The organism is Antribacter gilvus (genome assembly GCF_003946865.1).
Taxonomy (GTDB): domain Bacteria; phylum Actinomycetota; class Actinomycetes; order Actinomycetales; family Cellulomonadaceae; genus Antribacter; species Antribacter gilvus.
The window spans coordinates 574,019-631,689 of sequence record NZ_QXTH01000001.1; the positions used below are offsets into that span (position 1 = coordinate 574,019).

Consider the following 57,671-nt stretch of genomic DNA (forward strand, 5'->3'; position numbering starts at 1 on the left):
CACGGCGGTGACGGACGGTTCTGAGGTGACCGTGACGCCGTCGGACAGCTTCGTGGGCGTGATGGTGGTGCGCTACCGGGTCCAGGACGCGACGAAGGACGTCGACCGCGAGGTCGAGGGCGTCCTCCAGGTCACCGTGCTGGGCCGGCCGGAGGCGCCCGCAGCGCCGCAGGTCGAGGAGGTCCGCTCGCGGACGGTCGTGCTGACGTGGGACCCGCCGAACGACAACGGGGCGGAGATCACCTCCTACACGGTGCGCTCGAACGACGGGTACACGAAGGAGTGCGCCACGACGACGTGCACGCTCGACGGGCTGACCAACAACGTGGTCTACACCTTCACGGTGACGGCCACGAACGACGTGGGCGAGTCCGACCCGTCGCCCGTGTCGCCGGAGGCGCGCCCGGACGAGAAGCCGGGCAGGCCGACGCCGCCCACGCTCGAGTTCGGCGACTCGAGCCTGACGGTGACGTGGGTGAACGCGAGCTACACGGACCGGTCGCCGATCGAGTGCGTCAACCTCGAGATCTCGCCCGCCCCGGCGGACGGAAAGATCCAGAAGTCCTGCGTGACCGGTAACCGGCTCGTCTGGGACGGGCTGCGCAACGGCACGTCGTACACGGTCCTCGTGCAGGCGGTGAACGCTGCCCCGGACCCGTCCGACTGGTCCGTGCCGTCGGCGCCCGAGACGCCCGCAGCCCCGCCGGCTCAGCCGGCGGCGCCCACCGCCACCCGCGTGAACACCGCTCTGGGCGGGCAGATCACGGTGACCTGGACCGCGCCCGAGGACAACGGGGACGCGGTGTCGAGCTACCACCTCACCGAGTTCCGCGACGGTTCCAGGGTGCGCACCCTCGTCGTGACCGGCACCTCGCAGACGATCCAGAACCTGCAGACCGGGTCGAGCTACAGCTACACCGTCCAGGCGGAGAACAAGGCCGGGAAGTCGCCGGTGAGCGCCCGGTCAGGCGAGGTCGTGCCGTACGGCACGCCGGACACGCCGGGCACACCCACGGCGTCGCTCGGCGGCAACACCGACGGCCAGGCCGTCGTGCGCTGGTCGCCGGTGGCTGCCGCAGCCTTCCGGGGGCCCGCGCCGTACTACCAGGCGCGCGCCAACGGCTCGGGCGCCCGGGACGCGAGCTCGCCCTACACGTACACCGGACTGACCAACGGCACGCCGTACTCGTTCCAGGTCCGGGCGTGCAACGCCTACACCTGCTCCGGGTGGTCGGGCGGCTCCAACGAGGTGACGCCGTACACCACGCCGTCCGCGCCACGGGTGGAGTGGGAGCAGACGTCGGCCACGCAGGGCCGGTTCGTGCTGCGCGGCCCGGCGTCCAGCGGCGGCGAGTCCGTGGACCGGATCGAGTGGTCGGTGAGCGGGACGCACTCCGCCAGCGGCGCTGCCACGTCGTGGCCGTCGAACGTCAACGTGGGCGACGGGTACGGACAGCGGTTCTCGATCTCGGCCCGGGCGTGCAACGCCGCGGGGTGCGGGCCGGCGGACACCGCCTCCGGCTCGACGAACGCGGACCCGGCGAACCGCGAGATGTGGATCACGCGTGGCGCGGACACGAGCGGGGTCCCCGGGTGCAACGAGGGCCAGTCCTGCGCGCGGCTCGTGCTCCACATCCGCTCGTGGCGGCCGAACACCTCGTTCCAGATGCAGTGCCTGTCGACTCAGCACGACCCCAACGGCCAGGTCTACATGCCGCGCTGGCCGGACGTCTGGATGGACACCGCCCTGGACGGCTCCGCCCTGCGCACGGACGCGTTCGGCAACTATGACGGGACGACGCGGTGCCAGCACACGTATGCCGGTGAGTACACATGGGTGCACACGAACGAGCTCGGGGACTCGGCGCGCCTGCTGTGGCAGTAGTGACGTGACGGCCTCAATATGGGTAAAATGCGCCCTTTGCCGACCTGATGGGTACTTCTCCCCATAGGTCGTGTGCTGAGTTCGCTCGGGCACTCTGTAGGGTGCTCGCGGCGCAGGTGCCGCCGCGGAACTGCTCGCGCGGCGGACGACCGATCTTGGGGGACTAGTGGGTTTCATGTCGCGGGTCTACGGCAATCGGCGGAGCATCGCCTCGACCGGCATCGTGACGCTGTTCTCCGGGGCGGTCGTCGGGCTCGCGTTCGCCTACGACGGCCAGGCCACGGCCGACGTCGACCTCAACGACTCCGGCGTCTGGGTCACCAAGACCTCGGAGGGGCGGCTGGGTCGCTTCAACTACGAGTCGCAGGCCCTGGACGGGACGCTGCTCGCCGGATCTTCGACGTTCGACGTGCACCAGGACGCGCAGAAGGTCCTGCTGGACGACAGCAGCACCTTCACCGCGAGCCCGGTGGACCCGGCGCACCTGGTGATCGACGGCACGGTGCGCATGCCGGCAGGCGCGAAGATCGCGTACGGCGGGAGCACCACGGCGATCCTCGACCCTGAGGAGGGCCTGCTGTGGGTCCTGCCGTTCGACGGCGCCCCGTCGTTCGACGCCGACGAGACCGACCCCACCGCGGAGCTCGGCAAGGGCGGCTCGCTGGTGGTCTCGCGCGACGGCACGGTGTTCGTGGCGGTCCCCTCGGACGGCAAGCTCTACACGGTGAAGACCGGCTCGACGGGCGTGGCCCTGAAGGACGGCCTGTCCGAGGAGTCCCTCCCGGTCGGCGAGGGCGACGAGGTGGAGGTCACGGCTGTCGGCGACGAGCCCGTCGTGCTCGACCGGACCGCGGGCTCGCTGGTCCTGCCGGGCGGCGACACGGTCGAGCTCCAGGACGCTCAGGAGGCGCGGCTCCAGCAGCCCTCCGCGACGTCCGACGTCGTCGCCGTGGCCACCACCGCGGGTCTTGTCACCCAGCCCTTGGGCGGCGGTCAGGCCACCAGCCAACGCGCCACCGGCGTGCCGGCTCAGCCGGTCCAGCTCGGTGGCTGCGTCTACGGGGCCTGGTCGAGCAGCGCCGAGGTCATCCGGGACTGCCCCGAGACGGACAACGACTTCCGGGAGACGCTCGAGGGCGTCGACGGCAGCGCCGTGCTCGCGTACCGCGTGAACCGCAACATCATCGTCCTCAACGACGTCTCGGCGGGCGCTCTCTGGCTGGCGGCCGACACCTTCGAGAAGGTCGACGACTGGGACCTGAAGCTGCCCGAGGACGCCGAGGGCGAGAAGACCGAGTCCGAGACGACCACCCCTGAGCAGGTGGACCAGTTCGTCGCCGACCGCACCAAGGAGAACCGCCCGCCGCAGCCCCAGGACGACAGCCTCGGGGTGCGGCCCGGCCGCACCACCGTGCTCCCGGTCCTGTCGAACGACATCGACCCGGACGGCGACGTCATGACCGCCGAGGTGACCAGTGCGCCCGAGGGCGGCATCACGGTGAACCGGGTGCTCGGCGGAGCGGCGCTCCAGGCAGCGGTTCCGGAGACGGCGAGCGGATCCGTGCCCTTCACCTACACGGTCTCGGACGGCCGCGGTGGCAACGTCGCCGCGAATGTGACGTTGCGGGTGGTACCTCTCAGCGAGAACAACGAGCCGATCCAGACCGGTGAGCCGGTGCTGCGGGTCGGGCAGGGCGAGGTCGCCACGATCAAGGTGCTCCCGTACTTCCGCGACCCCGACGGTGACGACCTGATCCTGTCCTCCGCCGCCGCGACGGTGGCCGGGGACGAGGTCCGGTACCGGCCCGACGGGACCGTCGAGTTCCGGGACAGCGGCAGCACCACGGGTCGCAAGATCATCAACCTGTCGGTGTCGGACGGGCTCGGGAACGTGATCGACGGCCGGCTCCTCGTCGACGTCCTGGCCACGCAGGAGCCGCCGGTGGCGGTCCAGGACCACGTGGTCGTCCTGGCGGGACAGCCCGTGACGGTGGACCCGCTGCGCAACGACTCCGACCCGAACGGCGACCGGCTGCGGCTCGTGAACGTCTCCGACCAGTCGCCCGCGGTGATCACCAAGAACTTCACGGCCGGGACCTTCCGCTTCGTGAGCGAGAGCCCCACCACGTACGACATCACGTACACGGTCAGCGACGGCCCGAACGCGACCATGGGCCTCGTCCGTATCGACGTCGTGAGCCCGCCCGACGAGGCCGGCCCGCCCGTCGCGGTGTCCGACCAGGTGCTCCTCCCCGCGGGCGGCTCGGCCCTGGTCGACGTCCTCGCGAACGACACCGACCCGGCCGGCGGCGTGCTCGTGGTGCGCTCGGTGACGCAGCCCGACGACGGCTCGGTGACCGTCGCGCTGCTCTCCCACCGGGTGCTCCGCGTCACCGAGGCGAAGCGCCTGGGCGACGGTCCCGTGACGATCCGGTACACCGTGTCCAACGGTACGCAGAGCACCGACGGCGAGGTGCGCGTCGTCCCGATCGAGGTGCCCAGCAAGCTGCGCCCGCCGGAGGCGGGGCTCGACGAGATCACCGTCCACGTGGGCGACGTCGTGACCATCCCGGTCCTCAAGAACGACAGCCATCCGGACGGGCTCGAGCTCGCTCTCGACGACGAGCTCGTCGAGACCCCGGACCCCGCGATGGGCGAGGCCTTCGTCTCCGAGGACACGGTGCGCTTCCGGGCGGGGGACAAGGCAGGGTCGGCGTACGCCGTCTACGAGGTCGCCGACCCGAACGGTCAGAAGGACTCGGCCCACATCACGATCAACGTGGTGGACGGCGAGGCCAACGAGGCGCCGTCGCTCCCCGACATCGAGGAGCGCGTGCTGGCCGGAGGGACCGTCCGCGTCACGCTCCCGCTGGACGGCGTGGACCCCGACGGCGACTACGTCATGCTCAGCGGCATCTCGTCCGCGCCCGCCAAGGGCTCGGTGAAGATCAACGAGGGGTACATCGACTACACGGCCGCGAGGTCGGCGTCGGGCGTCGACACGTTCACCTACACGGCCGTGGACACCCGCGGCGCCGTCGCCGAGGGGACCATCCGCGTGGGCGTCGCGGTGCCACCCGACATCAACCAGCCCCCCGTCGTCGTGGACGACGAGACCGCCGTCCGGCCCGGCCGGACCGTCGCGGTCGACGCGCTCGAGAACGACTCGGACCCGGACGGTGACCAGATCGGCCTGCTGGCCGACGCCTTCGAGGGCGCCCCCGACCTCGCCCCGAAGGTGGCCGACGAGCGTGTGGTCGTCACCGTGCCGGGCGCCGAGGGCACGCACAGCTTCTACTACGGCGTCCAGGACGCGTTCGCCGCGCGAGCGGCCGGCTCGATCACCATCGACGTGGCGCAGGACGCGCCGCTGCTGCGCCCGATCGCGCGCGACGACGTGGTGCCCGCCGACGCCGTGACCGGCTCGACGGTGACGGTCGACGCTCTGCGCAACGACTCCGACCCTGACGGCGTGGCGAGCGACCTGGAGCTCGCGGTCGACGCGGCGACGGCGACGGTCGACGAGGACGGCCAGATCGTGGTCGAGCTGACGGACGTGCCGCAGGTCATCGAGTACACCATCACCGACATGGACGACCTGCAGGCCAAGGCCTACCTCCGGGTCCCCGGCGACCCGTCGCGGATGGGCCCGCACCTGAAGCCGGGCCTGGCTCCCCTCGAGGCGATCAGCGGTGAGCCCTTGGACATCGACCTCACGCAGTACGTCGTGGTGGCCGAGGGGCGCAGCCTGCGGATCACCGAGGAACGCAAGGTCAAGACGGCGGACGGCACGGCGACGGTCAACGGGCCGACGAGCCTGACGTACACGTCCCGCGAGGACTTCGCGGGCGGCACGTCGGTGAGCTTCGAGGTGACGGACGGCGTGGGCGCGGACGACGCCGAGGGCCGCAAGGCCGTGCTCACCCTCCAGATCAACGTGGTGCCGCCGACGAACCTGCCGCCGGTGATCGACGGCACGCCCCTCATCGAGGTGGCCGCCGGCGAGGAGGCGGCAGTGGACCTCGGCCGGTACGTCACCGACCCCGAGGACGACGCGCTGACCTACGCCGTGACGGGGGACGCCGAGGGCGTCGTGACGGCTCTCGCCGGATCCACTCTCGAGGCCCAGGCGAACCCCGACGTCCGGAAGGGCAGCACGTTCCCCCTGCCCTTCACGGTGACCGACGGCAACAACCCGCCCACCCCGGGCACGATCACGGTGAGCGTCGTGGCCTCCACCCGCGCGCTCGCACGCGCCAACGACGACAGCGTCCCGGGCGCACACCAGGGCGACCAGGTGACGGTCCCGGTCCTGGCGAACGACTCGAACCCGTTCCCCGAGACGCCGCTCACGCTCGTCGGCGGCAAGCCGATCATCGAGACCGGCCTCGGCGAGGCCGTGTACTCGGGCGACCAGGTGTCCGTCACGCCTGCGGACACCTTCGTGGGCGTGATGGTGGTGCGGTACCGGGTGCAGGACGCGACGAAGGACCCCGACCGCGAGGTCGAGGGCCGTGTGCAGCTCACCGTCCTGGGCAAGCCCGAGGCGCCGGCGAAGCCGCGCGTCGAAGAGGTGCGGTCCGAGACCGTCGTGCTGTCGTGGGACCCGCCGAACAACAACGGCGCCGACATCACCGGGTACACCGTGCGGTCCAGCAACGGCTACACCAAGGAGTGCGCCACCACGACGTGCACCCTGGACGGACTGACCAACAACGTCATCTACACGTTCACAGTCACGGCCACGAACGACGTCGACGAGGGCCCGCCGTCGCCGCCGTCGGACGAGGCGCGCCCGGACAACAAGCCCGAGAAGCCGGCTCCGCCCACCCTGGTCTTCGGCGACTCGTCGCTGACCGTCAGCTGGGTCAACCAGGCCTACACGGACCGGTCCCCGATCGAGTGCGTGCACCTGGAGATCTCACCCGCCCCGGACGACGGCAGGATCCAGAAGACCTGCGTGACGGGCAGCTCGATCGTGTGGTCGGGCCTGACCAACGGAACCGCCTACACGGTCGCGGTCCAGGCCAAGAACGCCGCACCGGACCCGTCCGACTGGTCCGAGCCGTCCGCGCCCGAGACGCCGGCCGCGCCGCCTGCACAGCCCGCCGCACCCACGGCGTCCCGCGTGGACACCGCCGTCGGCGGCCAGGCCCGCGTGGAGTGGATCACCCCGCCGAACAACGGTGACGCGGTCAAGTCGTACGCGCTGGCCGTGTTCCAGGACGGTGCTCTCGTACGCACCATCGCGAACATCGCGGGGACGTCGCAGACCGTCGACGGCCTGGACGTGCGGCAGAGCTACACGTTCGCCGTCACCGCGACGAACAAGGCGGGGGACTCCCCGCAGAGCGCGCGGTCGAACGCCGTGATCCCGTTCGGAACTCCTGACCCTGCGGCGGCGCCGCGCGCGGCGCTGGGCAGCAACACCAGCGGGCAGGCCAACGTGAGCTGGAACGCCATCGGTGACTTCCGCGGTACCGGACCCCGTTACGAGGTGCGCGCCAACAGCGCGGGGGCGCGCGGCGTGGGCAACGTGACGTCGTACACGTACACGGGCCTGAACAACGGCACGAGCTACTCGTTCCAGGTGCGGGCCTGCAACGACCACGCCTGCTCGGCGTGGTCCGCAAGCTCCAACGCTGTCACGCCGTTCACCGTCCCCAGCGCCCCGAGCGTCACCTGGGCCCGGGCCGGCACGAACAGCGGCGGGTTCACCGTGCGCGGCCCCGGCGACAGCGGTGGCCGGGCGGTCCAGCGGATCGAGTGGGAGTTCACCCAGGGCGACAACCGCAGCGGCTCGCGCCAGGACTGGCCGTTCACGATCGACGTGGGCAACGCGTACGACAGGACGTACGGGCTGCGCGCCCGGGCGTGCAACGAGGCCGGCTGCGGCCCCTACGGGAGCGACACCGGTACCACGGCCGCCGCGCCGAACCCGCGGGCCTGGGTCACGCACGGCGACAGTGCCGTGGGCCGGCCAGGCTGCAACGACCCGTCGTGCGCGTGGTTCTACGTGAACTACTCGGACTTCCCGGGCGGCGCGCACACGGTGGAGTGCCAGGGCGACAACGGCGGCTGGCACAACATCACCGGCGGTACCTACCAGCACACCTTCGGAGGCAACGGCGGATTCCAGACGCGCTGCTACTACGGCTACAGCAACAACAACGTGCGCGTGGTGATCGACGGCGTCGCGTACGAAGCCCGTGGGTGGTAGCGGATGGGGACTTCTGCCCATCCGGAGGGAGGGGCACTTCACCCGGTCATTCGGTAGGGTGCATCCGGCGCAGGCGCAGGGCGGGTCCGGTCGTGCGGTGGCCGACCATCACTTGGGGGAGTAGTGGGTTTCTTGTCGCGGGTCTACGAGAGCCGGCGGAGCCTTGCTTCGACGGGGATCGTGACGTTGTTCTCCGGAGCTGTCGTCGGCCTCGCGCTCGCCCACGACGGCCAGGCCACGGCCGACGTCGACCTCAACGACTCCGGTGTCTGGGTGACCAAGACGTCGGCCGGCCTGCTCGGGCGCTTCAACTACGAGTCGCAGGCCCTGGACGGGACGCTGCTCGCGGGCTCGTCCACGTTCGACGTCGAGCAGGACGCGCAGAAGGTCCTGCTGGCCGACAGCGGCACCTTCACCGCGAGCCCGGTGGACCCGGCGCACCTGGTGCTCGACGGGACCGTGCGCATGCCCACCGGAGCGCAGGTCGCGTACGGCGGGAGCACCACGGCGATCCTCGACCCTGAGGAGGGCCTGCTGTGGGTCCTGCCGTTCGACGGCGCGCCGTCGTTCGACGCCGAGGAGACGGACCCCACCGCGGAGCTGGGCAAGGGTGGTTCCCTGGCGGTCTCCCGCGACGGCACGGTGTTCGTCGCGGTCCCCTCGGACGGCAAGCTCTACACGGTGAGGACGGCCACGACGGGCGTCGCGAAGGAGGACGGCCTGTCGGAGGAGTTCCTCCCGGTCGGCGAGGGCGACGAGGTGGAGGTCAGCGCGGTCGGCGACAAGCCCGTGGTGCTGAACCGCACGAGCTCGTCGATCGTGCTTCCGGGCGGGGAGACGGTCGAGCTCCAGGACGGTGAGGACGCGCGCCTCCAGCAGCCGTCGGCGGAGTCCGGCGTCGTGGTGGTCGCTTCGCCCTCGGCCCTCGTGAGCCAGCCGCTCGACGGCGGGCACGCGACGAGCCGGCGGGCCTCCGGGTCGCCCGCGCAGCCGGTCCAGCTCGGTGGCTGTACCTACGGGGCCTGGTCCAGCACGGCGCAGGTCATGCGGGAGTGTCCCGGGACGGACAACGACTTCGCCGAGACGCTCGAGGGCGTCGACGGCAGCGCCGTGCTCGCGTACCGCGTGAACCGCAACATCATCGTCCTCAACGACGTCTCGGCGGGCGCTCTCTGGCTGGCGGCCGACACCTTCGAGAAGGTCGACGACTGGGACCTGAAGCTGCCCGAGGACGCCGAGGGCGAGAAGACCGAGTCCGAGACCACGACGCCGGAGCAGGTGGACCAGTTCGTCGCGGACCGCAGCAAGGAGAACCGCCCGCCGCAGCCCCAGGACGACAACCTGGGGGTCCGACCGGGCCGCACGACGCTGCTCCCGGTCCTGTCGAACGACATCGACCCGGACGGCGACGTCATGACCGCCTCGGTGACCGACGCGCCCGAGGGTGACCTCACGGTGGACCAGGTGCTCGGAGGCGCAGCACTGCAGGCCTCGGTACCCGGCTCGGCCTCAGGCACGGCGAGCTTCACCTACACCGTCTCGGACGGCCGCGGTGGCAACGTCGCCGCGGACGTGGTGCTGCGCGTGGTCCCGCTGAGCGAGAACGCGCAGCCGATCCAGACCGGTGAGCCGGTGCTGCGGGTCGAGCAGGGCGGTGTCGCCACGATCAAGGTGCTCCCGTACTTCCGCGACCCCGACGGCGACGACCTCTACCTCTCGTCCGCCGCTGCGACCGTCGCCGGGGACGAGGTGCGGTCCAAGCCGGACGGGAGCATCGAGTTCCGGGACGGCGGCACGACGACGGGCCGCAAGATCGTCGACCTCACCGTGTCCGACGGTCTCGGTCTCGTCGCGGAGGGCAAGCTGCTCATCGACGTCCTGGCCACGCAGGAGCCGCCGGTGGCGGTCCAGGACCACGTGGTCGTCCTGGCGGGACAGCCCGTGACGGTGGACCCGCTGCGCAACGACTCCGACCCGAACGGCGACCGGCTGCGGCTCGTGAACGTCTCGGAGCAGGACCCGGCGGTCATCACGCCGAACTATGCGGCCGGGACGTTCAGCTTCGTGAGCGACAGCCCGGGCAGCTACGACGTGACCTACCAGGTCAGCGACGGCCCGAACGCGACCATGGGCCTCGTCCGGGTCGACGTGATGAACGCGCCCGACGAGGCCGGCCCGCCGGTCGCGGTGTCCGACCAGGTGCTCCTCCCCGCGGGCGGCTCGGCCCTGGTCGACGTCCTCGCGAACGACACCGACCCGGCGGGCGGCGTGCTGGTGGTGCGCTCGGTGACGCAGCCCGATGACGGCGCGGTGACCGTCGCGGTCCTGTCCCACCGCGTGCTCCGGGTCACCGAGGCCAAGCGGCTCGACGGCCCCGTGACCGTTCAGTACACGGTGTCGAACGGCACGCAGGCCGCGTTCGGCGAGGTCCGCATCGTGCCGATCCCAGCACCCGACGAGCTGCGCCCGCCGGAGGCGGGCTCCGACGAGGCGACGGTCCACGTGGGCGACGTCGTGACCATCCCGGTCCTCAAGAACGACAGCCATCCGGACGGCCTGGACCTGAAGCTCGACGACGAGCTCGTCGAGACCGCGGACCCCGCGATGGGCGAGGCCTTCGTCTCCGAGGACACGGTGCGCTTCCGGGCGGGGGACAAGGCAGGGTCGGCGTACGCCGTCTACGAGGTCGCCGACCCCAACGGTCAGAAGGACTCGGCCCAGATCACGATCAACGTGGTGGACACCGAGGAGAACACCGCACCCGCGCTGCCCGACGTCGAGGAGCGGGTCCTCGCGGGCAGCACCGTCCGCATCACGCTCCCGCTGGACGGCGTGGACCCCGACGGCGACTACGTCATGCTCAGCTCGGTCTCGTCGGCACCGGCCAAGGGAACGGTGAAGATCAGCGAGGGGTACCTGGACTACACGGCCGCGAGGTCGGCGTCGGGCGTGGACACGTTCACCTACACGGCGGTCGACACCCGCGGCGCCGTCGCCGAGGGCACCGTGCGGGTGGGCGTCGCCGTCCCGCCGGAGGTGAACCAGCCCCCCGTCGTCGTGGACGACGAGACGGCGGTGCGGCCCGGCCGGACGGTCGCGGTCGACGCGCTCGAGAACGACTCCGACCCCGACGGTGACAGCATCGGCCTCGTCGGTGACGCCTTCGAGGGGGCGCCGGACCTTGCGCCGAAGGTGGCCGACGAGCGTGTCGTGGTGACGGCCCCCGGTTCCGAGGGGACGCACAGCTTCTACTACGGCGTCCAGGACGCGTTCGCCGCCCGTGCCGCCGGCACCATCACGGTGGCCGTGGCGCAGGACGCGCCGCTGCTGCGCCCGGTCGCCCGGGACGACGTGGTGCCCGCCGACGCGGTCACGGGGCAGACCGTGACGGTCGACGCGCTCCGTAACGACGTCGATCCGGACGGCGTGGCGAGCGACCTCGAGCTCACCGTCGACGCGCCGACCGCGACGGTGTCCGAGACCGGCGAGGTCGTGGTCGAGCTGACGGACGCGCCGCAGGTCATCGAGTACACCGTCACCGACATGGACGACCTGCAGGCCAAGGCCTTCCTGCGCATCCCGGGAGACCCGTCGCGGATGGGCCCGCACCTGCGGGCCGACCTGCAGCCGCTCGAGGCGATCAGCGGCGTGCCCCTGGACATCGACCTCACGCAGTACGTGGAGGTGGCCGAGGGGCGTACCCCGCGCATCACGGAGGAGAGCAAGGTGAAGACCGCGGACGGCACCGTGTCGGTGACCGGGCCCGCCACCATGGTCTACACCTCCCGCGAGGACTTCGCCGGCGGTACCGCGATCAGCTTCGAGGTGACGGACGGCACCGGCCCGGGCGATCCTGAGGCCCGTGAAGCGGTGCTCATCCTGCCGATCAACGTCATGCCGCCGGAGAACATGCCGCCGGTGATCGCCGGTACGCCCACCCTCGAGGTGGCCGCGGGCGAGGAGGCCGCCGTCGACCTCGGCCGGTACGTCACCGACCCGGAGGGCGACCCGCTGGAGTTCTCGGTCGGAGAGGCCGCCGAGGGCGTGGCGACGGCGGTGTCCGCCTCGACCCTCGAGGCGCAGGCCCGGCCGGACGTCCCCAAGGGCACGTCCGTCCAGCTGCCGTTCACGGTCACGGACGACAACAACCCGCCCGTCTCGGGGACGGCCACCGTCACGGTCGTCGGCTCGACGCGGCCCCTCGTCCGGGCCAACGACGACGCCGTCCAGGACGCGCACCAGGGCGACCAGGTGACGGTCCCCGTGCTGGCGAACGACTCGAACCCGTTCCCGGAGACGCCGCTCACGCTCGTCGGCGGCAACCCGATCATCGAGACCGGCAGCGGCGACGCCGTGTACGCGGGGAACCAGGTGGCGGTGACGCCGTCGGAGGACTTCGTCGGTGTGATGGTGGTGCGGTACCGGGTGCAGGACGCGACGAAGGACCCCGACCGCGAGGTCGAGGGCCGTGTCCAGCTCACCGTCCTGGGCAAGCCCGAGGCGCCGGCGAAGCCGCGCGTCGAGGAGGTGCGGTCGGAGACCGTCGTGCTGTCGTGGGACCCGCCGAACAACAACGGCGCCGACATCACCGGGTACACCGTGCGGTCCAGCAACGGGTACACCAAGGAGTGCGCCACCACGACGTGCACCCTGGACGGACTGACCAACAACGTCATCTACACGTTCACCGTCACGGCCACGAACGACGTCGACGAGGGCCCGCCGTCGCCGCCGTCGGACGAGGCGCGCCCGGACAACAAGCCCGAGAAGCCGGCTCCGCCCACCCTGGTCTTCGGCGACTCGTCGCTGACCGTCAGCTGGGTCAACCAGGCCTACACGGACCGGTCCCCGATCGAGTGCGTGCACCTGGAGATCTCACCCGCCCCGGACGACGGCAGGATCCAGAAGACCTGCGTGACGGGCAGCTCGATCGTGTGGTCGGGCCTGACCAACGGAACCGCCTACACGGTCGCGGTCCAGGCCAAGAACGCCGCACCGGACCCGTCCGACTGGTCGGAGCCCTCTCAGCCCGAGACGCCGGCAGGGCCGCCGGCCCAGGCCGCGCCGCCCACCGCGACGCGCGTGGACACGGCCGCCGGCGGGCAGATCAACGTCGCCTGGAACGCCCCCGCGGCCAACGGCGACGCCATCAAGCGGTACTTCCTCAACGTGCTCCGGAACGGCGCCGTGGAGCGCACCGTGACGATCGAGCCGGCGGCGACCTCGCAGACCGTCGGGGACCTGGACAGCGGCTCGTCGTACACGTTCACGGTGGTCGCGGAGAACAAGGCCGGCAGGTCCCCGGCCAGCGGCCGGTCCAACGCGGTGGTCCCGTACGGCACGCCGGACACCCCGGCGGCGCCGGTGGCCGCGCACAGCGGGCCCCAGGACAGGACCGCGAGGGTGACGTGGGCAGGCATCACCAGCTTCCGCGGGCCGGGCGGCTACTACCAGGTGAGCGTCAACGGCGGCGGCTGGACCACGGCCGGCTCGCCCTGGACGTACACGATGGACTACGGCGGCAGGTACACGTTCCGGGTGCGCGCGTGCAACCAGGGCACCTGCTCCGGTCCCTCCGCGGCCTCGAACCAGCTCTACCCCTACACGACGCCGAGCGCGCCGCGCGTGGCGTGGCACAAGACCGCCGCGAACGACGGGTACTTCTCGGTCGCGGCGCCCGCGGACAACGGCGGCAACGCCGTGGACCAGGTGGACTGGCGCCTGTTCCGCGACGGCAACCAGACGCGCAGCGGCAGCGGCACGGGCAACGTCGACGTGAACGAGGGCTACAACGTGACGTTCCGCCTGGAGGCGCGTGCCCACAACGCCGCCGGCTGGGGCCCGTGGGGCGCGGCCACCGGAACGACCGACCCGCCGCCGGACCCGCGGGCGTGGGTGACCAAGGGCTCGAACTCGAACGCCACCGACGACTGCTCGAGCACCTGCTGGTACTTCATGCTCAACACGCAGGACTTCAACGCCGGTACCTACGACGTCGGCTGCCAGGACTACGACGGCTCCTGGGGGACCTTCGGGACCGACAGCTCCGTACGGGTCCCGGCGAACGGTCAGGTGCAGCTCACCTGCTACTACGGCGAGACGCAACGCGTCCGTGTGGTGATCAACGGCAAGGCGTACGAGGACCGCGCCTGGTGAACCGCTCGCCACGTACGACGTCCTGACGACAACGACCCGGGCAGACAGCCCTGAACCAGACGAGGGAACGACACACATGACCACGATGACCCCCGAGCAGGCGGCCTGGTTCGCCCAGACCTTCGAACGGCTCGTCGGCAACGTCGGGCAGGCGGTGCTGGGCAAGGCGAACGTCGTTCGCCTGGCCTTGACCTGCATGCTCGCCGAGGGCCACCTCCTGCTGGAGGACGCACCGGGCACCGGCAAGACCTCGCTCGCGCGGGCGATCGCCGCGTCGGTCCAGGGCACGCAGAACCGCATCCAGTTCACGCCGGACCTGCTGCCGTCCGACGTGACGGGCGTGACGATCTACGACCAGAAGACCGGCAAGTTCGACTTCCACCCCGGCCCGGTCTTCGCGTCGATCGTCCTGGCGGACGAGATCAACCGCGCCTCGCCGAAGACGCAGTCGGCGCTGCTGGAGGTCATGGAGGAGTCCCGGATCACCGTCGACGGCGTGGCGCACGAGGTGGGCCGCCCGTTCATGGTGATCGCGACCCAGAACCCGATCGAGCAGGCGGGTACGTACCGTCTGCCCGAGGCCCAGCTGGACCGCTTCCTCATGAAGACGTCGGTGGGCTACCCGGACCACGCCTCGACCGTGGAGATCCTGTCGGGCTCAGCGGTGCGCGACCGCAGCCTGGCCCTCGCCCCGCTCATCACGACCAAGGCCGTGACCGAGATGGCGATCCTCGGTGCGTCGGTCCACACCGACACCGCGGTGCTCGAGTACATCTCGCGCCTCACGGAGGAGACGCGCAACGCCCCGGAGGTGCGCATCGGCGTCTCCGTCCGAGGCGCCCTGGCCCTCGTGCGCTGCGCCAAGGTCTGGGCCGCCGCCCACGGTCGCAACTACGTGCTGCCCGACGACATCAAGGAGCTCGCCCACCCGGTGTGGGGCCACCGCTTCGTGCTCGACCCCGAGGCCGAGTTCGCGGGCGCGCGCTCCGACGTGGTCCTGTCCCGGATCCTGTCCGACGTGGCCGCGCCGCAGGAGCGTCGCACGGCATGAGCGGGTTCGCGGGGTCGACCGGGTCGGGAACCGGGTACGGCAAGCGGCAGGTGAACGCCCGGGGCCTCGCTGCTGTGCGCCTGCAGGCGGAGGCGCTGACGGCGCGCGCCCGACGGGGAGCGATCTCGGTCGGGGCCGCCGCGCGGCCCCGGCTGGATGCCGTGGCCGACGCGCTCGCGCCGGTCACCGACACGTTCAGCAGGTTCGGCCTCGGCGTGCTCGCGACGACGGTGGCGGCCTGGGTGGCCGGGCTGATGCTGTCGTGGATGGAGGTCGTGATCGCCGCCGTGCTGCTGACGGTGGTGCTGCTCGCGGCGATCGCGTTCGTGCTCGGCCGGTTCCGTTACGAGGTCGAGCTCGACCTCGCCCAGCGCCGGGTCACCGTCGGTGACCGGGCGGTGGGCCGGCTCGACGTGCGGAACGCCTCCGGCCGGATGCTCCTCCCGTCGGTGATGGAGCTGCCGGTCGGCACCGGCACCGCCGCGTTCCCCGTGCCGCGCCTGCGCGCGGGCGCCTCGCACGAGGAGATCTTCACGATCCCGACCCACCGCCGCAGCGTCATCAGCGTGGGTCCGGTGAAGTCGGTCCGTGCCGATCCCCTGAGCCTCCTCCGCCGCGAGGTGACGTGGACCCAGGAGGAGGAGCTGTTCGTGCACCCCCGCATCAAGAACCTCGCGGGCTCCTCCACCGGCTTCCTCAAGGATCTCGAGGGCCGGGTCACCAACGACCTGTCCAACTCGGACGTGTCGTTCCACGCCCTGCGCGACTACGTGCCGGGCGACGACCGCCGCCACATCCACTGGAAGACCACCGCACGCACGGGCCAGCTCATGGTCCGCCAGTTCGAGGAGACGCGGCGCTCGCACCTGGCCGTGCTGCTCTCGACGCGGGCCGAGGACTACGGCCACGACGACGAGTTCGAGCTGGCCGTGAGCGTCTGCGGGTCGCTGGGTCTCCAGGCGATCAAGGAGGACCGCGGCGTCACCGTCCTCGTCAACGAGGGCTCGCTCCGTGGCGACCACCGCACCCGGCTCCTCGACGACCTCTCCCGGATCGAGCGCAAGCCCGCGCGCAGCAAGCTCGTGGACCTGGCCCGGGTGGCCGGCTCGACGGTCAGCGACGCGTCGGTGATCGCGTTCGTGGTGGGCTCCCTCGTCACACCCACCGAGCTGCGCGCCGCCTCGGCGCGCGTCCCCGCGGGCGTCACGGTCATGGCGATGCAGTGCGTGCCGGGTGCCTCGCTGAGCCGCCACTCCATCGCCGAGCTGAGCGTCCTCACGCTCGGCCGGCTCAGTGACCTTCCCCTCGCGCTCCGAAAGATGAGTGACGCATGAGCGCTGGATACATTCAACCGGGCGGGGCCCTCCCGGGCGGGTCCGCCAGCCACATTCAAGCGGGTGGGGCCCTCCCGGGCGGGTCCGCCAGCCACATTCAAGCGGGTGGGGCCCTCCCGGGCGGGTCCGCAGAACACACCACCAGAGGTGGCAGCCACCCTCGCGGGGCAGCCGCCGCGCCGCCGTCGGGCAGCTGGACCGGGACCGGCCGCGGGACGACGCGCCGCAAGGGCTCCAGCACCCCCCGCGCGCTCACGCGGGGCGGGGCCGTCGACGCCCTGGCGCTCGTGGTGATGCTCGCCGCCGTCGTGATCGGCTTCGGGCCCGTCTGGGGCTCGTCCGGGTACCTCCTGCCGGCGATCGGCGGGGTGGTCGTCGGCCTGGGCGTCGCCTGGCTGTGCGCCTGGCGCCGCTGGCCCGCCGTGACCGTGCTGGCGGCGGCCGTGGTCGCCTACCTCGTGCTCGGCGGGGCGTTCGCGCTGCCCAGCACCACGATCGCCGGCGTGGTGCCGTCCTTGGAGACCCTGCGCGAGCTGTTGCTCGGTGCGGTCCAGGGGTGGAAGGAGTTCGTCACCACCGTCCCGCCGATGCAGTCGTTCCCGGACCTGGCGGTCGTGCCGTTCCTGCTCATGATGGTCGTGTCGCTGGTTGCGGGCACCATCGCCTGGCGGGCCAAGCACGCCGCCTGGGCGGTCGTCGTGGTGCTGACCGGCCTCGTCGGCGTGATCCTGCTCGGGACGATCGAGCCCGCGCTGCCGGTGGTCCAGGGCCTGATCGTCTCCGTCACGGCCCTCCTCTGGGGCTCCGCCCGGGTGACCGAGGCCCGCGTGGGCACCCACTCGATCGCGACGGAGTCCAGCGCCGAGGCCAACCGGCGCCTGCGCTGGTACCGCGTGCGTACCGGCGCCACGATCCTGGGCGTCGCGGCGGTCGCCGCGGGCTTCGCCGGGCCGGCGATCATGCCGGCCGAGCCGCGCACGGTGCTGCGCGACACGGTGGTGCCGCCGTTCGACGTCCACCAGTACACGAGCCCGTTGGTCGCGTTCCGCAAGTACGCGAAGGACCTGCGCGAGACGGAGCTGTTCACGGTCGAGGGCCTGCCCGAGAACGGGCGTGTCCGCCTCGCGACGCTCGACAGCTATGACGGCGTCGTCTTCGACGTGACGGGCAAGGGCGGCGACACAGGCGTGTTCACCCGCGTGGGCGACGAGATCGAGACGTCGGCCACGGGCCGGCCCGCCACAGTCAAGGTCACCGTGGGGGCGTACGACGGCGTCTGGGTGCCGGAGGTCGGCGACCTCACGGGTGTCACCTGGCAGGGCGAGCGTGCCGAGGACCAGCAGGACACCACGTACTACAACGCCACCACCGAGACCGCGATCACCACGGCCCGGGTGCGCCAGGGCGACACCTACGTGCTGCAGACGCTGGTCACGGCGGACCCCGGCGAGGACCAGCTCAAGGCGGGGCGGATCGCCGAGGCGAAGCTGCCCGACACGGACAAGCAGTCGCTGCCCTCGACGGTGCCGGGCAAGGCCGCGCAGTTCACCGGCGAGGCGACGGATCCCGTCATCAAGCTGTACCTGCTGCGCGACGCGCTCCAGGCGTCCGGCGTCCTCTCGCACGGTCTCGACACCCAGCCGCCGTCGCGGCCGGGCCATGCGGCCGAGCGCATCGACACCCTCGTCGGTGACGACAAGATGATCGGCGACGACGAGCAGTTCGCGGTGGCTCTGGCACTGATGGCCCGCCAGGCGGGCATCGAGGCCCGCGTCGTCATGGGCTTCTACCCCGATCCCGAGGTTCCGCGTGAGCCGGGCGAGCCCTTCGTGGCGACCGGCGCCGACGTGCACGCCTGGGTCGAGGTGCCCTTCGAGGGTTACGGCTGGGTGCCGATCGACGTCAAGCCGGACGAGGACACCAAGATCCAGCCCGAGCCCAAGAGCGAGCAGGTGCCCAAGCCGCCGGTGCTCGAGGAGCCGGAGCCCCCGGAGGAGCCCGCCAAGGCGAAGGCCGGCAGCGTCGAGGACGACTCCGAGGAGGAGACCGAGAACGAGGGCTTCGACTGGGGCCGTCTGGGCCTGATCCTGCTCGCCGCGGGCATCCCGCTGCTGCTGATCGTCGGGCCGATCGCCCTGATCCTGGCCTACAAGGCCCGGCGACGGGCTCAGCGCCGGAGCGCCGAACGCCTCGCCGACCGCGTCAGCGGCGGCTGGCACGAGGTGGTGGACATCGCGACGGACCTCGGCACCACCGTTCCGACGGCGGCGACGCGCCGCGAGAGCGCCGGCCTGATCGCCGGTGCGCACGGCGTGCCGTCCACCTTGACCCTCGCCCACCGGGCTGACGCGACGGTCTTCGGACCGGTCGAGCCCACGGAGGCGGAGGTCGCCGCGTTCTGGCGAGAGGTGGACGACCTCGTCGGCGGGATACGCTCCAACGTCAGCGGGCGGCAGCGCCTGCGCGCGGCGTTGTCGCTGCGCTCCATCCGTGCCCGGATGTCATCGGGCGGCGCAGAGCGGGAGGCTCGATGACCGACGTCGTCTGTGCGGGGTGCGGTTCTCCGCAGACCGCCGGATCGCCCTATTGCTCCGTGTGCGGGCGCGAGTTCCCGCGCACCGGGCGGCCGGTGGTGGAGCCTCCCGCGGCTCCACGCGGCCAGGTCCAGGCAGCCGCGGGAGGGGTGGGCGTGTCGCTCGGCGCGGGCAACCCCAACGGGCCCGTGTACCGGAACAGCGACCCGTCCGCCATGACCGACCCGGAGACGTACACCGCCACGCAGCGGGCCGTGCTGCCGATGGGCCGTGAGCAGGGCGCCGTGGAGCCGTACGCCGGGATGGGCAAGCGCTTCCTGGCGTGGCTCGTCGACAGCGTCGCGGGCGGCGTCGTGCCGGGCATCGTGCTGCTCGTCGGGCTGCAGACGATGGGCCTGGGCGGTGCGGTCCGGACGGTGTCGCAGGACGAGGCGGCCGAGCTGCTCAGCAAGATGATGGGCCTGTACGCGCTGGTCGGTGTGCTGTCGCTCGCCTACTGGGTCGCGATGTGGATCTGGGAGGGGCGCACCGGCAAGACCGTCGGCGGCCTCGTCCTGGGCCTGCGGACGGTCGACGCGGAGACACGCGGGCCGATCGGCTTCGGCCGGTCGTTCCTGCGCTACCTCATCGTGGCGGCGGGCGTGATCGGCTGCGCGGTGTTCCAGCTCGTCATCTTCTTCAGCCCCGCCTGGGACAGCTCCGGCCGCAAGCAGGGCTGGCACGACAAGGCCGCGCGCAGCGTCGTGGTCGACGTCAAGGGCGCGCGCGCCCCGGGACAGATGGCTCCGCCGCCGGTGCAGGGGCGCCCCGCGGCCCCGGTGCAGCCGCCGGTCGTCACCGCAGCCCCCGGAGGCTGGCCGGCCCCGCAGCCCGGCCCCGGCGGTCAGCCCGCCCCGGGCAGCACCACGACCCAGCAGCAGCTGCCGGACCCGTGGGCCTTCCCGGCCGACGCGGCGGCCGCCCAGCCCGGTGCCACCACGGGCGCCGCACCCTTCGGCACCACCGAGGGTGGCAGCATCATCACAGGCGTGCCCGGGCTCTCCGGTCCCGAGCAGCCGCAGCAGGCGTCGCCGCCGCACCAGGCCACACCCCCGCAGCAGCCCACCTACCCGGTGGGCGTGCCCACGGCGTCGCAGCCCGCGCAGCAGCCCGCCCAGCACGCCACCCAGCAGCCCGCGCAGCACGCCACCCAGCAGCCCGCCCAGCACGCCACCCAGCAGCCCGCGCAGCACGCCACCCAGCAGCCCGCCCAGCACGCCACCCAGCAGCCGGGGCCGTTCGAGCAGCTCGACTCCCGCCCCACCCGTCCCGCGGTGCACCCGGGCACGAGCGAGCAGCCCTCGTGGGACACCACCCGGATGCACGTGCCCACGACGGCGGGCAGCATGTCGCCGGCGCCGGTCTCCACCGTCGAGCTCGAGCTGGAGTCCGGCACGCGTCACGTGGTGGACGGGCCGGCGCTCATCGGCCGTAACCCGCAGTCCCCGGACGGGTCCCCGTGGATCCTCGTGAAGATCGACGACCCGACCCGCTCCGTGTCCAAGACGCACGCGGAGATGGGCGTGGACTCGGCCGGGCTCTGGCTGACCGACCGTGGTTCCACCAACGGCACGGTCGTGTCCGCGCCCGGCCTCCCGCCGCGGGTCGCGGAGCCGGGCGCCCGCGTGCGCGTGCCGGTCGGGTCGACGATCCACCTGGGCGACCGCCGGGTCATGGTGCACCCCGAGGGAAACGCGTGACGGGCGACCGCGAGCTGACGATCGCCTGGGGCGCAGCGTCACACCGCGGCGTCCGGCGCGCGCTCAACGAGGACGGCTACCTGGCCGCGGGCGGGGTCTTCCTCGTCGCGGACGGCATGGGCGGACATGACGCGGGCGAGGTGGCGAGCGCCACCGCGCTGGAGGCGCTCCGCCCGCTGACGGAGATGGGGCGCATCGAGCCGCACGACGTCGAGGCGCTCCTCGGCGTCGCCCAGGAGCGCGTGCGCTCGATCGACACGGGCACGCCCGGCCGCGGTGCGGGGACGACGCTCACGGGCGTGGTGGTGGCATACCTCGAGGACGTGGCGTACTGGCTGTTCGTCAACGTGGGCGACTCGCGCACGTACCTGCTCTCCGGCGGCGCCCTCGACCAGGTGAGCGTGGACCACTCGGAGGTCCAGGAGATGGTCGACGCCGGCGTGCTGACGCCGGACCAGGCGCGCACCCACCCGCGACGGCACGTCATCACGCGGGCCCTCGGGTCCCACGACGAGCCGCGCGCGGACTTCCGCTACGTACCCGTCGCCGCCCACGACCGCGTGCTCGTGTGCTCGGACGGTCTGACGGGCGAGGTCTCCGACGAGCGGATCGCCGAGCTCCTGCTCAGCCACGCGGACGCGGAGGAGGCGGCGGGCAAGCTGGTCGCCGAGGCCATCCTGGCTGGTGGCAGGGATAACATCACCGTCATCGTGGTGGACGCCACAGGGGTAGGGTCCCAGACGGGATCCGACACGGCGCCCCGCGGCGCCGTGGACGAGGACACTCTGCCCCGCGACGAGCAGGAGCGGATCGCGCCGGGCGTCGCGGCCGACGCGGACGCGGGCGTGCCGATCAACCGAGGCGTCGAGGCGCAGGCAGGATGAGGGGGACCGCATGACTGTGCACTACACCAGCGGGACCGCGCACGTCGTGGTCCGAGGCGACGCCGTGGTGGTGCTCCCGGACCCCGTCGCCGACGACGTCCTGGCCCGCCTCTGGACCGACCTCGGCGCCCCGGGCGCCGGCGTCGCCGAGGCGCTCGGCGTCCTCACGTCCCTCGGGGGCGGCCTGCACGCCGTCCCGCCGTTCGCCGTCGTGACGGCGCGGACCGACGACGGCGGGCCCGGCTCTGCCCACGTGGCGGTCCGGGGCGGCGACGTGAAGGTGACCGTCGAGACCACGAGCGGTCCGGTCGCCGTGGACGGTTCGGACGTGATCTCGTGGTCGGAGCGCGTGCTCGACGGGGTCACGGCCTTCGAGGCCGTCGCCTCGGGCGCGTTCGCGCGTCCGGGCCTGCCGGTCGACACCGGCGTGATCCTCGCGGGTGCCGTGCGGCGCGACGTCGTCGACGCCCCGGCCGAGGCCCTCGCTCCGGCGACCGACGCCGGGGCGCGCCCGGGTGCGCAGGTGTTCGCCGGTGCGGCCTACCCGGTCGACGGCAGCGCCATCGGGATCCTCGACGCCCTCCCGCCGTTCTCCGCGCCGGTCGACGTCGCGTCGGAGGACACGATCGCCCCCGGCCACGACCGGCCCGTACCGGCGCACCCCGAGCCGGGCGACGTCCCGGTCGTCGAGGCGGCAGGCTCGCCGGCCGCCACCGAGCCGGCGCCCGGGTCCTCGGAGCCCTCGGAGGCGACGCAGCTCGGCGTGGGGGAGGACGACTACCTGCACCTCTGGGGCGCCACGGTCATGCGCCGCGTCGAGGACGCCGCCGTGCGGGTCGAGGAGGAGGACGAGGACGAGGAGGAGGCCGACGCGCCCGCCGAGAGCTCGTCGCCCCCGCCCGCTCCGGAGGAGGCCGCGGCCCCCGCTCCGGCGTCGGACGGCGACGGGCTCGTCCCGGGCGTGCCGAGCCTCATCGCGGGCGTGCCCCGCGAGTGGGCCGGGTCGACACCCGGGGCCGCGCACCGCGCTGCCCAGGTGGCTGCGGAGGAGGAGGCGCGGGCCGCGGAGGCCGGCGCCGAGCAGGCGCGGCAGCCTGAGGCCGACGACGAGGGCGATGGCGTCGACCACGACGGCAACACCGTGATGTCGTCGGCGATCGCCGACCTGCGGGCCGCGGCCGGCATGACGGGGCCGCCGCCGCAGTTCCAGGCGCCGCCCACGCCGGGCACGCAGGAGATCCTTGCCCTGTCCTGCTCGCAGGGACACCCGAACCCGCCGTCGCGCGATGCCTGCCGCACGTGCGGCACGGCGCTCGAGGGCGACGCGCACCCGGCGCCGCGGCCGTCGCTCGGCCGGGTCGTCATCACGGGCGGCACGGCGACGAGCGGCGCGGTGGGCTCCCGTGGCGGGCAGGTCGTGGAGCTGGACCGGCCGGTGGTCGTGGGCCGGAGGCCGCGATCGAGCACCACGAGCGCGTCCGACATGCCGCGCCTTGTCACGGTGTCCAGCCCTCAGCAGGACATCTCGCGCTCGCACGTGCAGATCACGCTGGAGGACTGGCACGTGCTCGTGGCGGACCTCGCCACGACCAACGGCACCACGCTGATGCGTCCGGGCCAGCAGCCGCGCCGGCTGCACCCCAACGAGAAGGAGCTGGTCGCGGACGGCGACGTCGTCGATCTCGGCGACGGCGTCACGCTGACCTTCGAGGGCATCTGGTGAACCGGGTGCCGGAGGGAGACGAGTGAGCAGCAAGCGCGCGCCCTCGGCGCCGCCGCAGATCGAGGGCTTCGAGTACCGCAAGCTGATCGGCTCGGGCGGCTTCTCCGACGTCTTCCTGTACGAGCAGCAGCGTCCGCGTCGCCAGATCGCCGTGAAGGTGCTGCTCAAGGAGTGGTCGAGCGACACCCAGCGGGCGGCGTTCGACGCCGAGGCCGACCTGATGGCCACCCTGTCGAACCACCCGTCGATCGTCACGATGTACGAGGCGGGCGTGGCGTCCGACGGGCGCCCGTTCCTCGCCATGGAGTACTGCTCGCGCCCCAACCTGGGCGCGCGGTACCGGACCGAACGGTTCCCGGTCGCCGAGGCGCTCCGCACCACCATCCAGATCGCCGGCGCCGTCGAGACGGCGCACCGGCTCGGGATCCTGCACCGCGACATCAAGCCGGCGAACATCCTGGTCACCCAGTACGGGCATCCCGCGCTGACCGACTTCGGCATCTCCTCCACCGTCGACACGGCGTCCGCGGCGGAGGGCATGTCGATCCCGTGGTCGCCGCCAGAGTCCTTCGGCGACCCGCCCATGAGCGGCATCGCGACCGATGTCTGGGCCCTGGCCGCCACGTGCTACACGCTGCTGGCGGGCAGGTCGCCGTTCGAGGTCCCCGGTGGGTCGAACACGTCGGCCGACCTGGTGCAGCGCATCGAGACGGCGTCCCTGCCGCGCATCGGGCGCACCGACGTGCCGCCCGCGCTCGAACGGGTCCTCGCGACCGCGATGGCCAAGTCGCCGAGCTCGCGCTATCCGACGATGCTCGCCTTCGCGCGCGCCCTGCAGCAGGTGCAGGTCGAGCTCGCGCGCGACGTGACTCCTATCGACATCCTCGACGAGACCGGCCACGTGCAGGAGGAGGAGCCGGCCGAGGACGGGACGCGCCTGCGGCAGGTCGTCGCGATCGACCCGGGCGGCCGTCCGGCGCCGTCCCCGATGGCGCCCCCCGCCGTCACCGGCTCGTCCGCCACGTCTGCCCTGCACGGGCAGGTGCCGCTCGCGCCCCCGCAGTCGCGGCCCGGCACGGGGATCTCGGCACCCCCGGTCCACAACGGGTACCCGGCGACGGCCACCAGCACCAGCGGCGGTACCGCCCCGTCGGCGGGCTCGAGCTCGTCGTGGTCCTCGGACGTGCCCGTCGTCGGCTCGCAGGCCTGGCCCGGAGCCTCCGTCGAGGAGACCGTGCACCGTACCTCGCGGCCCGCGGAACCGGAGACCGGGGCGCCTTCCGAGGAGGAGGAGAGCGACCGGCGTCGGGCGCTGTGGCCGCTCCTGGCCGGCGCGGCCGTGCTCGTGGTGGCCGGCATCGTGGTGTGGAACCTGGTGAGCGGTGCGGGCGGCGGCGAGCCGGGCGAGGACCCCACCTCCGCGGAGTCCGTGGAGGCGCCGCTCGACAACCTGGCGAACCTCGTGCCCGGGGTCGTCGACCCGAAGGGCACCGTCGACGGGGACCAGGCCGTCTTCACCTGGACGGCGCCCGAGGACATGGCCGAGGAGGACCAGTTCTTCTGGGCTCCCGTCACTGTCAACGGAGTGGGCTCCTGGTCGGCGACCGAGGAGACCACCGTCACCGTCCCGCGCGACAGCGGCGGGACGACCTGCATCAAGGTAGTTGTCGTCAAGCCCAACATGCAGCAGTCGCCCGAGCGGGACGCCGTCTGCGCCGAGGGTTAGGGGGATGCTGTGAGCGGTCTCGCGATCGAGTTCTGCGGTGAGTGGTTCCGGCCCGAGGAGGACGGCGAGTTCGACATCGGCCGGGAGGGCGACCTCGCGATCGACGACAACCCGTACCTGCACCGCCGGTTCCTCAAGGTGGTGCATGAGGAGGGGATCTGGTGGCTCGCCAACGTGGGCTCCCTGATCTCCGCGACGGTGTGCGACTCGGGAGGCGGCGTGCAGTCCTGGCTGCCGCCGGGCAACCGCCTGCCCCTGGTCTTCCCCACCACGTCGATCGTGTTCACGGCCGGGCCCACCACGTACGAGCTCATGGCCCAGCTCGACGACGCGCCGTACCACGAGATCCGGGCCGAGGACGCCGACTCCGGCGCCACGACGATCGGCATGATCAGCTTCACCACCAGCCAGAAGCAGCTCATCGTCGCCCTCGCGGAGCCGATGCTGCGCCGTGAGGGCACGGGGCTGAGCGAGATCCCGTCGTCGGCCGCGGCGGCCAAGCGTCTCGGCTGGGCGACGACCCGTTTCAACCGCAAGCTCGACAACGTCTGCGACAAGCTCGACCGGATCGGCGTGAAGGGCCTGCGCGGCGGGGTGGGCGCTCTGGCGACCAACCGCCGGGCCCGCCTCGTCGAGTACTCCGTGGCCTCGCGCCTGGTGACCGCCGCAGACCTCCCTCTCCTCGACCTGAAGGACGACGCCTGACGTGCGCATCAAGCTCACCCTGACCCGCCCCGACGCGTCGGCGGCGAACGTGGCGGTCACCGCAGACGCCACCGCCTCCGTGCAGGACGTCGCCGAGGCGCTCTTCGCGGGCGACCCCGCCCGCGGCGGCGCCGCACCACCGCCCAACCTGACCCTGCAGATCACGGCCGACGGGCACGGCGCCGCGGGCGGCAGCGCGGGCCGCGTGCTGAGCCCGTCGAGCGACCTCGTCCAGGCGGGCCTGCGCTCCGGGTCCACGGTGTCGATCGTGCGGGTCTCCGAGCAGTTCGAGACGCCGGGCGCGGACCGTGGCGCCGCGGTGGCCGTCCTGCGCGTCCTCCAGGGCCCGGACGCCGGGCGCGAGTTCCCGCTGCCCGTCGGCTCCTCGTACCTGGGCCGCGACCGCGGCATGGACATCCGGCTCTCCGACCCGCTCGTGTCCAAGCGGCACGCGCGCATCACGGTCGGCGAGACGATCGAGATCGCCGACCTCGACTCCGCGAACGGGCTCGTCATGGGCGGCGAGCGGATGACCCGGGCGATGATGACGTCCTCGGACACCGTGAGCATCGGCGGGTCCGTGGTGTCCGTGGTGTCGCTGCACCGGTCCACCAGCATGGCGCCCAGCACCCCCGTCGTGGAGTTCAACCGCTCCCCGCGCGTGGTCGCCCGGTTCCCCGACCGCAAGCTCAAGGGCCCCAAGCCGCCGGCGCCGCGCGAGTCGCAGCCGCTGCCGTGGCTCAGCCTGGTCGCCCCGATCATCATGGGCGTGGTCCTGTACGCGGTCACGAGGAACGCCCTGACGATCATCTTCGTGGCGCTCACCCCGCTGCTGATGATCGCGATGTACGTGGACACGCTCCGGCACGAGAAGCGGCGCTTCAAGCACCAGGTGGAGGCGTTCCAGGCGTCCATCAAGGCCATGCACACGACCGTCGAGCGCGTGCACGCGGTGGAGCGGGCGGTCCGGCTCACGGAGACGCCGTCCCTCGCGGACGCGGTGGACGCGGTGCGCCGCCTGTCCGGCCTCATGTGGACCTACCGGCCCGAGCACCAGGGCTTCCTCACGGTGCGGATGGGGATCGGCGCGGCGCCGTCGCGCGTCCAGATCGACGACCCCGGCGAGAACAACACCCTGCCGGAGTTTCTGGAGCAGGTCCACGAGCTGCAGGCCAAGTGCGGCACGGTCGACGGCGTGCCGATCGTCGCGCGGCTGCGGGTCGCGGGCGGATTCGGCATCGCGGGCCCGCCCGGCACGGTCGACGCAGTGGGCCGCGCGATGCTGCTCCAGCTGGTCGCCCTGCACTCCCCGTCCGACCTCGTGGTCGCGGGGCTCACGTCACAGCGCTCCCGCGGTGACTGGGAGTGGCTCGAGTGGCTGCCCCACACCGGCTCCCCGCACAGCCCGCTCGACGGGCCGCACCTCGCCGACAACCCGGGCGCCGCGCTGTCGCTCCTCTCCCGCCTCGAGGACCTGGTCGAGTCCCGCGGCGCGGACCTCGAGCAGCACGCCGTGCTGCGCGGCGACCTCGACCCCAGGAAGGAGCGCGAGCAGTCCGCGCCGCCGCCCGTGCTGCCCACCGTCGTGGTGCTCATCGAGGACGACGCTCCCGTCGACCGGTCGCGACTCACCCGCCTCGCGGAGCGCGGGGCGGACGCGGGCGTCCACGTCCTGTGGGTGGCCCCCACCGTGGAGCAGCTCCCGGCGGCGTGCCGCACCTTCATCCTCCTCGGCTCCTCGATGTCCGACGCCGGCACGCAGGTGGGTGCGCCGGGCGGGCCCGGCGGGGTCGGGGGCGCCACCACGGGCGAGGTGCGCTACGGGCGCCTCTCGTTCCCGGTGGTGTGCGAGACGGTCGACCTCCCCGTCGCGCACGAGGTGGCGCGCATCCTGGCGCCGGTGGTCGACGTCGGCGCGCCGGTCGACGACGACTCCGACCTGCCCCGCTCGGTGTCCTACCTGGCGCTGACCGGTACGCAGCTCGCCCAGGACCCGAACGTGTTCGTGGACCGGTGGAAGGAGAACGGGTCGCTGACCCGCCGCGACGGCTCGCCGTGGGTGCGCCGCAAGAGCCCCACGAACCTCCGAGCGCTGGTGGGCCACTCCGGCGTGGAGCCGCTGTACCTCGACCTGCGCACGCAGGGCCCGCACGCCCTCGTGGGCGGCACCACCGGTGCCGGAAAGTCGGAGTTCCTGCAGGCCTGGGTGCTCGGCATGGCATCGGCGCACAGCCCCGACCGGGTGACCTTCCTCTTCGTGGACTACAAGGGTGGTGCGGCCTTCGCGGACTGCGTGAAGCTGCCCCACACCGTGGGTCTCGTGACGGACCTGTCGCCCCACCTGGTGCGGCGCGCGCTCACGTCGCTGCGCGCCGAGCTGCGCTACCGCGAGCACCTCCTCAACCTGAAGAAGGCCAAGGACCTCGCGTCCCTGGAGCGCACCGGCGACCCGGACGCTCCGCCCTCGCTGCTGATCGTGGTCGACGAGTTCGCAGCCCTGGTCAGCGAGGTGCCCGAGTTCGTGGACGGTGTCGTGGACGTCGCCCAGCGTGGCCGGTCGCTCGGCCTGCACCTGATCCTCGCCACCCAGCGTCCGGCCGGCGTCATCAAGGACAACCTCCGCGCCAACACGAACCTCCGCGTGGCCCTCCGGATGGCCGACGAGGAGGACTCCAGCGACATCCTCGGTGTGCCGATGGCCGCGCACTTCGACCCGTCGATCCCGGGCCGCGGCGCCGTGAAGACCGGTCCGGGGCGCATCCAGCCGTTCCAGACCGGCTACGCCGGCGGCTGGACCCTGGACCGGCCCGACCGCCCGCCCATCGACGTCGAGGAGCTCGGCTTCGGCACCGGCACGCGGTGGGACATCCCCGCACCGCAGGTCGCGGAGGTCCAGGACCCGGGCCCGACGGACATCGCGCGCGTGGTCTCGACGATCTCACGGGCTGCGTCGGCAGCCGCGGTGCCCGCACCCCGGAAGCCGTGGCTCGAGGAGCTCGCCGCCACGTACGACCTCGCGCTGCTGCCGAACCCCCGGTCCGACGTGCAGCTGCTCCTCGGTGTGCTCGACGACCCGGCGGCGCAGGCGCAGCCCACGATCTTCTACGAGCCCGACCGCGACGGCAACATGGCCATCTACGGCACCGGTGGCTCGGGCAAGAGCGCCACCCTCCGCACGATCGCCGTGTCGGCGGCGCTGACCGCCCGTGGCGGCCCTGTCCAGGTCTACGCCATCGACTGCGGCGCCAACGGCCTCCGCATGCTCGAGGACCTGCCGCACGTGGGCGCGGTCATCTCGGGTGAGGACGAGGAGCGCATCGCCCGCCTCATGCGCATGCTGCGCGAGCTGGTGGACGAGCGCGCCGTGCGGTACGCCGGCGTCAGCGCGGGCGACATCACCGAGTACCGCCGGCTGGCCGGTGCTCCCGAGGAGCCGCGCATCCTGCTCCTCGTCGACGGTATCGGTGCGTTCCGCGAGACGTACGAGTACTCGACGTCCCCGGGCTCCAACGTGTTCGGGTCGTTCTCGCAGATCGCCACCGACGGCCGCCAGGTCGGCGTGCACGTGATCGTGGCCGGCGACCGGGCCACGTCGGTCCCGGCCTCCTTGGGCTCCACGATCCAGAAGCGCCTCGTGCTGCGGCTCGCCCACGAGGACGACTACCTGACGCTGTCGGTGCCGCGTGACGTGCTCTCCGTGACCTCGCCCCCCGGGCGCGCCATCCTCGAGGACAACGAGGTGCAGGTCGCGGTGCTGGGCGGCGACGCCAACGTGGCCATCCAGGCGCGGGAGATCGGCAAGCTCCGCGACGCGATGCTCCGCCTCGGTATCAAGCCCGCGGTGGGCGTCGAGCGGCTGCCCGACCAGTTCTCCATCGACGGTCTCCCGGTCCGGGCAGCCGACGGCCGGCCCGCGTTCGGCCTCGACGACCTGGACATCGCCCCGGTGGGCCTGCCCGAGCGGGGCGCGGTCATGCTGGCCGGGCCCCCGGCTGCCGGCCGCACGACCGCCCTGGTCACCATCGCGAAGGCGCTGCGCAGGGCCGGGGGGACCCGGGTCGTCTACCTGGCGCCCCGCCGGACGAACATCTCAGGCCTGGGCCTGTGGGACGTGTCCGCGACCGACCCGGACGCGGCAGTGGAGCTCCTCGAGGACCTGGTGACCGCCGTGGAGGCGGACAAGTTCCCGCCCGGTGGGCTGGCGGTGCTCATCGAGGCCCTCACCGACTTCACGAACACCAGCGCAGAATCAGCCCTCGACCGGTTCATCCGCGCGGCGGTGCGGGCCGACCAGCTCGTGATCGGCGAGTCGGAGACGTCGACCTGGAGCCAGGCCTGGACGCTGGCCCAGCCGTTCAAGACGAGCCGGTCGGGGATCCTCCTGACGCCGGGCGACCTCGACGGGGACACGCTCCTCGGCGTGGGCCTGGGCAGGATCCGTCGCAACGACTTCCCGGCGGGCCGCGGCTTCGTGATCGTCGGCGGCCGGCCGCGCAAGATGCAGGTCGCGCTGCCGGAGTAGGTGCGGCACTAGAACGGCGCATATGGGGACTAGTCCCCATATCGCTCATGTCCGGTCTCTGGTTGACTACGGGACATGAAAGCCGGTCGCCCGCAGGGGGCGGCCCTGACTGAGGGAGTACATCATGGCTGATGGCGGCATGTGGGGTCTGAATGTTTCGCAGGTTCGCGAGCTGGGTCAGCGTCTGACCCAGAAGGCGGAAGAGGTGGACCAGATCGTGAACCAGGTCTCGGCGCAGGTCGAGTCGGTCTCCTGGAAGGGCCCGGACGCGGAGCGCTTCAAGAACGAGTGGAACAGCCAGCACAAGACGGCGCTGAAGAAGGCCGCCGAGTCGCTGCGCGAGGCCGGCCGCAACGCGACCAAGAACGCTCAGATGCAGGAGCAGACCTCGAACCAGAGCTGACGCTCTCTGCCCTCGGGCAGGTTCGCTATGGCTGTGGCGGCAATCCCCGTGGGGATTGTCGCCACATCCATACCCACAGCATTCGATGGTCGGGCCACGACGCGTGAGGCCGGAGAAGGGACGTCATGACGACCGAGATGTACGGCGCCGACATCGGGCAGCTCCGTGCCCTGTCGAAGCAGCTCGAGCAGGTGAGCGAACGCCTGGGCTCCATCACGCGGGAGGTGGGTGTCGAGCTGACGGCCGCCCGAGCCTGGAAGGGGCCGAACGCGGACCAGTTCCGGTCGGCGTGGGCGAGCCGGCACCGGCCGGCGATCGACAGGGCGGGCGACGGGCTCGGCGGCGCCGCGCTCTCGTTGCGGCGCAATGCCGACTCGCAGGAACGCACGAGCTACACGTACGAGTCCGTCGGTGATCTCGGCGGCGGCCCGTGGTCGGGTGGGCCCTTCGCGCCGGACACGGCCTTGGGCGCGGTGTACGGAACCTATGACGCCGCGAGCAACCTCGGCGTGATCAAGGACGCGTGGAAGTTCACCAAGTGGGGCCTCGCGTTCCGCGCGCTGACCCAGGTGGAGGCGCTCGGCGACGCGGCCCGGATCAGCGACGCGACCGCAGACATCTACAGGAGCGTCAAGGGCCTGCACGGCTTCACGGCCTCCTCCCTGGGGCTCGCCGACGAGTTCGGCAGGATCGGCAAGTTCGGCACGATGTTCGGTGCGGTCGGCGGCGTCTTCGGGGTCGTGGGCGGCTTCAACCAGATGTTCAACTCCGACTACGACGGCGCCCGCGGCGCGGTCGACCGGGTGATGGGCGGAGTGTCGGTGGTCGGCGGCGCCGGTAGCATCGCGATTGCACTGGGTGGCGCGGCGCTGCTCGGCCCTGTCGGAGTGGGGATCGTCGTGGGGGCGGGGGTCGTCGCGGGTGCCTGGGCGCTCGGCAATGCCATCTACGACAACTGGGACTCGATCTCGGCCTTCGTCAGCAACCCCGGAGAGGTGCTCGGGGATGCTCTCGGCGAGGCGAGAGAGCTTGCCGGTGACGCAGTCGACGTCGTCAAGGACGTCGGGGGCGACGCGGTCGAGGCAGTGGGCGACGGGCTGAAGAAGGCGGGCAACTTCATCGGAGGACTCTTCTCATGACCGAAGGCACCATGCGGTTCGTCCGCGAGGACGTCGAGGCGGCGCAGGCCGTGCTCGGCCGCGCCGTCGAGGGCAGGGCCACGCACGTGGTCACACTGACGGACGAGCAGGTGGTCGTGCTCGACGGCCTGCAGAACGAGCAGGTGGTCCCGACGCCCTGGTTGTCGGCGCAGGTGGGTGCCGACCGCGAGCTCGTCGGCAAGGTGGCCCTGCGCGCGATGCTCTCGCAGGGTCACGTGGTGCCTGCGCCCGGCACAGGAGGCGCCGAGATCGGCCTCGAGGCCGTCCCCGAGATCACCGGGACGCTGGTGCTGCGCCGCACGAGCCAGGCCGTCCTGGGCTTCGAGCGCGTCACCTCCCTCGGGCCGTCGTGGGTGTTCTGCTACGTGCACGACGGCGGAGGCGTCCTCGAGGAGGAGGTGACCGACAGCGGCCACCACTCCTTCAGCGTGTACCCCGTCGACTTCCTCACGGACCGCCTGGGAACGTACCTCGACCCCACGTCGGCCGCGGTGATGAGCGGCGCACCGCGCACACTGAGCACCGAGGAGCTGGAGCAGCAGCGGCCTCCGGAGCTCACGGAGGCTCTCGTCGTCACCCAGGTCTCCGCGGTGCGCGCGCCCTCGGACGTCATGGTGACCGTGTCCGTCTACGCGGGGCCTCGCGGGGTGTTCGTCGTCCGGGGCGGCGAACGCACCACAGAGACCGGACCGGCGGCCCTGACGCTCACGGAGCTCGGGCCCGCCGCGGTGAAGGCGCTCGTCCGGGACCTCGCTGCCGAGGAGCAGGCATGAACGACGGCCTCGACGTGAAGATGATCTGGGGCGGCGTCGTTGTGGGGGTGATCGGCGTCGTCGTCGCGGTGGCGGGCTCTGCGTCCGGGGCTACCACGGTCAGCGTCGTCGGAGCCCTCGTCGCGCTCCTCGGGTTCGGCTGGTCCGGCTACGGGGCGTTCGACCGCTGGAACACGGCTCCCGACCGGCGTCGTCGTGCGGAGGAACGCGCCCGGCAGGATCGCGAGGCGGGCCCCGAGCAGTAGGAAACCGGCGTCCGGTACCCGCCTGACGTGGGCATACGTTGATCGGCGCTCCCGCATGGGGAGTTATACCCATGCGGGAGCGTGGCCCTGCTGTCATTTCTTTGGTTCAGTTCTCGTGTCAACACACCGGTTGCCCTCAGGGGGGCGGCCCTGATCGAGGGAGTGCGTCATGGCTGAGGGTGGCATGTGGGGTCTGAATGTTTCGCAGGTTCGCGAGCTGGGTCAGCGTCTGACCCAGAAGGCGGAAGAGGTGGACCAGATCGTGAACCAGGTCTCGGCGCAGGTCGAGTCGGTCTCCTGGAAGGGCCCGGACGCGGAGCGCTTCAAGAACGAGTGGAACAGCCAGCACAAGACGGCGCTGAAGAAGGCCGCCGAGTCGCTGCGCGAGGCCGGCCGCAACGCGACGAAGAACGCTCAGATGCAGGAGCAGACCTCCAACCAGAGCTGATCCTGACGAGAGGCGCGGGACTCCAGGGGTTCCGCGCCTCTCGTGTGCCGCAGGTGGCCCGCGAGACGAGGGGTTCTCATGCCGTGAGACGGCCCTGTTCGCAGCGCGAGACGTGAGGCACAGTAGGAGGACTGGGGACCCCCGGTGGGTAAGGCGTGCCTCACCAGTCGATAGAATCGGCAGGGTCTCCCGCGGCCCTCGGCTGCGTGCGGCGGTCGGGCGAGCCGACCCGGGCCACCAGTCCTCGATCGGAAGGCGCACTCTCAGTGAGCACCACTCGTCCCTTGCGCGTCGCCGTCGTCGGCGCCGGTCCTGCCGGCATCTACGCGGCCGACATCCTGTCCAAGACCGACCTCGACGTGAGCATCGACCTCTTCGAGCGGCTGCCCGCACCGTTCGGCCTGGTCCGCTACGGCGTCGCGCCGGACCACCCGCGAATCAAGCAGATCATCGTCGCGCTGCACAAGGTGCTGTCGCGCGGCGACATCCGCCTGCTGGCCAACGTGGACTTCGGCGTGGACGTCAAGCTGGAGGACCTGCGGCAGTTCTACGACGCCGTGATCTTCTCCACCGGCTCCATCAAGGACGCTGAGCTGCCCATCCCGGGCATCGACCTCGAGGGCTCCTACGGTGCCGCCGACTTCGTCTCCTGGTACGACGGGCACCCGGACGTGCCCCGCACGTGGCCGCTGGAGCACAAGGAGGTCGCGGTGCTCGGCGCGGGGAACGTGGCGCTGGACGTGGCCCGCATCCTCGCGAAGCACGCGGACGACCTGCTGCCCACCGAGATCCCGGCGAACGTGTACGAGACCCTCAAGTCCTCGCCGGTCACCGACGTGCACGTGTTCGCGCGCCGCGGTCCCGCCCAGGCCAAGTTCTCGCCCCTCGAGCTGCGTGAGCTCGGTCACGTCCCGGACGTGGACGTGATCGTCTACCCGGAGGACTTCGACTTCGACGAGGGCTCCGAGGCGGCGATCAACTCGTCCAACCAGACCAAGCAGGTCGTGAAGACCCTCGTGGACTGGACCCTGAAGGACCCCGCGCAGAACACGGCCTCGCGCCGCCTGCACCTGCACTTCCTGCACGCCCCGACCGAGGTGCTCGGCGAGGACGGCAAGGTCGTGGGGCTGCGCACCGAGCGCACGGCCCTCCAGGGCGACGGCACCGTCAAGGGCACCGGCGAGTTCCGCGACTGGCCCGTCCAGGCCGTGTACCGCGCGGTCGGCTACTTCGGCTCGCCGCTCGCCGAGATCCCGTTCGACGAGGCCAAGGGCGTCATCACGAACCGCGAGGGCCGCGTGGTCGACCTGGACGGCGCGTTCGTCGAGGGCGTGTACGCGACCGGCTGGATCAAGCGCGGCCCGGTCGGCCTCATCGGCCACACCAAGTCGGACGCGTCGGAGACCGTTCGGCACCTCGTCGAGGACGTGACCGGAGTGGGCGACGGCGGTGACGTCTCGACCGGCGACCTGGCCGGCGGCCGCACCGCGCCGCAGGGCGACCCGCAGGCAGTCACCGGCTTCCTCGCGGACCGGGGCGTCGAGGTCATCGAGTGGACCGGCTGGGAGCTGCTCGACGCGCACGAGCGCGGCCTGGGCGAGGCCGAGGGGCGCCAGCGCGTCAAGGTCGTCCCGCGCGACGAGATGATCGCGATCGCGCGGGCGAGCGTCCGCGCCTGACGTTCGGCCCCTGGTGCCCGACGCCGGGTGGTGACCTTCCGTACGGAGGTGACCATCCGGCGTCGGGCATCATGCGTAGTGGGGAGGTCCCCGGAACCGGACGACGCGCCGGGACGTTCCGGAGGGTGGAAAGGACTTCGATGCACCAGCACTACAACGGGCTCAAGACGGCGGCGCTGTTCGGCGTCATGTGGGCCGCAGTCCTCGGGCTGTGGGCCCTGTTCGGCGCCCAGCGGCAACTGCTGCTCGTCTTCGTCCTGATCGGTCTCGGTACGACGGCCTACGGATACTGGAACTCGGCCAAGCTCGCGATCCGCGCCATGCACGCCTATCCCGTGACGGAGCTGCAGGCGCCGGAGATGCACCGGATCGTGCGCGAGCTGTCGAACGCTGCGCGGCAGCCGATGCCCAAGCTCTACATCTCGCCGACGCAGGCGCCCAACGCCTTCGCGACGGGCCGCAACCCGCAGAACGCGGCCGTCTGCTGCACCGAGGGCATCCTGCGGCTGCTCGACGAGCGGGAGCTGCGCGGGGTTCTCGGCCACGAGCTCATGCACGTGTACAACCGGGACATCCTGACGTCGTCGGTGGCGTCGGCGCTGGCGGGCGTGATCACGAGCCTGGCGCAGTTCCTCCTGTTCTTCGGCGGTGACCGCCGCGAGGGCGGCAACCCGCTCGCTGCGCTGGCCATGGCTTTCCTGGCCCCGGTGGCGGCGATGCTCATCCAGCTCGCGATCACCCGCACGCGCGAGTACGACGCGGACGAGGACGGCGCCCGGCTCACCGGCGACCCGCTCGCCCTCGCCTCGGCGCTGCGCAAGCTGGAGCGAGGCACCCAGCTGGCTCCCCTGCCCCAGAACCGCGACCTCACCAACGTGTCGCACCTGATGATCGCCAACCCGTTCCGGGGCGCCGGCCTGGCGCGGCTCTTCGCGACGCACCCGCCCATGGCGGACCGCATCTCGCGGCTCGAACGCATGGCCGGTGGCCCGGCCGGACCGGGCCGCGGGTTCACCGGCCCGGAGGACGCCCCGGACTGGGGCACGCCGCCTCGCTGACGGAGGCGGCGTGCCGGCGGGGCCGTGCCGGGCTGCTCAGGCTCCGCCCAGCACGGGTCCGTCCCCGTAGATCGCCGCCAGGTCGATGAGCAGGAGATCCTTGCGGCGGGCGGCGGCCGCCTGTACGTCCGGGTAGAACCCGTGGAGCGAGTAGAGCGCCAAGGTGGCGCTCTCGGCCCGGTGGCCGAGCTCGCCGAGCAGCTGGCGGATCCTCTCCAGTCGTTCGACGTCGCGCAGCCCTCGTGGAGCGATCGTCGCCTTGGCCTCGCCGATCAGAGCGATCTCGCTGTGTGCCGTGCGCGGCCGTGAGCCGGGCGCCAGCGCGAGGACGTCGACTTCGTGCTTGGTCTGTGCGGCACGGTCCGGAACCTCGGTGGCGCCGGTGGCGGAGAGCCTCAAGCCCGCCTCGTCATTGGCGTAGGCACGGGTCCAGCGGCGGCTCAGCTCCTCGAAGTGCGGCCCGAGAATCTTCGAGCTGAAGGTCGGCCGTGCCTCCCTCCAAGCGCGTTCGGCCTGCCCGTGCTCGATCAGGTCTACCGCCGGCAGCGCAACCAGCTGATTGAACCGGATCACCGGGTCTGCCACCGAGATCACAGGGTTGTTCTGCCTCAGCAGGTCCTGGTCCTTGCGTACGTATCCGGTTGAGGTGAGGACTTCGAGGGGTGCGACGACGGATGCCCGGTCACGATGCAGCGCTGCACCGATCTTGCTCGGCGTGGTGCCGCCCGTGGCAACAGCTGAGAGCAGGTCGTAGTAGAGGGTGCGGTGCGTGATCCTCGGGTCCTCGCGGAGGAGGAACTCCGCCTCTGAGCGTGCATAGAGGGCGCGGCCCGGGTCGAGAAGCGTCCGGCAGACCCAGGAGTCGAACTCGCCTGGAGTCTGTGGTGCGGCACCGGGTGCGAGCGGCCGATACCCGGGCGCGCCGCCGAGACACGCGTCGAGGTGGAGCGCAGTCTGACGATCGTCGATCTGCCAATGGCTTCTCGCCGTGCGTGCGCCGAACGGCGGCACCCGGAGGTCTACCACTGCGCGTCCCCGGAGTGGTTTGGTCCCGGAGAGGAGCTCGCCCATGACGCTGATCGCTGAGCCGCACAGCACGACACGACCGCCCGGTCCGTTTCCGGACTGTGACCGGTCGTAGAGAAGCTGCAGCAAGCCCGGGATCTCGGGGGAGTGCTGCAGCAGGTAGGGAAGCTCGTCGATCACAAGCATCGGGGTCCGTGCCGTCCGGTGAAGGACGTCCAGTGCCGTTGTCAGTGCGTCTTCCCAGGTGGCCAACATGAGAGAGGTGGCTGGCACCCCGGCGACCGCCGCGATCGCGCGGGTGAAACGGAGGAGCGACGGGACGCGTCCCTCCTCCTGGACCGCGGCGATGTACAAACCACCCGCCGCCTCTGTCAGCGCCTCCAGCAGGAAGGACTTCCCGCTTCTGCGGCGCCCGGACACGATCGCGATCCGCATCTGAGGTGACTCGTCTGCGGCGAAGTCAGCGAGCAGCCGCCATTCGCGCTCGCGATCGAGGATGCGGTCCGGTTTCACCAGGTCGACTGGCATGGTCCCTCCGTTCGAGCCCGATTGGATCCGTTAGTGTCAACCATAACGGATCTCGTTAGGGTTGGCCCTAACGAATCACCGAGGTCTGGGGTCCGTGCCGGTGCGTACGCCGACGTCGGCAGGTCCTAGCGAGGCGGACTACGGTTGTCCCAGACCCGGATCCCCTGTACCGAAGGAGCACGCCCATGGCCGACTCGTCGTTCGACATCGTCAGCAAGGTCGACCGCCAGGAGGTCGACAACGCCCTCAACCAGGCCTCCAAGGAGATCGCGCAGCGCTACGACTTCAAGAACGTCGGCGCGTCCATCACGTGGAGCGGCGAGGACATCCTCATGGTCGCAAACTCGCCCGAGCGCGTCCTCGCGATCCTCGACGTCTTCGAGACCAAGCTCGTCAAGCGCGGCATCTCGCTCAAGTCGATCGATGCGGGCGAGAAGGAGCCCAAGCCGTCGGGCAAGGAGTACCGCCTGGCCGCCTCCGTGAAGGAGGGCCTGTCCAGCGAGAACGCCAAGAAGATCACCAAGATCATCCGCGAGGAGGGTCCCAAGGGCGCCAAGACCCAGATCACGGGCGACGAGGTGCGCGTGTCCAGCAAGTCCCGCGACGACCTCCAGCAGGTCATCGCGCTGCTCAAGGGCGCCGACCTGGACGTGGCGCTGCAGTTCACGAACTACCGCTGACGGGCTGGTCGGCAGTTCCGCCCGCGGCCCGGTCGTTGCTCCCCCTCCGCCCGCGACCAGGTAGCTCTTCCCCGTCCGAGCGGCAGACGGGGAACAGCTACCTGGTCACCGGCGCGAGCGGGTCGCGCGGGACAGTCACCCGCCGTCCCGCTCCGCGACGTAGTGGATCGTCTGGGCCACGATGACGCCGTCCTCCACGACGAACGAGTCCACGCCGTCGCGGACCTCCGTCCGAGGGCCGCGGCCCTCCCAGCGCAGCAGGCCGAACCGGCCGTCGCTCACGACGTCCTCGTACCGGTAGCTGCCGTCCGGCAGGTACGTACCCAGCACGCCCGCGAGGAACCGCACGCCGTCGTGCCCGTGGCGCACCCCCTCGCCCCACGACAGCAGCACGACCTCGGGGGAGTAGTTCTCGGCGAGGTCGCGCTCGAGGTCCCCGGCGAGCCGGTACTCGAGGTGCGCCTCGATCACGTCCTGGGTGGTCCGCACCGTCCCAGTCGTACCGCGAGGCCCGCCTGCCCGCACCCGGGCACCCGCCTGCCCGCACCCGGGCACCCGCCTGCCCGCACGCGGGCGTCCCGGCACCCGGGCCCCGCGCCCGCCCACCCCTGCCTCGCCGCGTACCGTGTGCGCCATGAGCACCACCTCCCTTCCCAAGGTCGTCGCGACGGACCTCGACGGGACGCTCCTGCGCGACGACGGCACCGTCTCCCCGCGCACCCGCGCCGCCCTGGCCGCTGCCGAGGCCGCCGGGATCGAGGTCGTGTTCGTGACGGCCCGCCCACCCCGCACCCTCGCCCGGCTCGCCGACCTCGTGGGCGGCCACGGGCACGCCATCTGCTTCGGCGGCGGCGCGGTCTGGGACCTGGCGACAGGCTGCGCGCTCGAGTCCTGGGGGTTCGACGACGACGCGGTGCGGGCCCTCGCCGCCGGGCTGCGGGCCGCGATGCCGGACGTGGCGCTCGCGGTGGAGCGGGTCGACGGCGCCTCCTTCGACCCCCACTTCGTGGTGTCCCCGAGCTTCGAGGAGCCGGGGATGACGGCCGAGCGCAGCGCCGCCCTCGTCGAGGAGACGCTCGGCGGCGAGCCCGTCCTGAAGCTGCTCGCCCGGTCGGACGCCACCGACCCGGTGCGCCTCCAGGAGCTCGCCGCGACCGTGGTCGGCGACCGTGCGCACCTCGCCTACTCGGGCGCCGTCGGCCTCGCCGAGATCATGCCGCCCGGCGTCACCAAGTCCGCGGCGCTGGCCGGCTGGTGCGCACGCCTCGGGGTCGAGCCGGCCGACGTGTGGGCGTTCGGCGACATGCCCGTCGACCTGCCGATGCTGGAGTGGGCAGGCCGGGGCGTGGCCGTCGCCAACGCGCACCCGGACGTGCTCGCCCGCGTGCGCGACGTCGTCGGCTCGAACGAGGAGGACGGCGTCGCTGCCGCCATCGAGGCGGCGCTCGCCGCCCGCTGACCGCTCAGGCGCGCCGCAGGCGCGGCTGAGCCCGGGCGGTCCGCAGGCCGTCGACGGTGAGGATCACCAGGGCGACCCAGACGAGCGCGAAGCCGGCCCAGCGCACGGGCGGCATGTGCTCGTGGAACACGACCACGCCGAACAGGAACTGCAGCGCGGGCCCCAGGTACTGGAGCATCCCCACCACGGAGAGCGGGAGCCGTCGTGCGGCACCGCTGAACAGCAGCAGCGGGAGCGCGGTGATGATCCCCGACGACACCATGAGCAGAGCGTGGCCCGTCCCGTGCGCGCCGAACGCGCCGTCCGCCCCGAGCCAGATCAGGAACACCGCCGCGAACGGCGCGGCGACGGTGGTCTCGACCGCCAGGCCGGGCAGCGCGTGGACGGTGCGGCCCACACGGTTCTTGACGAGGCCGTAGACCCCGAACGTGCAGGCTAGCGTCAGGGCGATCCAGGGCAGGCCGCCGACGCCGAGCGAGATCACGACGACGGCCGCCGCGCCCGCGCCCACGGCGACCCACTGGGCACCCCGCAGCCGCTCCCGGAGCACGAACACGCCGAGCAGGACGGTGAGCAGGGGGTTGAGGAAGTAGCCGAGCGCGGCATCGAGCACCCGGTCGGTGAGGACGCCGTAGACGTAGACGGTCCAGTTGGCCACGATCAGCGCCGACGCCAGGGCGAGCGTCGCGAGCGTCCGCGGGTTCCGCAGTGCCGTCCAGTACGCCCCCAGGTGCCGGGTCGCGGCCAGGCCCACGAGACAGAACAGCAGGCTCCACACGATCCGGTGCGCGATGATCTCGAACGCGCCGGCCGGCGCGAGCAGCGGGAAGAACAGGGGCATGCCGCCCCAGATGAAGAAGGCGCCGATCCCGAGGGGCAGCCCCCAGCGGTCGGCGGCCACCCCGCTGCCCGACGGCGGAGCCTCCGCCGCGAGGCCCGTCGCGTCGGCCTGGGGCCCGGTGGGGGAGGGGATGCTCACCTCGCCACGATAGGTGCCCGGGACGACGACGGCGGTCCGCCGGCCGACCGGGTGCTGTGTGGCGCTGGTCACGCCACCGCCTGCGGATTCGATTTCGCCTCCGGGCCGTCGACACGTTAATGTTGGGCCCGCACCACGGCAGGTTGCCCGAGCGGCCAAAGGGATCTGACTGTAAATCAGACGCGTAAGCTTCGGGGGTTCGAATCCCTCACCTGCCACCCAGTGCTCAGAGGCCCGGAATCGTCAGATTCCGGGCCTCTAGTCATCCCCGGCCGGCGTGCGGAGCGGCGGCCTCGCCGACCTGGTCGGCAGGGCTGTCGGGGTGTGACGCAGGCCCGCCAGATCCGATTTCACACGTGCCCTCCGACCGTGTAATGTTCTACCCGCTGCCCCGATAGCTCAGTCGGTAGAGCGTCTCCATGGTAAGGAGAAGGTCAAGGGTTCGATTCCCTTTCGGGGCTCTGTGATGGTGCGCGGGGCCGCCCCCCGGAATATCGGCGGGGCGGCCTCGCGTTCATCACGTGCGGCGGGGTAGCTCAGCTGGTCAGAGCGCACGACTCATAATCGTGAGGTCGCGGGTTCGAGCCCCGCCCTCGCTACCAAGCACATCCTTCACGGTCCAGCCTGCCTGGATCACCGTACGGCGGCCGGAGTCGTACGGCCCGATACACACATGCGCCTCTCCGTGAGGCGCGAGAGGTGAGAACCATGGCAAGCAAGAGCGCCGACGTCCGCCCGAAGATCACGATGGCGTGCGTGGACTGCAAGGAGCGGAACTACATCACGAAGAAGAACCGCCGCAACGACCCCGACCGTCTCGAGCTGGCGAAGTTCTGCCCGCGCTGCGGCAAGCACACCGCGCACCGCGAGACTCGCTGATCTCGCTGCGGTAGCGACTCTTCACACCGACGTGGCGAACACTGTGCCCGACCCCGGCTTCGCCGGGCGCGAGTACCCGGCGACGAGCCCGTACTCCGTGGGCCGCGAGAAGATTCGCGAGTTCGCCTCAGCCGTCGGTGCGGCCCACCCCGCGCACCACGACTCCGTGGCAGCGCGGGGTCTCGGCTATCCGGACCTGGTGGCCCCCGCCACCTTCGCGGTGGTCGTGGCGCAGCGCGCCGAGGCGCAGTACGTCCAGGACCCGGCGGCCGGGATCGACTTCTCCCGTGTGGTCCACGCGGACGAGCGGTTCACGCACCACCGTCCCATCGTCGCCGGCGACGAGCTGGTGACGGTGCTGCACGTCGACTCCGTCGCGACACGCGGAGTGCTCTCGCTGGTCACCACCCGCTGCGAGATCTTCGCCGAGTCGGCCGACGGTACGCGCGAGCCCGTCTCCACGGTCACCTCCACGCTCGCGGTCCGGGGTGAGGACGCATGAGCGCGCAGGAGACCGCCGCGCCGCGGCTCGCCGACGTGGCCGTCGGTGACGTGATCGGCACCAGGACCGTCGAGCTGGACCGCTCCCGGCTGGTCCGCTACGCCGGTGCGAGCGGTGACTTCAACCCCATCCACTGGAACGACTCCTTCGCCGAGGGCGTGGGCCTGCCCGGCGTCATCGCGCACGGCATGCTCACCATGGGATCGGCCGTGGGTCTGGTCGAGGACTGGGCGGGCGATCCCGGCGCCGTCGTCGAGTACCGGACGCGCTTCACCCGGACCGTCCCGGTCCCCAACCCGGGCACCGCGCTGGTCGAGGTCACCGGCACGGTGGCCGCCGTCGACGCCGAGGCGGGCAGGGTCCGCGTGGACCTGACCGTCACGTCGGACGGGCAGGCGGTCCTGGGCCGCGCCCAGGTGCTCGTCCGCCTGGCCTGACCGGCGGACGGTCCCCTCACCAGTTCGGCGTCAGCCCCGGCACGTTCTGGGGCAACGGCAGGTCTACCGGCCGCACCACGTAGGTCAGGCCCCGGGTCGACCTCTGCCAGACCCGTTCGAGGTTCGCCCGCGGGTACACGCCCCGGACCAGGTCGTCCGAGGTCCGGTTCGGGTCGTTGACGATCGCGTCGCCGTCGGCCGTGAAGCCCACCAGCACGAACAGGTGCCCCTCGGTGCTGTAGCCGGCCTCGGGCAGGTCCTCCGCGGCCCACGACCCGGAGAGCACGAGCGGGATCCCGGCCTCGACGAACCTCTCCGCCTCCGCGAGGGACCGTAGCCGGGTCACGAACCCCACGAGCCCGAAGCGGTGCGCGTAGGCGGTGCTGAACGCCCAGTTCCCCGCGCCGCCGTACGCGTGGTCCCACGTGCCCAGAGCGGCGTGGGCGATCTGGGGGTCCGCCGGTGCGTCGATGCCGGTGAGATCCTCGGCGGGCACCGCATGGGCGTGCCCGTAGAAGTACTGCACCATCGTGACCGAGGTGGGTGAGCACCACACCGTCCCGCCCCCGCCGAACTCGGGGTACTCGCCGGAGTGGACCAGCTGGGAGAACGCCGGCACGTCGAGCTCGACGTGCCGCCCGAGCGTGAACGCGCTCGTCGCGGCGGCGGGGCCGGACGACGGCCCGGTGGTCAGGACGGCCACCTGGCGCAGGCCCGGCCCCGCGACCGAGCCCGCGGGCCGGTGCAGGACGACCCGTGTCCGGAAGGCCACGGGCTCGCGCCCCGCGCGGGCCACGTAGGTGTCGGTCGAGACCGCGGCGTCCTCGTCGTCCTGGCCGGTCACCGAGGCGCGGTGGACGTCGCCCGCGGCGTGGTCCGCGCCGGACGCCCAGCGCCCCAGGACGAACCATCTGGTCCAGCGACCGTCGGCGAGGCGTCCCTGCAGCTGCACCTCCACCCACGTCCCGGTGGGCGTCACCGCGTTCCACGACACCACGGTCTCGTGGACGGGGTAGCCCGCCTCGAGCGCCGGGGACGTCCAGGTCCCCGTCTCGTACGCCACGGGCGTGCCGTCGCCGAACGGGTCCGCGTACTGCGCGGGGGACCCGTCCGGCCCGAGGACGACCCCGGCCGCGTCAGGCAGCAGGTGCTCGGTGGTCCCGCCCGCGAGGCCCTCCGTGCCGGCCCAGGTGCTCAGCGTGATCATGGCGGGAAACCTGCCAGAGAACGGACGATCCACCCGGAAGGCGCGCGGTGCTAAGGTCGGCACCGATCCCACGGGTGCCCTCGCAAGGGCTGAGATCGGGCTGTTACGGCCCGGGACCGTCGAACCTGACCGGTTAGCACCGGCGTAGGAAGCAGGAGTTCTCTCATGGAGACAGCACAGTCCCGCACGCTCGCGTACGAGCACGACACCGAGGCCGGCCTGCGGGTGCCGGTGACCGAGATCGCCTTGGCGTCGTCGCCGGACGGCACGCCGAACCAGCCGGTGCGGGTGTACCGCACCGAGGGGCCGGGGGCCGATCCCGTGCGCGGGCTCCCCGGGCTCCGGGAGCCCTGGGTGGTGGCCCGGGGCGACACGGAGGAGTACGACGGACGACGGCGGGACCTCGCCGACGACGGACGGGGTGCCCTACGTCGCGGTGCGGCGTCGGAGGAGTGGCAGGGTGTCCGTCGTCGGCCCCGCCGTGCCGCCGAGGGCCGGACCATCACGCAGATGCACTACGCCCGCCGGGGCGAGATCACGCCGGAGATGCGGTTCGTCGCGCTGCGGGAGAGCTGCGACGTCGAGCTCGTGCGCAGCGAGGTCGCTGCGGGCCGGGCGATCATCCCGAACAACGTGAACCACCCCGAGTCCGAGCCGATGATCATCGGCAAGGCGTTCCTGGTGAAGATCAACGCGAACATCGGCAACTCGGCGGTGCACAGCTCCATCGCCGAGGAGGTCGAGAAGCTCGAGTGGGCCACCCGCTGGGGTGCCGACACGGTCATGGACCTGTCCACCGGTGATGACATCCACACCACCCGCGAGTGGATCCTGCGGAACTCGCCCGTGCCGATCGGCACGGTGCCGATCTACCAGGCCCTCGAGAAGGTGAACGGCGACGCCAGCGCGCTGACCTGGGAGATCTACCGGGACACGGTGATCGAGCAGTGCGAGCAGGGCGTCGACTACATGACCGTGCACGCGGGCGTGCTGCTGCGCTACGTGCCGCTCACCGCGGACCGCGTGACGGGCATCGTCTCCCGCGGCGGCTCGATCATGGCGGGCTGGTGCCTGGCGCACCACCAGGAGAACTTCACGTACACGCACTTCGACGAGCTGTGCGAGATCTTCGCCCGGTACGACGTCGCCTTCTCCCTCGGCGACGGCCTGCGACCCGGCTCTCTCGCCGACGCGAACGACGAAGCGCAGTTCGCGGAGCTCGACACGCTCGCCGAGCTGACGAAGCGGGCCTGGGCCTACGACGTCCAGGTCATGGTCGAGGGCCCCGGTCACGTCCCATTCCACCTGGTGCGGGAGAACGTCGAGCGGCAGCAGGAGCTGTGCGACGGCGCGCCGTTCTACACGCTCGGCCCGCTCGTCACGGACATCGCCCCCGGCTACGACCACATCACCTCCGCCATCGGGGCCACGGAGATCGCCCGGTACGGCACCGCGATGCTCTGCTACGTCACGCCCAAGGAGCACCTCGGGCTGCCGGACCGGGAGGACGTCCGGACCGGCGTCGTGACGTACAAGATCGCCGCCCACGCGGCCGACATCGCCAAGGGTCACCCGGGCGCGCGCGACCGGGACGACGCGCTGTCGAAGGCGCGCTTCGAGTTCCGCTGGCGGGACCAGTTCGCGCTCTCGCTGGACCCGGAACGGGCCCAGGAGTACCACGACGAGACGCTGCCGGCGGAGGCCGCGAAGACCGCGCACTTCTGCTCGATGTGCGGGCCCAAGTTCTGCTCGATGCGCATCTCGCAGGACATCCGCAGCGAGTTCGGCGGGATGTCGGAGCAGGAGCAGATCGCCGGCATGGCGGAGCGCTCCGAGGCCTTCCGCGAGGCGGGCTCGAGCGTCTACCTCCCGGAGCCCCGCGTCCGCTCCTGACCCGGACACGCCGAGGGAAAGCGCCGAGGTAGTGCGTTCGTCCGGCAGGGCCACGGGTTGACCGTGGCCCTGCCGGACGAACGCACTACCTCGGCGCTCTCGCCTGGCGGCGGCTAGAGCTCCGGCACCGGGCCCGTCGTCGTGCCCTGCACCAGGCCCACCTCCAGGGTGATGGTCTCCGGGTCGTCCCCCGCGAGGAGCGCGATGACGGCCCGGCCCAGGGCCTTGCCCTTCTCGGCCAGCGGCTGGTGCACGCTCGTCAGCACGTCGGGCGAGAGCCACGGCAGGTCGAGGCCGTCGAAGCCCGCGATCGAGACGTCCTCCGGGATGCGCAGCCCCAGCTCGCGGGCGGCGATGACGGCACCGGCGGCGAGGAGGTCGGAGTGCGCGAAGATCGCCGTCGGCCGCTCGGAGGTGGGCACCCACGCGCCGAGGATCTCCATGGCGGCGTCGCGCCCGTGCTCCACCAGCGAGGCGGGCGTCTCCCAGGACAGCACCGGCTGGATGACGTCGCGCACGCCGCCGAGGCGGTTGCGGGTGGGCGTGCGGTCGGCCTGTTCGAGGCGCTCGGGCGACACCGGCCCGGACCGCTCGTCCCGGCCGAAGGGCAGCGCGATCTCGGCGATGCGCGTGTGGCCGAGCTCCACGAGGTGCCGCACCGCCTCGGCCGTGCCACGACGGTCGTCGATCGTGACCAGGGGTGCACCAGGGACGGCACGGCCCTCGCCGATCACGACGGGCACACCCCGGCGTTGCAGGGCAGCCACGTTCGGGTCGTCGGTGAGGGCGCCCCACACCAGCACGGCCACGTCCATCGCGGCGGCCTCGACCAGCGGGTCGACGGCCGGCGGCAGGCCGACGGTCTCGAGCCCCGCCAGCTGCAGCGACCCCTGCGGCGTGCCGGGGACCAGCAGCACGCCGAGCCCCTGCTCGCCGATCGTGGACACCAGACCGTGCAGCACCTGGATCGACACGGGGTCGCGGAACGACCGGCCCAGCTGGTCCCCGATGAGGACGCCGACGATCCCGGAGCGGCCCGACCGCAGCTGACGACCCAGGGGATTGGGACCCGAGTACTCGAGGTCGCGCGCGGCCTGCAGCACCCGCTCGCGCGTCTCGGCGGTGATGGGCCCGGCACCCGAGAAGGCGAGCGACGCCGTGGAGACGGACACGCCTGCCAGCTCGGCTACCTTGGCCAGGGTCGGGCGGCTCCCGCGTTCTCGGCTCATCGAGGCTCCTCGGTGGCGTCGTCTGCGCGGCCGCCGGAATCCGCTGGACCGCACGCTGGTTGTCGTGTGTGCTGGTTGTCGAATCGTTGCGCGCCTCGTCGGCGACGGCGCGCCCGCCAGCGTACCCGCACGTCGGGCCGCTCGCCCTGAACCACGAGGAGTTTTGTGCCTATCACCCCCGGTGCTGCCCGCAGCGCCGCCTCCCCGTCCGCAGCCGCGGCCGCCCGTGCCGTGTTCGCGGTCTTCGCCGCGAGCGGCTTCGGCTTCGCGAGCTGGGCGTCCCGGCTCCCCGCCGTACGCGACGGCCTGACGTTCGGCGAGGGGGAGATGGGCCTCCTGCTCCTCACCGGAGCCATCGGCTCGGTGGTCGCCATCCCGCTGTCCGGCCTCGTGGTCGAGCGGCTGGGCACCTCCCGCACCGTGGTCGTCTTCGCCCTCACCTTCACCGTCGGCGTGGCGATCGCCGCGTTCGGCGTGCACAACGGAGACCACCTCGCGGTCCGGGCGGGCCTCGTGGTGTCCGGCGTGGGCGCCGGCGTCTGGGACGCCGGCATGAACCTGGAGGGCGCGGCCGTGGAGCAGCGGCTCGGCCGGGCCGTCATGCCGGTCTTCCACGCCGGGTTCTCGTTCGGCACCGTGCTCGGCGCGGGCGTGGGGGCGCTCGCGGCCCGCTTCGCCCTGCCCGTCGAGTGGCACGTCCCGGCAGCGGGGGTCGTGGCCCTTCTCACGGTCGTCGTGTCCGTCCGGTACTTCCTCCCCGAGCAGGTGCCCGACGCCGTTCGCGCGCCCCAGGCGCACCCCGTCGCCGGCACGGCGGCGCACCCGGGCTCGACGGCCGACATGCAGGCGGACCCGGCCGCCACCGCCCTGATCACCGCCCCGGCGGACCCTGCCGCCCCGGGCGAGCGACCGGCGTCGGGCGGCGAGGGCGGGCCGAAGGGCACTCGCGGCCTGCTCACGGCCTGGCGGGAGCCACGCACCCTGGCCGTGGGTCTCGTGGTGCTCGGCGCTGCCCTGACCGAGGGCGTGGCGAACGACTGGGTGGGCCTGGCCATCGTGGACGGCTTCCACGTTCCGGACTCCGTGGGGGCGCTCGGCCTGGCCGTGTTCCTCACCGCGATGACGACGGCGAGGCTGCTCGGCACGCGGGCCATCGACAGGTTCGGGCGGGTGGTGACCCTGCGGGTCTCCGCGGTGCTCGCGATCGTGGGTGTGGGCATCTTCGCTCTGGTGCCGTCGCTCTGGGTGGCGCTGGTGGGTGTCGGTCTCTGGGGTGCGGGTGCGGCCCTCGGGTTCCCCGTGGGCATGAGCGCGGCGTCGGACGACCCGGCGCGGGCGGCGATGCGCGTCGCCGTGGCGTCGACGATCGGGTACTCGGCGTTCTTCGTCGGCCCGCCGCTGATCGGCTTCCTCGCCGACGTCACCGGGTACCGGCTCGCCGTGCTCGTGCTCGCGCTCCCCGTGGCGCTCGGCCTCGTGGTCGCGGGAGCCGTGCGGCCTCTGCCGACGGCAGCGGGCTCGGCGCGCTGAGCCGTCCGGCAGGAGCAGGACCGCCGAGGTAGTGGGTTCGTGCGGGGTGACAGCCGGCATTCCTTGCTGTCACCCCGCACGAACGCACTACCTCGGCGATCTGTCGTGCTACCCGGCTACAGCGCCGAGCAGGTCGCAGTCAGCCCCGAGGAGCTCCCGTTCGCGAGGAAGCCTGCCGAGGCGGTGCCGCCGGCCGCGAGGCTGCCGTTCCACTGGGCGTTGGCGATGGTGTTGCCGCCCGAGAGCGTCCCGTTCCAGGCCTGCGTGATGGTGGTGCCGGCGACGGTGACCCGCCACCCGTTGATCGCGCCGGCGCCCGCGGTGACGCGGACCTCACCCTGGTAGCCGCCGCTCCACGAGTTGGTGACGACCACAGCGGCCGTGCACTGCCCGGCACCCGGCGTGGGCGTGGGGGTGGGCGTGGGCGTGGGGGTGGGCGTCGTGGGGGTCGGGGTGGGGGTCGGGGTGGGCGTCGGCGTCGGGTTCGGCGTGGGGGTCGTGTTGCCGCCGCCGATGTTGATGTCCGAGCACAGGTAGTACGGCTGGTCGAGGTGGCTGGCCTGCCAGACCGTGAAGAGCACCGCGCGGCCGCTGCGGCCCGTGAGGTTCACGTCGGTGACGTACGGCGACGTCGTCGGGTAGCGGCCGGTCTGCTTCACCAGGTCGAGGTCGTCCCACCCGAGCGCCTCGCGGGTCGGGTCGAAGCCCGCCTTGGAGACGTAGATGCGCAGGTAGTCGGCGCCGTGGTTGGCCCCGTCGGTGAGGGTCATCCTGAACTGCTGCGGCACGCCCTTGGCGATCCACGCGCCCGGGTTGTCGAGGGAGGCGTAGAGGCCGCCCTGGGTGCGGCCGCCCGAGCAGAGTTGGCCGTTCGGGATGACCTGCTCGTGCCGGCCGCCCACGCCCTCGCGGAAGAGGCCGTTCCAGTTCCACATGGTGTTGGGGTTGGCCTGCCAGGCCTGCCAGCACATCGGGTCCGTCTGCTGCATCGTGGGGTTCATGTGGTCGGCGCCCCAGCGCTCCCAGCAGCCGTAGTTGCGGGTGGGCGGATCGGTGACCGACCCGTGGGCGGCGGCCGTGGGAGCCACGACGGTCGCGGCCACCATCGGGGCCAGTACCGCCACCGTCAGGATGGCGGCGAAATTGCGTAGTCGCGTGCGGATGGACATCACATTCCTCCAGGGTTGGGGCTCGGGCCGCGGACGGCCGGTGTGCCACGCAGAGGGACGACGGCGTCTTCGGCAGTCCCTCGGCGTGTCGAGCCCCACCTTGGGGACGCAATTCGGACAGGACCAGCCTGTGAACCGTTTAACCTCGGCCCGGGGCCCCCAGGGCGTCCTGGGTGAAACTGCCGAAGCGTGCGTGCCGTGCGGCGGGCGCCCGGACGAGCGGGTCAGCACGCCACGCCGGTCATGTGCAGAACATCGGCAGACCTCACCCCCTCTATGTCGAGAATGTGCACAAGGTCTCGGCACTCGGTAGATAGGCTTGCAGGGTGAGGCTTTACCCGTCGCAGACCGTCGTCCCCAGTCTTGCCGACCTGACCACCCTCCGGGTCGGCGGGCCGGCCGCTTCCTATGTCGAGGCGGTCCACGAAGAAGACCTCGTCGCCGCAGTTCAGGAGGCTGACGACGAGGGTGTGCCCCTGTTGGTGGTGGGCGGCGGGTCCAACCTGCTCGTGGCCGACGAGGGCTTCGACGGGGTCGTGGTGCGTGACGCGCGCTCGGGCATCCGGGTCGAGTCCGCCGACTCGTGCGGCGGCGCCGTGGTGTCCGCCCCGGCCGGCCAGTCCTGGGACGAGCTCGCGCAGCGCGCCGTCGAGGAGGGCTGGGTGGGTGTCGAGTCGCTGTCGGGCATCCCCGGCACCGTGGGTGCCGTGCCGGTCCAGAACGTCGGGGCGTACGGCCAGGAGGTGGCGGGCGTGATCGCCGCGGTGCGCACCTGGGACCGGGCGGAGCGGCGCAAGCGCACCTTCGCGGTCGGCGAGCTCGACTTCGGCTACCGCACCTCGCTGCTCAAGCGCTCGATGCACGTCTCGTCACGTCCGGTCGACCCGCAGGCACCCTGGTACCCGTCGCCGCGCTACGTGGTCCTCGAGGTCCAGTTCCAGTTCCGCCTCGGCTCGATGTCGGCGCCGGTGGGGTACTTCGAGCTGGCGCGCCGTCTCGGCGTGGAGGTGGGACAGAAGGCGCCGTCGTCGGACGTGCGGGAGGCGGTGCTCGCGCTGCGCGCCGGCAAGGGCATGCTGCTCGACACCCCGGCCCCCGGCGGCGACCCGGACCATGACCGCTGGAACTCGGGGTCCTTCTTCACCAACCCGGTCGTGCCCGTCGAGCACATGGACCGGCTGCCGGCGGACGCCCCGCGGTACCCGGTGCGCAACGCTCTACCGACCACGTCGACCGGCCCGGCCCTCGGCGCCGTGGACTCCGGCGTGGTCAAGACGAGCGCCGCCTGGCTCATCGAGCACGCCGGCTTCGGCAAGGGCTTCGGCCTCGCGGGCGAGCGCAGCCCCGCGCGCCTGTCGACCAAGCACACGCTCGCCATGACGAACCGCGGCGGGGCGCGGGCCGACGACGTCGTGGCGCTCGCCCGTGCCGTCCGCGACGGCGTGCGCGACCGCTTCGGCGTGACGCTGGTCCCCGAGACGGTCCTGGTGGGCGTCACCCTCTGACGGGGGCGACCCTCAGTAGACGATGACGGCGGTGCCCTGGGGGGCACCCCACGAGTCCCAGATCCAGTTCATCGCGGAGTTCGACACGCGCACGCACCCGTGCGACGCGGGGTGGGGCGGGATGGATCCGGACCCGTGCACGGCGATGCCGCCCGAGAAGAACTTGGGCCGCCACATGTCGCCCAGCTCCAGGGTCGACGAGTGCATCCCGTCGACCTGCCGGCCCACCGCGAAGCTCCCGCGCGGGGTGGAGGCCCGGTAGCTCCGGCCCTGTGCCTCGAACCTCTCGCCGTTGCCCGACGACGCGTTGATGACGCGCACCACCTGGCCGTTCTCGACGGCGAGCAGGAGCTGGCGGTCGAGATCGATCTCGATCACCTTGCCCTGGGACGACCGGGCCTGCGGGCGGACGCCCTGGTCGAGCGCCGCCTGGGTCTGCGGTCCGACGATGCCGTCGCGGTAGAGGCCCGCGGACTTCTGGAGCGCCCAGACCGCCTGCTGCGTGTTGTGCCCGAAGTCGCCGTCCACGTCGGTGATGAAGTACCCGAGGTCGGCCAGCCGCTGCTGCAGGGCGGCGACGCGCTCGCCCTGCGCGCCGGACGCGAGATCGGCCGGCGGCTCGGGGGCGGGCGGGGGCGGCGGTGCCGCCCCGGGCGGCGGCGTCGAGGCGGTAGGGCTCGGGGCGGGCGTCGCCTCGGGCGTGGGGGTGTCCGACGGCGTCGGGCTGGGCTCCGGCGTCGGCTCCGTGGTGGTCTCCGTGGGAGACGGCTCGGGCGACGGGCTCCTGCTGGGCTCCGCGGAAGGGCTGGCCGACGGGGAGGTGGTGGCGGTCGGGCTCTGCCCGCCCGCCTCGGATACCCCGGTGCCGCAGGCCGCGAGAAGCCCGGCCCCGAGCGCGGCGGCGCTCACCGCGCCGATCGCGCGCAGCGTGCCCGCGGCTCGTCGTGCGTCCCTCATGTCCGTTCCCCTCACAGAGTCGTCGACGCGAAGGACGCGCCTGCCGGCGCGTCCCTGCTTCCCTGTGTCTAACAGACGCGCGGCGCGCCGAAGACGTTGTCCCCTCGCGGCGTGGCGTTCGTCACCAAATCGTGACGGGATTGTCCATTTCAGATCGGACTCGGTCAGGGTCCGCAGGCCCGGCGTCGTCCGGGGCGGGCTGCGCGAGCCAGCCCTCGACGCCGGCGAGCAGCCGCGCCTTGGTGGACGACGACGCCCGGCTCGCCCTGATCGACGACCTCGCCAGGGCGGCGAGCTCCCCGTCCGAGAAGCCGTGCACGTTCCGGGCCGTCTCGTACTGGGCCACGAGACGCGAGCCGAAGAGCAGCGGGTCGTCCGCGCCGAGCGCCACCTGCGCCCCTGCCTCCACGAGCGTCCGCAGCGGGACCTCGCCCGCGTCGTGATACACGCCCAGGCCGACGTTCGACGCCGGGTTCACCTCGAGGCTCACGCCCTGCTCGACGATCTCGGCCAGGACCCGCGGATCCTCCACCGCCCGGACACCGTGCCCGAGGCGGTCCGGGACCAGCTCGTGGAGCACCTCCCGGACGTGGTCCGGCCCGAGCAGCTCGCCGCCGTGGGGTACGGCGGCCAGCCCGGCCCGCCGGGCGATGTCGAACGCCGGCCCGAACTCGGCGGTATGACCGCGGCGCTCGTCGTTCGACAGACCGAAGCCCACGACCTCTCCGGAGCCTTCGCCCGCGTACCGCGCTGCCAGCCGGGCCAGGGTGCGCGCGTCCAGCGGGTGCCGCATCCGGGAGGCTGCCACGATCACCGCGACCTCGGACCCGTGAGCGCGGCTCGCCTCGCGTGCGGCGTCGAGGACGATCTCCACGGCCGGCGTGATGCCGCCGACGAAGGGCGCGTACGACGTCGGGTCGACCTGGAGCTCCAGCCTGCCGGAGCCCTCCGCCGCGTCGTCCGCCGCGGCCTCGTCGACCAGCCGGCGCATGTCCGCCTCGGAGCGCACGCACGACCGCGCGGCGTCGTACAGGCGCTGGAACCGGAACCAGCCGCGCTCGGTCGCGGGCACGCGGAGCGGGTCGTCGTCGACGAGCGCCTCCGGCAGGCGCACGCCGTGCTGCGCGGCGAGGTCGACGAGGGTCGCGACCCGCATCGAGCCCGTGAAGTGGAGGTGGAGGTGAGCCTTCGGCAAGGCGGCCAGATCCCGCATCCGTGAAGTATGGCGAACGGGCGTCGCCCCGGCACCTGCAGGTGTGATCTGCATCGTCCCCGCTTGTACCATTCGTCGCATCGTTGCTACGGGCGGGGGAGCATGGCGCAGGCGGGGAGGGCCGGTGGCCCTGTCGGATGGGTGGTGCTCGCCGTGATCGGCTGCGCCGCGCTGAGCGGCTTCGCCCGGGCAGCAGAGGGCGGGCCGACCGAACCCGGGGCGCCCGGCGCCCTGCCCGCCGCGGCCTCCGACGGCAGGCCCGACGCCGGCTGGGTCGCCGACACAGCCCGCGCCACCGACGTCCCCGCCCGCGCCCTGGAGGCGTACGCCCGAGCCGATCTCACCCTCGCCGCGGCGGAGCCGGGCTGCGGGCTCCGGTGGGCCCTCCTCGTCGGTGTGGGCTCCGTCGAGTCCGGCCACGGCACCTACGGCGGCTCCGCGGTGCACGACGACGGACTCGCCCACCCGCCCATCCTGGGGCCCGCGCTCGACGGCAGGCCCGGCTTCGCCTCGATCCCCGCCTCGCCCGCCTCCACCGCGATGCACGGCGACCCCGTGTGGGACCACGCCGTCGGCCCGCTCCAGTTCCTGCCGTCCACCTGGGACCGCTGGGGCTCCGACGGCGACGGGGACGGCGACCGCGACCCGCACGACCTCGACGACGCGGCGCTCGCAGCCGGCCGCTACCTCTGCGCGTCCGGCGGAGACCTCACCACCGACGACGGGCTCCGGCGCGCGCTCCTCGCGTACAACCGGTCCGTCGAGTACGGCGAGCTCGTCCGGGCGAGGGCCTCCGCGGCGGCGAAGGCCGCGGACTGACGCGGCGCCTCAGATCCAGCCGCGCTCGCGGGCGACCGTCACAGCGGCCGTCCGGTCCGTGACGCCCAGCTTGGCGAACGCCCGGATGAGGTGCGTCTTGACGGTGGCCTCGGCGATGTACAGCTCGCGCCCCACCTCCACGTTCGACAGCCCCCGCGCCACGAGCGTCAGCACCTGGGTCTCGCGCGCCGTAGGCCGCTCGGCGACGGTGCGGACCGTCGACACGAGCCGGGTCGCGACGCTCGGGGCGAGCACGGTCTCGCCACGCGCCGCCGCCTGGACGCCCGCGACCAGGTCGGCCCGGGGCGTGTCCTTCAGCAGGTACCCCGTGGCGCCCGCCTCGACTGCCCGGAGGATGTCGCCGTCCGTGTCGTAGGTGGTGAGGACCACGACCCGGGGGCGCACCCCGCGTGTCCGGTCGCCCGCCAGGATCGCCGCCGTCGCGGCCACGCCGTCCAGCACCGGCATGCGGAGGTCCATGAGCACGACGTCGGGCGCCAGCTCGGCGGCCAGCGTCACGGCCTCGGCGCCGTTCGCCGCCTCGCCGACGACGTCCAGGTCCGGCTCCACCGACAGCATCCCCACCAGACCCGACCGCACCACAGGGTGGTCGTCGACCACCAGCACGCGGATCATGCGGCGCCTCCCGGCAGCGCCGCGCGGAGGGTCGTCCCTCCGGGGGTACCGGGGCCGACGTCGAGCGTCCCGCCCGCCTCCGTCACTCTCGTCCGCATGCCGGCGAGCCCGAAGCCGTCGGTCGCGTCCTCGGGGAGGCCGCGGCCGTCGTCGGACACGGTGAGGACGGTGCGGTCACCCTCCTGCGCCAGCCGCACGACGACGGAGCTCGCCCCGGCGTGGCGCCGCACGTTGGCGAGCGCCTCCTGGGCCGCGCGAAGGAGCACCACCTCGGTGGGCGCGGAGAGGGGCGGGACGCCGTCGGCGTGGACGTCGACGCGGACGCCCGTCTCGGCGCCGAAGCGCGAGCCCAGACGGGCGAGCGCCTGGGGCAGCGACGCGTCCTGGAGCGGAACGGGAGCGAACGCCGCGACCAGGGCGCGGGCCTCCGCGAGGTTGTCCCGGCCCGTCTCCTCGACGATCCGGAGCCGCTCGCGCGCGGCGCCGTCGTCGCCGCGGTCCAGGGCCGCAGCGGCCGCCTGTGCCTGCATGACCACGCTGGTGAAGCCCTGGGCGAGGGTGTCGTGGATCTCGCGGGCGAGGCGCTCGCGCTCGGCGAGCGCGCCCGCCTCGTGGTTCGACCGCGCGAGCTCGGCCTGGGCCGCGCGCAGCTCGCCCCAGAGGCGCGCGTGCTCGTCGGCCCGCCGCATGGTCACCGACGTCCACAGGCCGAGGCCGACGGCGAACACCAGCGCCACCAGCAGCTGCGGCGCGACGTGGACCAGGGTGGGCAGGTCGAAGCCGTCCTCGGCCGCGAGACCCACCGCGATGGCCACCGTGAAGATCACGCACCCGATCACCGAGCGCCGGAACGGCTCCAGCAGCATCCAGATGTGGGTGAAGGCGATGAACAGCAGGAACTGCGCCGCGCCGCTCTGCGTCACGGCCACGGCCGTGCCGACGATCAGGACGGCGACGTAGGCGGTCGCGTGCCGCTGGTCACGGGACCGGGCAGCAGGCCCACCCCACACGACATACGCGGCGACGATCGCCCCGAGGGCGCCGTAGACCAGGGCGAGGCGCTCGCCGCGGAGACCCTGGAACCAGAGCGAGGCCGCGGTGAGCAGCATGATCCCCGCGAAGGCGACGTCCCACCAGACCACCTGGCGGCCCCAGTTGTCGTAGGGGCCGCCCGGGGCCGGCTCGTCGTCGGGCCCCGGGTGCGACCACCAGGTGCGCGACGACGAGCCGGCGCGCTCAGCCGTCGTCACGGCGCCGCCACCGGAAGGTGCGCGTGCCCACGACGAGTCCGACCAGGAGCCATGCGGCCAGTACAGCAGCCGTGAGGCCGTGCTGCCAGGTCCCGGTCTGCTCGAGCGTGGCGAGGTCCTCGGGCAGGAAGACGGACCGCATGCCCTGGGCCAGCCAGCGCAGCGGGAAGACGGACGCGATCGTCTGGAGCCAGCTCGGCAGCGTGTAGAAGGGGAAGAACACGCCCGAGATGAACTGGAGGACGAGGACCACCGGCGTCACCACCGCCGTCGCTGACCGGCCGGACCGGGGGACCGACGAGAACGCCACGCCCAGCACCGTCCCCGCCGCGGTCCCGAGAACGTAGACCCAGGCGAAGGTGAACCAGCGGCCGACGTCGGTGGGGAGCGCCACGTCGAACACGAGCGCGGCGAGCGCGAGCAGGAGCGCCGTCTGGAGGGCGGACGTCACGAGGACCTGCGCCACCTTGCCGAGGAAGTAGGCCGACGCCGGCAGCGGGGTGGCGCGCAGCCGCTTGAGCGTGCCGTCGTCGCGCTCCACGGCGATCGAGATCGCCATCGACTGGAAGCTCGTGAGCATGACGCCCGTGGCGATCATGCCGGGCAGGAAGTACTGCGCGAAGTTGACGGTGACGTCCCCGATCCCCTCGGCCTCCTTGCCGAACACCGTGGCGAACAGCGCCAGCATCACGAGCGGGTACAGGAAGAGGAAGATCACGGCGTCGCGCTCGCGGACGAACGAGCGCAGCTCCACTCCCGCGCGGACGAGCGCGAGCGTGCCGATGCCGGGGAGCCGGGCCGGGCCGGGCTGCGGCGCGGCGGGAATGACGGTTCTGGTCTCGGGCGATGCGGTCATGACGCCACCTTCGTGGTCTCGGGGGCTGCGCCGATCAGGTCGAGGTACACGTCCTCGAGGCTCGGCCGGGTCACCTGCAGGCCGGGGACCTCGCCGTCCGGCCCGGCCGTCTCGCGGGCGAGGCGGGCGACGAGCTCGGTCGGGCGCTCGGTGCGCTCGGACCGCGGCTCACCGTCCTGGGTCCACCGCACGACCGGGGTACGGGCCTCGGCGCCGCCCAGGGTGCCGGGCGGCCCCTCGGCCACCAGGGCGCCGTCGTGCACCACCAGCACCCGGTCCGCGAGCTGTGCCGCCTCGTCCAGGTAGTGGGTGGTGAGGAGGATCGTGGTGCCGCCGTCGCGCAGGGACTCCACGAGGTCCCAGAAGGACCGGCGGGCCTGCGGGTCGAAGCCGGTGGTCGGCTCGTCCAGGAAGAGCAGCTCCGGGCCGCCCACGATGCCGAGCGCGACGTCGAGGCGCCGGCGCTGGCCCCCGGAGAGGCTGCGCACGCGGGTGCGCGCCTTCTCGCCGAGGCCCACGGCGGCGATCACGTCGTCGGGGTCCCGCGGGGCGGGGTAGTAGCGGGCGGTGGCGCGGATCGTCTCCGCGACGGTGAGCTCGCCCAGGTCGCGGGACTCCTGGGTCACCACGCCGAGGCGTGCGCGCCAGTCCCGCCCCGCGTGGGCGGGGTCC

The 57,671-nt window shown here is 72.5% G+C and carries 40 protein-coding genes, 3 tRNA genes and 1 riboswitch (2 of these 44 running past the window's edge); of the genes, 31 read left to right on the plus strand and 12 right to left on the minus strand.

Annotated features, from left to right (window positions below; genetic code table 11):
* From D1350_RS02470 to htpX, 19 genes are all read left to right on the plus strand, one after another.
* Positions 1-1,885: the final stretch of an Ig-like domain-containing protein gene (locus D1350_RS02470; RefSeq protein WP_240643829.1), read on the plus strand. It extends 4,196 nt beyond the left edge of the window; 1,885 of the gene's 6,081 nt are visible here — the last part of the coding sequence; its start codon lies beyond the left edge, outside the window; it ends in the stop codon at positions 1,883-1,885.
* A 175-nt stretch (positions 1,886-2,060) separates the two neighbouring features.
* A complete protein-coding gene (locus D1350_RS02475; RefSeq protein ID WP_125773473.1) occupies positions 2,061-8,105 on the plus strand; it encodes an Ig-like domain-containing protein in 6,045 nt (2,014 codons plus the stop codon).
* 180 nt (positions 8,106-8,285) lie between these two features.
* Entirely contained in the window at positions 8,286-14,261 is a 5,976-nt protein-coding gene (locus tag D1350_RS02480; RefSeq protein ID WP_240643830.1) for an Ig-like domain-containing protein, read from the plus strand.
* Positions 14,262-14,337: 76 nt separating this feature from the next.
* On the plus strand, positions 14,338-15,312 hold the full coding sequence (locus D1350_RS02485; RefSeq protein ID WP_125773475.1) for an AAA family ATPase: 975 nt from the start codon (positions 14,338-14,340) through the stop codon (positions 15,310-15,312).
* On the plus strand, positions 15,309-16,646 hold the full coding sequence (locus D1350_RS02490) for a DUF58 domain-containing protein (RefSeq protein WP_125773477.1): 1,338 nt from the start codon (positions 15,309-15,311) through the stop codon (positions 16,644-16,646). The genes D1350_RS02485 and D1350_RS02490 overlap by 4 nt, the downstream gene beginning before the upstream one ends.
* Entirely contained in the window at positions 16,643-19,180 is a 2,538-nt protein-coding gene (locus D1350_RS02495) for a transglutaminase-like domain-containing protein (RefSeq protein WP_125773479.1), read from the plus strand. Before D1350_RS02490 ends, D1350_RS02495 begins: the two co-directional genes overlap by 4 nt.
* 95 nt (positions 19,181-19,275) lie before the next feature.
* A complete protein-coding gene (locus tag D1350_RS02500) occupies positions 19,276-20,919 on the plus strand; it encodes an RDD family protein (RefSeq protein WP_164544995.1) in 1,644 nt (547 codons plus the stop codon).
* Positions 20,916-21,803, plus strand: a complete 888-nt coding sequence (locus tag D1350_RS02505; RefSeq protein ID WP_125773483.1) for a PP2C family protein-serine/threonine phosphatase — start codon at positions 20,916-20,918, stop codon at positions 21,801-21,803. The genes D1350_RS02500 and D1350_RS02505 overlap by 4 nt, the downstream gene beginning before the upstream one ends.
* 10 nt (positions 21,804-21,813) lie before the next feature.
* Positions 21,814-23,526 (plus strand): FHA domain-containing protein, encoded by a 1,713-nt coding sequence (locus D1350_RS02510; RefSeq protein WP_125773485.1) that lies wholly within the window; start codon positions 21,814-21,816, stop codon positions 23,524-23,526.
* 22 nt (positions 23,527-23,548) lie between these two features.
* Positions 23,549-25,252 carry a serine/threonine-protein kinase gene (locus D1350_RS02515; protein WP_125773487.1) on the plus strand — a complete coding sequence of 568 codons (1,704 nt, stop codon included), beginning with the start codon at positions 23,549-23,551 and terminating at the stop codon, positions 25,250-25,252.
* Between the two features lie 9 nt (positions 25,253-25,261).
* Complete coding sequence (locus D1350_RS02520) at positions 25,262-25,957, plus strand: hypothetical protein (protein WP_125773489.1); 696 nt, start codon at positions 25,262-25,264, stop codon at positions 25,955-25,957.
* 1 nt (position 25,958) lies between these two features.
* Complete coding sequence (locus tag D1350_RS02525) at positions 25,959-30,479, plus strand: FtsK/SpoIIIE domain-containing protein (RefSeq protein WP_125773491.1); 4,521 nt, start codon at positions 25,959-25,961, stop codon at positions 30,477-30,479.
* Between the two features lie 124 nt (positions 30,480-30,603).
* Entirely contained in the window at positions 30,604-30,882 is a 279-nt protein-coding gene (locus tag D1350_RS02530; protein ID WP_125773494.1) for a WXG100 family type VII secretion target, read from the plus strand.
* Between the two features lie 125 nt (positions 30,883-31,007).
* Entirely contained in the window at positions 31,008-32,021 is a 1,014-nt protein-coding gene (locus D1350_RS02535; protein ID WP_125773496.1) for a WXG100 family type VII secretion target, read from the plus strand.
* Complete coding sequence (locus D1350_RS02540; RefSeq protein WP_125773498.1) at positions 32,018-32,815, plus strand: hypothetical protein; 798 nt, start codon at positions 32,018-32,020, stop codon at positions 32,813-32,815. The genes D1350_RS02535 and D1350_RS02540 overlap by 4 nt, the downstream gene beginning before the upstream one ends.
* A complete protein-coding gene (locus D1350_RS02545) occupies positions 32,812-33,060 on the plus strand; it encodes a hypothetical protein (protein WP_125773500.1) in 249 nt (82 codons plus the stop codon). The genes D1350_RS02540 and D1350_RS02545 overlap by 4 nt, the downstream gene beginning before the upstream one ends.
* 169 nt (positions 33,061-33,229) lie before the next feature.
* Positions 33,230-33,508, plus strand: a complete 279-nt coding sequence (locus tag D1350_RS02550) for a WXG100 family type VII secretion target (protein WP_125773502.1) — start codon at positions 33,230-33,232, stop codon at positions 33,506-33,508.
* Positions 33,509-33,774: 266 nt separating this feature from the next.
* Entirely contained in the window at positions 33,775-35,187 is a 1,413-nt protein-coding gene (locus D1350_RS02555; RefSeq protein ID WP_125773504.1) for an FAD-dependent oxidoreductase, read from the plus strand.
* Between the two features lie 140 nt (positions 35,188-35,327).
* Positions 35,328-36,245 (plus strand): zinc metalloprotease HtpX, encoded by a 918-nt coding sequence (htpX, locus tag D1350_RS02560; RefSeq protein WP_125773506.1) that lies wholly within the window; start codon positions 35,328-35,330, stop codon positions 36,243-36,245.
* A gap of 36 nt (positions 36,246-36,281) precedes the next feature.
* Here htpX and D1350_RS02565 read toward each other — a convergent pair whose 3' ends face one another.
* Positions 36,282-37,799 (minus strand): ATP-binding protein, encoded by a 1,518-nt coding sequence (locus D1350_RS02565; RefSeq protein ID WP_125773508.1) that lies wholly within the window; start codon positions 37,797-37,799, stop codon positions 36,282-36,284.
* 185 nt (positions 37,800-37,984) lie between these two features.
* On the opposite strand from D1350_RS02565, the gene D1350_RS02570 reads away from it, so the two are divergent.
* Positions 37,985-38,479 (plus strand): YajQ family cyclic di-GMP-binding protein, encoded by a 495-nt coding sequence (locus D1350_RS02570; protein ID WP_125773510.1) that lies wholly within the window; start codon positions 37,985-37,987, stop codon positions 38,477-38,479.
* Positions 38,480-38,614: 135 nt separating this feature from the next.
* Here the strand turns inward: D1350_RS02570 and D1350_RS02575 are convergent, their stop codons facing one another.
* On the minus strand, positions 38,615-39,115 hold the full coding sequence (locus D1350_RS02575) for a nuclear transport factor 2 family protein (RefSeq protein WP_125773512.1): 501 nt from the start codon (positions 39,113-39,115) through the stop codon (positions 38,615-38,617).
* Between D1350_RS02575 and D1350_RS02580 the strand changes: the two genes are divergently transcribed.
* A complete protein-coding gene (locus D1350_RS02580) occupies positions 39,114-39,938 on the plus strand; it encodes an HAD family hydrolase (protein WP_125773514.1) in 825 nt (274 codons plus the stop codon). The genes D1350_RS02575 and D1350_RS02580 overlap by 2 nt on opposite strands.
* Before the next feature lie 4 nt (positions 39,939-39,942).
* On the opposite strand, the gene rarD is transcribed toward D1350_RS02580, so the two are convergent.
* Positions 39,943-40,839, minus strand: a complete 897-nt coding sequence (gene rarD, locus D1350_RS02585) for an EamA family transporter RarD (RefSeq protein ID WP_240643854.1) — start codon at positions 40,837-40,839, stop codon at positions 39,943-39,945.
* Between the two features lie 215 nt (positions 40,840-41,054).
* Between rarD and D1350_RS02590 the strand changes: the two genes are divergently transcribed.
* The 6 genes from D1350_RS02590 (at position 41,055) to D1350_RS02615 (ending at position 42,735) form a co-directional block, all read left to right on the plus strand.
* A tRNA-Tyr gene (locus tag D1350_RS02590) sits at positions 41,055-41,135 on the plus strand.
* Positions 41,136-41,305: 170 nt separating this feature from the next.
* A tRNA-Thr gene (locus D1350_RS02595) sits at positions 41,306-41,378 on the plus strand.
* Positions 41,379-41,442: 64 nt separating this feature from the next.
* Positions 41,443-41,519 (plus strand) — tRNA-Met (locus D1350_RS02600).
* Positions 41,520-41,625: 106 nt separating this feature from the next.
* Complete coding sequence (rpmG, locus tag D1350_RS02605) at positions 41,626-41,796, plus strand: 50S ribosomal protein L33 (RefSeq protein ID WP_125773515.1); 171 nt, start codon at positions 41,626-41,628, stop codon at positions 41,794-41,796.
* Between the two features lie 31 nt (positions 41,797-41,827).
* Entirely contained in the window at positions 41,828-42,298 is a 471-nt protein-coding gene (locus D1350_RS02610; protein WP_420807791.1) for an FAS1-like dehydratase domain-containing protein, read from the plus strand.
* Entirely contained in the window at positions 42,295-42,735 is a 441-nt protein-coding gene (locus D1350_RS02615) for a MaoC family dehydratase (RefSeq protein ID WP_125773517.1), read from the plus strand. Before D1350_RS02610 ends, D1350_RS02615 begins: the two co-directional genes overlap by 4 nt.
* Before the next feature lie 16 nt (positions 42,736-42,751).
* On the opposite strand, the gene D1350_RS02620 is transcribed toward D1350_RS02615, so the two are convergent.
* Complete coding sequence (locus D1350_RS02620; RefSeq protein WP_125773519.1) at positions 42,752-43,942, minus strand: C39 family peptidase; 1,191 nt, start codon at positions 43,940-43,942, stop codon at positions 42,752-42,754.
* A 62-nt stretch (positions 43,943-44,004) separates the two neighbouring features.
* Positions 44,005-44,110: riboswitch (TPP riboswitch) on the plus strand.
* On the opposite strand from D1350_RS02620, the gene thiC reads away from it, so the two are divergent.
* Positions 44,108-45,835 (plus strand): phosphomethylpyrimidine synthase ThiC, encoded by a 1,728-nt coding sequence (gene thiC, locus D1350_RS02625; protein ID WP_125773521.1) that lies wholly within the window; start codon positions 44,108-44,110, stop codon positions 45,833-45,835. (Overlaps the previous riboswitch by 3 nt.)
* A 113-nt stretch (positions 45,836-45,948) precedes the next feature.
* Here the strand turns inward: thiC and D1350_RS02630 are convergent, their stop codons facing one another.
* Positions 45,949-47,064 (minus strand): LacI family DNA-binding transcriptional regulator, encoded by a 1,116-nt coding sequence (locus D1350_RS02630; protein ID WP_125773523.1) that lies wholly within the window; start codon positions 47,062-47,064, stop codon positions 45,949-45,951.
* A 165-nt stretch (positions 47,065-47,229) separates the two neighbouring features.
* Between D1350_RS02630 and D1350_RS02635 the strand changes: the two genes are divergently transcribed.
* The gene (locus tag D1350_RS02635) at positions 47,230-48,594 is read left to right on the plus strand and encodes an MFS transporter (RefSeq protein ID WP_240643831.1); all 1,365 of its coding nucleotides are present in this window, start codon (positions 47,230-47,232) and stop codon (positions 48,592-48,594) included.
* Positions 48,595-48,710: 116 nt separating this feature from the next.
* Here the strand turns inward: D1350_RS02635 and D1350_RS24700 are convergent, their stop codons facing one another.
* Complete coding sequence (locus D1350_RS24700) at positions 48,711-49,763, minus strand: lytic polysaccharide monooxygenase (RefSeq protein WP_125773525.1); 1,053 nt, start codon at positions 49,761-49,763, stop codon at positions 48,711-48,713.
* 326 nt (positions 49,764-50,089) lie between these two features.
* On the opposite strand from D1350_RS24700, the gene D1350_RS02645 reads away from it, so the two are divergent.
* The gene (locus tag D1350_RS02645) at positions 50,090-51,268 is read left to right on the plus strand and encodes a UDP-N-acetylmuramate dehydrogenase (RefSeq protein ID WP_125773527.1); all 1,179 of its coding nucleotides are present in this window, start codon (positions 50,090-50,092) and stop codon (positions 51,266-51,268) included.
* A 12-nt stretch (positions 51,269-51,280) separates the two neighbouring features.
* Here the strand turns inward: D1350_RS02645 and D1350_RS02650 are convergent, their stop codons facing one another.
* Together D1350_RS02650 and D1350_RS02655 are read right to left on the minus strand one after the other, a co-directional pair.
* Positions 51,281-52,225 carry a L,D-transpeptidase family protein gene (locus D1350_RS02650; RefSeq protein ID WP_125773529.1) on the minus strand — a complete coding sequence of 315 codons (945 nt, stop codon included), beginning with the start codon at positions 52,223-52,225 and terminating at the stop codon, positions 51,281-51,283.
* A gap of 121 nt (positions 52,226-52,346) precedes the next feature.
* Positions 52,347-53,438 (minus strand): adenosine deaminase, encoded by a 1,092-nt coding sequence (locus D1350_RS02655; RefSeq protein ID WP_125773531.1) that lies wholly within the window; start codon positions 53,436-53,438, stop codon positions 52,347-52,349.
* A gap of 144 nt (positions 53,439-53,582) precedes the next feature.
* Between D1350_RS02655 and D1350_RS02660 the strand changes: the two genes are divergently transcribed.
* Entirely contained in the window at positions 53,583-54,257 is a 675-nt protein-coding gene (locus D1350_RS02660; protein WP_125773533.1) for a lytic murein transglycosylase, read from the plus strand.
* Positions 54,258-54,266: 9 nt separating this feature from the next.
* Here the strand turns inward: D1350_RS02660 and D1350_RS02665 are convergent, their stop codons facing one another.
* The 4 genes in view from D1350_RS02665 to D1350_RS02680 are tightly spaced (each overlapping or abutting the next) and all read right to left on the minus strand, a layout consistent with a single transcriptional unit that may run on beyond the window.
* Positions 54,267-54,893 carry a response regulator gene (locus D1350_RS02665; RefSeq protein WP_125773535.1) on the minus strand — a complete coding sequence of 209 codons (627 nt, stop codon included), beginning with the start codon at positions 54,891-54,893 and terminating at the stop codon, positions 54,267-54,269.
* Positions 54,890-56,143, minus strand: a complete 1,254-nt coding sequence (locus D1350_RS02670) for a sensor histidine kinase (RefSeq protein WP_240643832.1) — start codon at positions 56,141-56,143, stop codon at positions 54,890-54,892. The genes D1350_RS02665 and D1350_RS02670 overlap by 4 nt, the downstream gene beginning before the upstream one ends.
* Positions 56,130-56,999: an ABC transporter permease gene (locus D1350_RS02675; RefSeq protein WP_125773537.1), complete on the minus strand. Its 870-nt coding sequence runs from the start codon at positions 56,997-56,999 to the stop codon at positions 56,130-56,132. Before D1350_RS02675 ends, D1350_RS02670 begins: the two co-directional genes overlap by 14 nt.
* On the minus strand, positions 56,996-57,671 hold the 3' portion of the coding sequence (locus tag D1350_RS02680; protein WP_125773539.1) for an ABC transporter ATP-binding protein. Its footprint extends 236 nt past the window's final position; the window shows 676 of its 912 coding nt (coding positions 237-912); its start codon lies beyond the right edge, outside the window; it ends in the stop codon at positions 56,996-56,998. The genes D1350_RS02675 and D1350_RS02680 overlap by 4 nt, the downstream gene beginning before the upstream one ends.

Bases quoted from the DNA above. Each gene is read 5' to 3' on its own strand.
- D1350_RS02475 (WP_125773473.1), top strand. From the start codon at position 2,061: ATGTCGCGGGTCTACGGCAATCGGCGGAGCATCGCCTCGACCGGCATC.
- rpmG (WP_125773515.1), top strand. From the start codon at position 41,626: ATGGCAAGCAAGAGCGCCGACGTCCGCCCGAAGATCACGATGGCGTGC.
- D1350_RS02620 (WP_125773519.1), bottom strand. From the start codon at position 43,942: ATGATCACGCTGAGCACCTGGGCCGGCACGGAGGGCCTCGCGGGCGGG.
- D1350_RS02570 (WP_125773510.1), top strand. From the start codon at position 37,985: ATGGCCGACTCGTCGTTCGACATCGTCAGCAAGGTCGACCGCCAGGAG.
- D1350_RS02535 (WP_125773496.1), top strand. From the start codon at position 31,008: ATGACGACCGAGATGTACGGCGCCGACATCGGGCAGCTCCGTGCCCTG.
- thiC (WP_125773521.1), top strand. From the start codon at position 44,108: ATGGAGACAGCACAGTCCCGCACGCTCGCGTACGAGCACGACACCGAG.
- D1350_RS02615 (WP_125773517.1), top strand. From the start codon at position 42,295: ATGAGCGCGCAGGAGACCGCCGCGCCGCGGCTCGCCGACGTGGCCGTC.
- D1350_RS02510 (WP_125773485.1), top strand. From the start codon at position 21,814: ATGACTGTGCACTACACCAGCGGGACCGCGCACGTCGTGGTCCGAGGC.
- D1350_RS02655 (WP_125773531.1), bottom strand. From the start codon at position 53,438: ATGCGGGATCTGGCCGCCTTGCCGAAGGCTCACCTCCACCTCCACTTC.
- htpX (WP_125773506.1), top strand. From the start codon at position 35,328: ATGCACCAGCACTACAACGGGCTCAAGACGGCGGCGCTGTTCGGCGTC.
- D1350_RS02545 (WP_125773500.1), top strand. From the start codon at position 32,812: ATGAACGACGGCCTCGACGTGAAGATGATCTGGGGCGGCGTCGTTGTG.
- D1350_RS02495 (WP_125773479.1), top strand. From the start codon at position 16,643: ATGAGCGCTGGATACATTCAACCGGGCGGGGCCCTCCCGGGCGGGTCC.
- D1350_RS02675 (WP_125773537.1), bottom strand. From the start codon at position 56,999: ATGACCGCATCGCCCGAGACCAGAACCGTCATTCCCGCCGCGCCGCAG.
- D1350_RS02490 (WP_125773477.1), top strand. From the start codon at position 15,309: ATGAGCGGGTTCGCGGGGTCGACCGGGTCGGGAACCGGGTACGGCAAG.
- D1350_RS02630 (WP_125773523.1), bottom strand. From the start codon at position 47,064: ATGAGCCGAGAACGCGGGAGCCGCCCGACCCTGGCCAAGGTAGCCGAG.
- D1350_RS02575 (WP_125773512.1), bottom strand. From the start codon at position 39,115: ATGGCGCACACGGTACGCGGCGAGGCAGGGGTGGGCGGGCGCGGGGCC.
- D1350_RS24700 (WP_125773525.1), bottom strand. From the start codon at position 49,763: ATGTCCATCCGCACGCGACTACGCAATTTCGCCGCCATCCTGACGGTG.
- D1350_RS02540 (WP_125773498.1), top strand. From the start codon at position 32,018: ATGACCGAAGGCACCATGCGGTTCGTCCGCGAGGACGTCGAGGCGGCG.
- D1350_RS02665 (WP_125773535.1), bottom strand. From the start codon at position 54,893: ATGATCCGCGTGCTGGTGGTCGACGACCACCCTGTGGTGCGGTCGGGT.
- D1350_RS02550 (WP_125773502.1), top strand. From the start codon at position 33,230: ATGGCTGAGGGTGGCATGTGGGGTCTGAATGTTTCGCAGGTTCGCGAG.
- D1350_RS02530 (WP_125773494.1), top strand. From the start codon at position 30,604: ATGGCTGATGGCGGCATGTGGGGTCTGAATGTTTCGCAGGTTCGCGAG.
- D1350_RS02565 (WP_125773508.1), bottom strand. From the start codon at position 37,799: ATGCCAGTCGACCTGGTGAAACCGGACCGCATCCTCGATCGCGAGCGC.
- D1350_RS02580 (WP_125773514.1), top strand. From the start codon at position 39,114: ATGAGCACCACCTCCCTTCCCAAGGTCGTCGCGACGGACCTCGACGGG.
- D1350_RS02650 (WP_125773529.1), bottom strand. From the start codon at position 52,225: ATGAGGGACGCACGACGAGCCGCGGGCACGCTGCGCGCGATCGGCGCG.
- D1350_RS02485 (WP_125773475.1), top strand. From the start codon at position 14,338: ATGACCACGATGACCCCCGAGCAGGCGGCCTGGTTCGCCCAGACCTTC.